At 71.7% G+C, this 57,671-nt stretch carries 51 protein-coding genes and 1 other RNA gene; 33 read left to right on the forward strand and 19 right to left on the reverse strand.

The features are described from left to right. The coding region (locus ABD329_RS15925; RefSeq protein ID WP_344316520.1) for an FHA domain-containing protein at nt 1-1,441 on the reverse strand (1,441 nt) is incomplete at its 3' end. A 658-nt stretch (nt 1,442-2,099) separates the two neighbouring features. Here ABD329_RS15925 and ABD329_RS15930 point away from each other — a divergent pair. The 4 genes from ABD329_RS15930 (at nt 2,100) to ABD329_RS15945 (ending at nt 7,553) form a co-directional block, all read left to right on the forward strand. Further along, nucleotides 2,100-3,836 carry a serine/threonine-protein kinase gene (locus tag ABD329_RS15930; RefSeq protein ID WP_344316521.1) on the forward strand — a complete coding sequence of 579 codons (1,737 nt, stop codon included), beginning with the start codon at nt 2,100-2,102 and terminating at the stop codon, nt 3,834-3,836. 277 nt (nt 3,837-4,113) lie between these two features. Then, complete coding sequence (locus tag ABD329_RS15935; RefSeq protein ID WP_344316523.1) at nt 4,114-5,454, forward strand: serine/threonine-protein kinase; 1,341 nt, start codon at nt 4,114-4,116, stop codon at nt 5,452-5,454. Between the two features lie 40 nt (nt 5,455-5,494). Then, entirely contained in the window at nt 5,495-6,607 is a 1,113-nt protein-coding gene (prfB, locus tag ABD329_RS15940) for a peptide chain release factor 2 (protein WP_037954772.1), read from the forward strand. 292 nt (nt 6,608-6,899) lie between these two features. After that, nucleotides 6,900-7,553, forward strand: coding sequence for an LPXTG cell wall anchor domain-containing protein (locus ABD329_RS15945; protein WP_198277923.1), 654 nt, complete (start codon nt 6,900-6,902; stop codon nt 7,551-7,553). Between the two features lie 153 nt (nt 7,554-7,706). Here ABD329_RS15945 and ABD329_RS15950 read toward each other — a convergent pair whose 3' ends face one another. After that, nucleotides 7,707-7,901 (reverse strand): hypothetical protein, encoded by a 195-nt coding sequence (locus tag ABD329_RS15950; protein ID WP_020870883.1) that lies wholly within the window; start codon nt 7,899-7,901, stop codon nt 7,707-7,709. 330 nt (nt 7,902-8,231) lie between these two features. Between ABD329_RS15950 and ftsE the strand changes: the two genes are divergently transcribed. The 5 genes from ftsE (at nt 8,232) to ssrA (ending at nt 12,122) form a co-directional block, all read left to right on the forward strand. Continuing rightward, nucleotides 8,232-8,921: a cell division ATP-binding protein FtsE gene (gene ftsE / locus ABD329_RS15955; protein ID WP_009717451.1), complete on the forward strand. Its 690-nt coding sequence runs from the start codon at nt 8,232-8,234 to the stop codon at nt 8,919-8,921. Between the two features lie 9 nt (nt 8,922-8,930). Beyond that, a complete protein-coding gene (gene ftsX / locus ABD329_RS15960) occupies nt 8,931-9,842 on the forward strand; it encodes a permease-like cell division protein FtsX (protein ID WP_020870885.1) in 912 nt (303 codons plus the stop codon). Between the two features lie 68 nt (nt 9,843-9,910). Continuing rightward, a complete protein-coding gene (locus ABD329_RS15965) occupies nt 9,911-11,122 on the forward strand; it encodes a S41 family peptidase (protein WP_198277924.1) in 1,212 nt (403 codons plus the stop codon). A gap of 18 nt (nt 11,123-11,140) precedes the next feature. Beyond that, nucleotides 11,141-11,620: an SsrA-binding protein SmpB gene (gene smpB, locus ABD329_RS15970; protein ID WP_037954775.1), complete on the forward strand. Its 480-nt coding sequence runs from the start codon at nt 11,141-11,143 to the stop codon at nt 11,618-11,620. A 132-nt stretch (nt 11,621-11,752) separates the two neighbouring features. Next, nucleotides 11,753-12,122, forward strand: a transfer-messenger RNA (tmRNA) gene (gene ssrA / locus ABD329_RS15975). Between the two features lie 65 nt (nt 12,123-12,187). Here ssrA and ABD329_RS48230 read toward each other — a convergent pair. The 5 genes from ABD329_RS48230 to ABD329_RS15995 form a co-directional block, all read right to left on the reverse strand. Beyond that, a complete protein-coding gene (locus ABD329_RS48230; RefSeq protein ID WP_425574342.1) occupies nt 12,188-12,424 on the reverse strand; it encodes a hypothetical protein in 237 nt (78 codons plus the stop codon). Nucleotides 12,425-12,430: 6 nt separating this feature from the next. Further along, entirely contained in the window at nt 12,431-12,775 is a 345-nt protein-coding gene (locus ABD329_RS48235; protein WP_425574343.1) for a hypothetical protein, read from the reverse strand. A 67-nt stretch (nt 12,776-12,842) separates the two neighbouring features. After that, the gene (locus ABD329_RS15985) at nt 12,843-13,385 is read right to left on the reverse strand and encodes an NUDIX hydrolase (RefSeq protein ID WP_198277925.1); all 543 of its coding nucleotides are present in this window, start codon (nt 13,383-13,385) and stop codon (nt 12,843-12,845) included. A 9-nt stretch (nt 13,386-13,394) separates the two neighbouring features. Continuing rightward, entirely contained in the window at nt 13,395-14,516 is a 1,122-nt protein-coding gene (locus ABD329_RS15990; RefSeq protein ID WP_198277926.1) for an adenosylhomocysteinase, read from the reverse strand. Nucleotides 14,517-14,591: 75 nt separating this feature from the next. Then, nucleotides 14,592-15,059, reverse strand: a complete 468-nt coding sequence (locus ABD329_RS15995) for an ATP-binding protein (RefSeq protein WP_198277927.1) — start codon at nt 15,057-15,059, stop codon at nt 14,592-14,594. A gap of 256 nt (nt 15,060-15,315) precedes the next feature. On the opposite strand from ABD329_RS15995, the gene ABD329_RS16000 reads away from it, so the two are divergent. Further along, nucleotides 15,316-16,608 (forward strand): helix-turn-helix domain-containing protein, encoded by a 1,293-nt coding sequence (locus ABD329_RS16000; RefSeq protein ID WP_198277928.1) that lies wholly within the window; start codon nt 15,316-15,318, stop codon nt 16,606-16,608. A gap of 524 nt (nt 16,609-17,132) precedes the next feature. Here the strand turns inward: ABD329_RS16000 and ABD329_RS16005 are convergent. Further along, entirely contained in the window at nt 17,133-18,059 is a 927-nt protein-coding gene (locus tag ABD329_RS16005; RefSeq protein ID WP_344316525.1) for a zinc-binding dehydrogenase, read from the reverse strand. Between the two features lie 99 nt (nt 18,060-18,158). Between ABD329_RS16005 and ABD329_RS16010 the strand changes: the two genes are divergently transcribed. Then, on the forward strand, nt 18,159-18,914 hold the full coding sequence (locus ABD329_RS16010) for a TetR/AcrR family transcriptional regulator (RefSeq protein WP_344316526.1): 756 nt from the start codon (nt 18,159-18,161) through the stop codon (nt 18,912-18,914). 117 nt (nt 18,915-19,031) lie between these two features. On the opposite strand, the gene ABD329_RS16015 is transcribed toward ABD329_RS16010, so the two are convergent. Continuing rightward, nucleotides 19,032-19,445 (reverse strand): DUF3592 domain-containing protein, encoded by a 414-nt coding sequence (locus ABD329_RS16015; protein WP_198281076.1) that lies wholly within the window; start codon nt 19,443-19,445, stop codon nt 19,032-19,034. Between the two features lie 128 nt (nt 19,446-19,573). On the opposite strand from ABD329_RS16015, the gene dacB reads away from it, so the two are divergent. Next, nucleotides 19,574-21,160, forward strand: coding sequence for a D-alanyl-D-alanine carboxypeptidase/D-alanyl-D-alanine endopeptidase (gene dacB, locus ABD329_RS16020; protein WP_198281075.1), 1,587 nt, complete (start codon nt 19,574-19,576; stop codon nt 21,158-21,160). 231 nt (nt 21,161-21,391) lie between these two features. Here the strand turns inward: dacB and yicI are convergent, their stop codons facing one another. The 5 genes from yicI to ABD329_RS16045 form a co-directional block, all read right to left on the reverse strand. Further along, nucleotides 21,392-23,659, reverse strand: a complete 2,268-nt coding sequence (gene yicI / locus ABD329_RS16025) for an alpha-xylosidase (protein WP_198281074.1) — start codon at nt 23,657-23,659, stop codon at nt 21,392-21,394. Nucleotides 23,660-23,672: 13 nt separating this feature from the next. After that, on the reverse strand, nt 23,673-24,437 hold the full coding sequence (locus ABD329_RS16030; protein ID WP_198281077.1) for a carbohydrate ABC transporter permease: 765 nt from the start codon (nt 24,435-24,437) through the stop codon (nt 23,673-23,675). 125 nt (nt 24,438-24,562) lie between these two features. After that, entirely contained in the window at nt 24,563-25,477 is a 915-nt protein-coding gene (locus ABD329_RS16035) for a carbohydrate ABC transporter permease (RefSeq protein ID WP_344316549.1), read from the reverse strand. Nucleotides 25,478-25,493: 16 nt separating this feature from the next. Next, a complete protein-coding gene (locus tag ABD329_RS16040) occupies nt 25,494-26,798 on the reverse strand; it encodes an extracellular solute-binding protein (RefSeq protein WP_198281608.1) in 1,305 nt (434 codons plus the stop codon). 147 nt (nt 26,799-26,945) lie between these two features. Then, on the reverse strand, nt 26,946-27,839 hold the full coding sequence (locus tag ABD329_RS16045; protein ID WP_198281609.1) for a LysR family transcriptional regulator: 894 nt from the start codon (nt 27,837-27,839) through the stop codon (nt 26,946-26,948). Nucleotides 27,840-27,932: 93 nt separating this feature from the next. On the opposite strand from ABD329_RS16045, the gene ABD329_RS16050 reads away from it, so the two are divergent. Further along, complete coding sequence (locus tag ABD329_RS16050) at nt 27,933-28,817, forward strand: alpha/beta fold hydrolase (RefSeq protein ID WP_198281610.1); 885 nt, start codon at nt 27,933-27,935, stop codon at nt 28,815-28,817. Between the two features lie 440 nt (nt 28,818-29,257). Continuing rightward, nucleotides 29,258-30,226, forward strand: a complete 969-nt coding sequence (locus ABD329_RS16055; RefSeq protein ID WP_309142884.1) for a LysR family transcriptional regulator — start codon at nt 29,258-29,260, stop codon at nt 30,224-30,226. On the opposite strand, the gene ABD329_RS16060 is transcribed toward ABD329_RS16055, so the two are convergent. Then, the gene (locus tag ABD329_RS16060; protein ID WP_198280524.1) at nt 30,216-30,503 is read right to left on the reverse strand and encodes a hypothetical protein; all 288 of its coding nucleotides are present in this window, start codon (nt 30,501-30,503) and stop codon (nt 30,216-30,218) included. The genes ABD329_RS16055 and ABD329_RS16060 overlap by 11 nt on opposite strands. Further along, on the reverse strand, nt 30,500-30,862 hold the full coding sequence (locus tag ABD329_RS16065; protein ID WP_198280523.1) for a DUF6247 family protein: 363 nt from the start codon (nt 30,860-30,862) through the stop codon (nt 30,500-30,502). The genes ABD329_RS16060 and ABD329_RS16065 overlap by 4 nt, the downstream gene beginning before the upstream one ends. A 242-nt stretch (nt 30,863-31,104) precedes the next feature. On the opposite strand from ABD329_RS16065, the gene ABD329_RS16070 reads away from it, so the two are divergent. From ABD329_RS16070 to ABD329_RS16095, 6 genes are all read left to right on the forward strand, one after another. Continuing rightward, on the forward strand, nt 31,105-32,505 hold the full coding sequence (locus ABD329_RS16070; protein WP_198280522.1) for a nitrate/nitrite transporter: 1,401 nt from the start codon (nt 31,105-31,107) through the stop codon (nt 32,503-32,505). A 250-nt stretch (nt 32,506-32,755) separates the two neighbouring features. Continuing rightward, a complete protein-coding gene (locus tag ABD329_RS16075) occupies nt 32,756-33,922 on the forward strand; it encodes a uroporphyrinogen-III synthase (RefSeq protein WP_198280521.1) in 1,167 nt (388 codons plus the stop codon). Between the two features lie 198 nt (nt 33,923-34,120). Beyond that, on the forward strand, nt 34,121-34,723 hold the full coding sequence (locus ABD329_RS16080) for a CGNR zinc finger domain-containing protein (protein WP_344316528.1): 603 nt from the start codon (nt 34,121-34,123) through the stop codon (nt 34,721-34,723). Between the two features lie 261 nt (nt 34,724-34,984). Further along, nucleotides 34,985-35,506, forward strand: a complete 522-nt coding sequence (locus tag ABD329_RS16085) for a sigma-70 family RNA polymerase sigma factor (protein WP_020870913.1) — start codon at nt 34,985-34,987, stop codon at nt 35,504-35,506. Continuing rightward, nucleotides 35,503-36,267, forward strand: coding sequence for an anti-sigma factor family protein (locus ABD329_RS16090; RefSeq protein ID WP_198281820.1), 765 nt, complete (start codon nt 35,503-35,505; stop codon nt 36,265-36,267). Before ABD329_RS16085 ends, ABD329_RS16090 begins: the two co-directional genes overlap by 4 nt. A gap of 64 nt (nt 36,268-36,331) precedes the next feature. Continuing rightward, a complete protein-coding gene (locus ABD329_RS16095; protein ID WP_425574344.1) occupies nt 36,332-38,830 on the forward strand; it encodes a HelD family protein in 2,499 nt (832 codons plus the stop codon). 287 nt (nt 38,831-39,117) lie between these two features. On the opposite strand, the gene ABD329_RS16100 is transcribed toward ABD329_RS16095, so the two are convergent. Continuing rightward, nucleotides 39,118-39,327 (reverse strand): cold-shock protein, encoded by a 210-nt coding sequence (locus ABD329_RS16100; RefSeq protein ID WP_020870916.1) that lies wholly within the window; start codon nt 39,325-39,327, stop codon nt 39,118-39,120. Nucleotides 39,328-39,606: 279 nt separating this feature from the next. Here ABD329_RS16100 and ABD329_RS16105 point away from each other — a divergent pair, with 279 nt between their 5' ends. Beyond that, nucleotides 39,607-41,028, forward strand: coding sequence for an NAD-dependent malic enzyme (locus tag ABD329_RS16105; RefSeq protein ID WP_198278549.1), 1,422 nt, complete (start codon nt 39,607-39,609; stop codon nt 41,026-41,028). Nucleotides 41,029-41,283: 255 nt separating this feature from the next. Beyond that, on the forward strand, nt 41,284-41,565 hold the full coding sequence (locus ABD329_RS16110) for an HU family DNA-binding protein (RefSeq protein ID WP_009717479.1): 282 nt from the start codon (nt 41,284-41,286) through the stop codon (nt 41,563-41,565). 139 nt (nt 41,566-41,704) lie between these two features. Here the strand turns inward: ABD329_RS16110 and murA are convergent, their stop codons facing one another. Then, a complete protein-coding gene (gene murA / locus ABD329_RS16115; RefSeq protein ID WP_037954796.1) occupies nt 41,705-43,048 on the reverse strand; it encodes a UDP-N-acetylglucosamine 1-carboxyvinyltransferase in 1,344 nt (447 codons plus the stop codon). A gap of 255 nt (nt 43,049-43,303) precedes the next feature. On the opposite strand from murA, the gene ABD329_RS16120 reads away from it, so the two are divergent. The 11 genes from ABD329_RS16120 to ABD329_RS16170 all read left to right on the forward strand — a co-directional run bounded on the left by ABD329_RS16120 (nt 43,304) and on the right by ABD329_RS16170 (nt 56,712). After that, nucleotides 43,304-43,891 (forward strand): YqgE/AlgH family protein, encoded by a 588-nt coding sequence (locus ABD329_RS16120; RefSeq protein ID WP_044581864.1) that lies wholly within the window; start codon nt 43,304-43,306, stop codon nt 43,889-43,891. Nucleotides 43,892-43,912: 21 nt separating this feature from the next. Next, nucleotides 43,913-44,200, forward strand: coding sequence for a DUF3039 domain-containing protein (locus ABD329_RS16125; RefSeq protein WP_075200572.1), 288 nt, complete (start codon nt 43,913-43,915; stop codon nt 44,198-44,200). A gap of 147 nt (nt 44,201-44,347) precedes the next feature. After that, a complete protein-coding gene (locus ABD329_RS16130; RefSeq protein WP_198278548.1) occupies nt 44,348-44,758 on the forward strand; it encodes a recombinase family protein in 411 nt (136 codons plus the stop codon). Nucleotides 44,759-44,915: 157 nt separating this feature from the next. Then, entirely contained in the window at nt 44,916-46,250 is a 1,335-nt protein-coding gene (locus tag ABD329_RS16135) for an extracellular solute-binding protein (protein ID WP_198278547.1), read from the forward strand. Beyond that, nucleotides 46,247-47,245: a carbohydrate ABC transporter permease gene (locus ABD329_RS16140; RefSeq protein ID WP_198278546.1), complete on the forward strand. Its 999-nt coding sequence runs from the start codon at nt 46,247-46,249 to the stop codon at nt 47,243-47,245. The genes ABD329_RS16135 and ABD329_RS16140 overlap by 4 nt, the downstream gene beginning before the upstream one ends. Further along, entirely contained in the window at nt 47,242-48,111 is an 870-nt protein-coding gene (locus tag ABD329_RS16145; protein ID WP_198278545.1) for a carbohydrate ABC transporter permease, read from the forward strand. Before ABD329_RS16140 ends, ABD329_RS16145 begins: the two co-directional genes overlap by 4 nt. A 98-nt stretch (nt 48,112-48,209) precedes the next feature. Beyond that, nucleotides 48,210-49,865, forward strand: coding sequence for a beta-N-acetylhexosaminidase (locus tag ABD329_RS16150; protein ID WP_198278544.1), 1,656 nt, complete (start codon nt 48,210-48,212; stop codon nt 49,863-49,865). A 275-nt stretch (nt 49,866-50,140) separates the two neighbouring features. Then, nucleotides 50,141-51,040, forward strand: a complete 900-nt coding sequence (locus tag ABD329_RS16155; protein ID WP_044574530.1) for an FAD binding domain-containing protein — start codon at nt 50,141-50,143, stop codon at nt 51,038-51,040. Further along, on the forward strand, nt 51,037-53,421 hold the full coding sequence (locus ABD329_RS16160; protein WP_344316529.1) for a 2Fe-2S iron-sulfur cluster-binding protein: 2,385 nt from the start codon (nt 51,037-51,039) through the stop codon (nt 53,419-53,421). Before ABD329_RS16155 ends, ABD329_RS16160 begins: the two co-directional genes overlap by 4 nt. Further along, complete coding sequence (locus ABD329_RS16165; RefSeq protein WP_198279868.1) at nt 53,418-55,739, forward strand: xanthine dehydrogenase family protein molybdopterin-binding subunit; 2,322 nt, start codon at nt 53,418-53,420, stop codon at nt 55,737-55,739. The genes ABD329_RS16160 and ABD329_RS16165 overlap by 4 nt, the downstream gene beginning before the upstream one ends. Before the next feature lie 169 nt (nt 55,740-55,908). Further along, nucleotides 55,909-56,712: a polysaccharide deacetylase family protein gene (locus ABD329_RS16170; protein ID WP_198279867.1), complete on the forward strand. Its 804-nt coding sequence runs from the start codon at nt 55,909-55,911 to the stop codon at nt 56,710-56,712. Nucleotides 56,713-56,791: 79 nt separating this feature from the next. Here the strand turns inward: ABD329_RS16170 and gntA are convergent, their stop codons facing one another. Continuing rightward, on the reverse strand, nt 56,792-57,484 hold the full coding sequence (gene gntA / locus ABD329_RS16175) for a guanitoxin biosynthesis heme-dependent pre-guanitoxin N-hydroxylase GntA (RefSeq protein ID WP_198279866.1): 693 nt from the start codon (nt 57,482-57,484) through the stop codon (nt 56,792-56,794). Nucleotides 57,485-57,671 lie beyond the last annotated feature (187 nt).

The raw sequence follows: 57,671 nt of genomic DNA on the forward strand, positions 1-57,671 counted from the left end.
GGCGACCCGCCTGGCCCTGTCCGGCGGCTCCGGGCCCGGCGGCGCGCTCGCTGCGTCGGGTGCGGGCGGTGGACGGGTCGTCGTACGGCTGGTCGCCGGGTGCCGAGGGGCCCCGGCCGCGCCCGGCCGCGTCGCCGCGCGGCCCGGTGTTCGTACTGCCGCTACTGCCGCGTGGCCCAGGGGCCGCGCCCGCAGCGGGCCCCCACTCGTCGTCGTTTCGGCGGCCGTAGGGGCTCGGCCCGCCCTGGGGCCCGGTGCCCGCGTCGCCGTGTGGCCCGGGGGGCGTGCCCGTGCCGGGGCCCCAGTCGGCCTCGTTCCGGCGGCCGTGGGGGCTCGCCGCGCCCTGGGCGCCGGTGCCCGCGTCGCCGCGCGGCCCGTTGCTCGTGCTGCCGCTGCTGCCGCTGCTGCCGCTGCTGCCGCGTGGCCCGGTGCCCGTACTGGCGCCACCGCCGCGCGGCCCGGGGGTCGCGCCCTCACTCCAGCCGTCGCCATCCCCATGGGCGCCAGCCCTGCCGTGGGTCGCGTGAGACTCGTCACCGGTCTGGCCCACCCTCGTCCAGCCCGTGCCGGGGTGGCGGGTGGGAGGGGTCCAGGGGCCCTGGGTGGTGTCGGTGGGGGCGGTCGGTTGGGGGGCGCCGGTCCAGGGGGCCTTGGTGTGGGTGGGGTGGTCCCCGGCGGGGGTGACGCGGAGGTGGCCCTCGCCGTCCGCCTGGACGGGGAGGCGGGTGGGGGCCGAGGGCATCGCCGATGCCGTGGAGGGGACGCGCAGCCGCAGGGCGGACTCGCCGATCCGCAGCAGCGCCCCCGGCTCCAGGGGCACCGGCTGGGGGCCCACGGGGACGCCGTCGGCGGCGGTGCCGTTGGTCGAGCCGAGGTCCGCGATGGTCACGCGGCCGTCCTCGGCGACCGTGACCGCGCAGTGCAGCCGGGAGACGTCGGGGTCGTCCAGGGGGACGTCCGCGTCGGCGGAGCGGCCGATGCGGACCTGGCCGCCGTGCAGCAGATGGACGCCGCCCGCGTCGGGCCCCGCGACCACGTCCAGGTGGACCGTGGCGTCGGCGACGGCGGTCTCGGGCAGGCCGGGGTAGCCGGGGTAGTGGTCGGAGTCGGGGTCGGCCGGGCCGTGCAGGGAGAGCACCGCGCCGTCCACCAGCGGCGGTTCGCCGAGCGCACAGCGCTGTGGGTCCAGCCGCTCGCCCCCCGCGTACAGCACCACCGCGCCGCCGCTCCCGCCGCCGACGCCCCCCGCCTCGTACCCGGCGGCGGCGACCGCGTCGGCCAGCCCGCCCGCCACGGCGCCGAGTGCCGTGCCCGCGGGGGCGGTGACCAGGACGTCCACCGCGCCCACGAGGGCGTGCGGCCCGGACGCGGGCGCAGGATGGTGGCCGGAACGGCCCGGGTGGGCGCTGCGCGGCCCGAGGACGGTCAGCCGAATCTGCATCGCCGTCAACGGTCCCTTCTGTCCGGGGGGCCGGGCAGGGGTGCCGACCCCCACCACCGCCCCCAGGCCCTTCGGCACGTACAGGTCCGTACGGGGTCGTACGGGTCACGGAGCGTGAGCCTCCCGCCGCTCGGCGCTTCCGTGCTGCCTGCATCCTCGCACCTGCCACCGACACTTCGCCCGCCGCCCGGCGCTACATGATCTTGATTGCTCGGCTAGTCGGCCGAAACTGGCTGATTGCGACCGGAACGGCCGCCCTTGAGCCGTCCTCGATGCGGCGGAGATGCGGCGGAGATGCGGCGAAGATGCGGCGGAAGCCGCCCCTCCGTGACTCTCGGCGCCCGTTTGAGCGTCGATTGAGCGGTCAACAAGCGACCCGGACCAACGTTGGCAACCATCCGTCCGGATCACACGTCTTCCCCCGCGGCGGACACCCCACCGGGCACCCCACCGGGCACCTCACCGGCCCCACCGGAGACCCGCGCGGCCACCCCCACCGGACCCTCGTGTGGTGATCGGATAGGGCTCACCGTGCGTCGCCATTACAGTGGGGCGGACGAGCACGACAAGTCGAGCACCAGAGCAGACCCACGCAGCAGATCACCCAGCAGACCAACGCAGATCACCGATGTAAGACCACGATCAGGGAGCGCATGACGTGCGGCCGGTAGGCAGCAAATACCTGCTCGAGGAGCCGCTCGGGCGCGGAGCCACGGGCACCGTCTGGCGAGCCAGCCAGCGGGAGACGGCGGGGGCCGAGGCGGCCGTGGCCGGGCAGCCCGGCGAGACCGTCGCGATCAAGGTCCTCAAGGAGGAGCTCGCGAACGACGCGGACATCGTCATGCGCTTTCTCCGCGAGCGCTCGGTGCTGCTCAGGCTCACCCACCCCAACATCGTCCGCACCCGCGACCTGGTGGTCGAGGGTGATCTGCTGGCCCTGGTCATGGATCTGATCGACGGCCCGGACCTGCACAAGTACCTGCGCAGCAACGGCCCGTTCACCCCCGTGGCCGCGTCCCTGCTCACCGCTCAGATCGCCGACGCGCTCGCCGCCAGCCACGCCGACGGTGTGGTGCACCGCGATCTGAAGCCCGCCAACGTGCTGCTCGCGGGCACCGGCGAGGGCCAGGAGATGCACCCGATGCTGACCGACTTCGGCATCGCGCGCCTCGCCGACTCGCCCGGCCTCACCCGCACCCAGGAGTTCGTCGGCACCCCCGCCTATGTGGCGCCGGAGTCCGCCGAGGGCCGTCCGCAGACCTCCGCGGTGGACATCTACGGCGCGGGCATCATGCTCTACGAGCTGGTCACCGGCCGTCCGCCGTTCGCCGGCAACACCGCCCTCGAGGTGCTCCACCGCCACCTCAGCGAGGAGCCGCGCCGCCCCTCGACCGTGCCCGAGCCGCTGTGGACCGTCATAGAGCGCTGTCTGCGCAAGCGGCCCGAGGAGCGCCCCAGCGCCGAGAACCTGGCCCAGGCGCTGCGCGTGGTCGCCGCCGGTGTCGGGGTGCACGCGTCGGCCGCGCAGGCCGAGGCGGCGCTCGGCGAGGCCGCGCGACTCGCCCCGGACCCGGCGCCCGCGCCGGTCCCGGACACCGCGCCCGCGGGCTCGGCCGACCCGACCCAGGCGCTCCCCACGAACGCCCCGGGCGGCACCCCCTCGTACGACCCCGCCGCGGCCACCAATGTGATGCCCACCACAGGCGCGAACGCCGGGGCCAACGCCGACCCGACCCAGGTGCTGCCGAGCGGCTCAGGACCGGCCGGGGGCGCCGACCCGACGCGCGCCATGCCGCCCGTACCGCCCGGTGGGCCCGGCCAGGACGATCCGCACCCCTGGCAGAACCAGCTGCGCGCGGCCCGCGACCGCAATGAGCAGACCCAGGTCCAGTACCTCGACCCGAGCGAGGACCCGCTGCGCCGCCGCCCCCACCGGGCCGCGCCGCAGCAGCCGTACCAGCAACAGCAACAGCAGTACCAGCAGCCGCAGCAGTACCAGCAGCCCCAGCAGCCGCCCCAGCGCCGGCGGGGCCGCCAGCAGCCGCCGCCGCAGCAGTACCAGCAGCCGCAGCAGTACGCCCCGGCGCCGCACCACCCGCAGCAGCCCCAGCCGCAGCGCTACGCCCCGCCGCCGCAGCAGCCGGAGCCGCGCCGCGAGCCCCGGCAGCGGGGCTCCAACCCCAACCGGATGAAGATCCCGGGCCTGGGGTGCCTCAAGGGCTGTCTGTTCGTGATCGTGGTCCTGGTCATCGGCTCCTGGCTGGTCTGGGAGCTGAGCCCGCTCAAGGACTGGATCGCCGACGGCAAGGGCTACTGGGACGCGGTCTCGGGCTGGGCCAAGGACATCGGCAACTGGATCGAGGACCTCGGCGGCCCCAGCGGCCCCGGCAGCTGATCCGCCGCCTCGGCGGACTCGACAGCTGATCCGCCGCCTCGGCGGACTCGACAGCTGATCCGGTCCGGGGTCCGGACCCGAACAGGGCCGGACCCCGGACCCGTTTCCGACCCCGTGACTCCGCCTCCGCACCTCCCACTCCGGTGATTTGTCGACATCCGAAGGGTGTTTTCCGCCGCAGAAGTGACAGTTGGCGTTGTCTGGTGCACCCAACGCGCCAGTAGCCGCGTAGCTTTGTCGCCAACGTGCCCCCCTTGTCGGAGGATTCGGAGCAGTCTTGTCACGGAAGATCGGCAGTCGGTACACCGCGCATCAGCTCCTGGGGCGCGGCAGCGCCGGCGCGGTGTGGCTGGGTGACGGGCCCGAGGGACCCGTCGCCATCAAGCTCCTGCGTGAGGACCTCTCCTCCGACCAGGAGCTCGTGGAGCGCTTCGTCCAGGAGCGCACCGCACTGCTCGGCCTCGACCACCCCCGGGTGGTCGGGGTGCGCGACCTGGTGGTCGACGGCAATGACCTCGCACTGGTCATGGACCTGATCCGCGGTACGGATCTGCGCACCCGCCTCGACCGCGAGCGCAGGCTCGCCCCCGAGGCCGCCGTCGCGATCGCGGTGGACGTCGCCGACGCGCTGGCCGCCGCGCACGCCGCCGGGGTCGTCCACCGCGACGTCAAGCCGGAGAACGTGCTGCTGGACATGCAGGGCCCGCTCGGCCCCGGCGGTGCGCACCCCGCCCTGCTCACCGACTTCGGCATCGCCCGGCTGGTCGACGAGCCGACCCCGATCCGCGCCCAGCCCGCCCGCGACCGGGCGTCCTCCCAGGGCCGCTCGCCGAACCCGCGCAGCGTGATCGGCACCCCGGACTATCTCGCCCCCGAGATCGTCGAGGGGCTGCCGCCCCGGGCCAGCGTGGATGTGTACGCCCTGGCGACGGTCCTGTACGAGATGCTGGCCGGCTTCACGCCCTTCGGCGGTGGCCACCCGGGCGCGATCCTGCGCCGCCATGTGACCGAGACCGTGGCGCCGCTGCCCGGGATCCCCGACGAGCTGTGGCAGCTGCTCCTCCAGTGCCTGGCCAAGGCGCCCGCCTCCCGGCTGCGCGCCTCCGAGCTGGCCGCCCGGCTGCGCGAGCTGCTGCCCGGCCTGGCCGGATATCCGCCGCTGGACATCGACGAGCCCGATGAGCAGCAGGAGGGCGGCGAGCGGGAGGGCGCGGAGGCCGAGACTCCGCACCGCGGTGTCTCCGTCCCCGCCTCCGGGCCCGCGCCGCATACGCCCCCGCGGCGGCGCGGCGCGGTGCCGCTGGTCCCGGGCGCGGTGCCGGACTCCAGCCGCGAGACCCACACCAGCATGCGGGTGCCCAGCGCGGACGAGCTCGCGGGCGGCGCCCACGGCACCGCGCGCGCCCCCCGGGTGCACGGCCAGCGACGGGCGGGCTCGGCCCGCAACCCCGCGGTCGCGGGCGCGCTGCGCCGCCGCCGGCTGAAGGTGGCCGCGGTCACCCTGGCCGCGCTGGTCGCGGTGGGGCTCGGCGGCTGGCTGGTGGCGAGCGGCGACGACGGCGGCGGTCCGCCCAAGGGCGGCGAGCACTCCGCCTCCCAGGAACCCGGTACGCCATGACCGGGGACGGTCAGTCTGCCGTAGCGGTTACGCTGGTCCCGTGGCAGTCGTCGATGTATCCGAAGAGCTGAAGTCCCTCTCCTCGACCATGGGGTCGATCGAGGCCGTCCTGGACCTCGACAAGATGAGGGCCGACATCGCCGTGCTCGAGGAGCAGGCGGCGGCCCCGTCCCTGTGGGACGACCCGGAGAACGCGCAGAAGGTCACCAGCAAGCTCTCCTATCTCCAGGGGCAGCTGCGCCGGGCCGAGGAGCTGCGCGGCCGGATCGACGATCTCGAGGTGCTGTTCGAGCTGGCCTCCGACGAGGGCGACGAGGACGCGCGCGCCGAGGCCGAGGCCGAGCTGGAGGCCGTGCGCAAGGCCGTCGACGAGATGGAGGTGCGCACCCTCCTGTCCGGCGAGTACGACTCCCGTGAGGCGGTCGTCAACATCCGCGCCGAGGCGGGCGGGGTGGACGCCGCCGACTTCGCCGAGCAGCTCCAGCGGATGTATCTGCGCTGGGCCGAGCGCCACGGCTACAAGACCGAGGTCTATGAGACGTCGTACGCGGAGGAGGCCGGCATCAAGTCGACCACCTTCGCCGTGCAGATCCCGTACGCCTACGGGACGCTCTCGGTCGAGCAGGGCACCCATCGCCTGGTGCGGATCTCGCCGTTCGACAACCAGGGCCGCCGCCAGACCTCCTTCGCGGGCGTCGAGGTGCTGCCGGTCGTCGAGCAGACCGACCACATCGAGATCGACGAGTCCGAGCTGCGGGTGGATGTCTACCGCTCCTCGGGCCCCGGCGGCCAGGGCGTCAACACCACCGACTCCGCGGTGCGGTTGACCCACATCCCCACCGGCATCGTCGTCTCCTGTCAGAACGAACGCTCGCAGATCCAGAACAAGGCCACCGCGATGAACGTCCTCCAGGCCAAGCTGCTCGAGCGGCGCCGCCAGGAGGAGCAGGCCAAGATGGACGCGCTCAAGGGCGACGGCGGCAATTCCTGGGGCAACCAGATGCGTTCGTACGTCCTGCACCCGTACCAGATGGTCAAGGACCTGCGCACGGAGTTCGAGGTCGGCAATCCGCAGGCCGTGCTCGACGGTGAGCTGGACGGTTTCCTGGAGGCCGGGATCCGCTGGCGCAAGCAGCAGGAGCAGGGGAAGTAACCTTCCCGCTCGCCCCCAACGGGCCGCGCCCACCGCGTTTTTGGTCACAGTCCTGTACCCATGCATGCGGCAAGCACTTCCATAGCGGACATCTCGCATGCAATGGCCTTGACGGTGGTTTGAAAACTGGGAAGGCTGACGCGCGGCATGCGTATGACTGGGGCGCGTGTTGCACGGGGGCAGGCGGACCGCCTCGGAGGGATAGGGGCCCGCGGAGACTGAGACACCCCGAGCCGCTGCCCCGTGCATAGCTGCTCCATTGACGAGTACAGCTACTGGGGGTAGCAGGCAGATGACGAAGAAGACGCGGCTGCGCGTGGCGCGAATAGCGGCCGGTGCGGTGATCGCCGCCGGCGCGTCGCTCACCGCCGCCGGCGCCGCATCGGCCGTTGGTGTCGATGTCGGTATCGGTGGCGTGAACGTTTCCGCGAACGCGGACGAGAAGGGTCTGGACGTCGGCGTCGGCATCGGCAAGCCGGACCCGACCGACGAGCCCACCGACGAGCCGACCTCGATCCCGACGGGCGAGCCGACGCCGCCGACCAGTGAGCCGACCCCGCCGACAGGCGAGCCGACTCCGCCGACCAGCGAGCCGACCGAGCCCACTCAGCCGCCGACGGATGAGCCCACTCAGCCGCCGACCGACGAGCCCACCGACGGCCCGACCGCCCAGCCGAGCACGCCCGGCCAGGGTGGCGGCACCGGCGGTAACGGTGGCGACGACAGCACCTGCACGGTGGACCTCGACAGCACCAACTGCGACGACAACACCGGCACCGACAATGTCGGCTCCAAGCCGGTGGAGCAGGGCAAGGCCAAGGAGCAGCTGGCCGAGACCGGTGCCTCCGAGACCACGTTCCTGCTGGTCGGCGCCGCGACGATGATCGCCGGCGGTATCGGCTTCCGCTTTGTGCCGCGTCTGGTGAACCGCAACAACGTGGCCTGATCGCGCGCCTCACGCACGGTAAGGGGCCCGGAGCGCTCCAGCGCTCCGGGCCCCTTGTGCGTTTATCGGGTGTGCGTTTATCGGCTGTGCGCTTATCGGGCGCCCGGTGCGTTCAGGGGCGCCAAGTCCGGCGTATCGCCCCGTAACGCTCCGTTACGCCGTCGCCATCTCATGCGCGAGCACGGCCACCGCGATGAGCGCCACCAGCAGCGCTATCAGCGCGGCCGGGGTCAGCCCGCCGAACATGCCCTCCTGCTGGAGGCGCTCCCTGCTGGCCCGGCAGACCGGGCAGCGGCCCTCGCTGACGGGGCTCGCGCAGTTGGCGCAGACGAGCCTGTCGTACGTCATGCGCTTTCTCCTCCCGCGCGGCGGTGCCGCAGTAGACACGGGGCCAACGCTCAGGGAAATGGGTTGGTTCCCCTTCCACTGTGCCAGCTTCCGTCCGGTTCGGCGCGCCCCGCACGATTCCGTGCCGCATCCGTACCGGTTTCGTGGCCGTTTCAGCCGCGCCGACAGGCGGCTTGTCAACCGTTTGACCCCAATAGTGCAGTGAAGAAACCCACCCACGCCGGACGGCGGACTGCGCGTCCATGCGCGCTTCGCGTATGGTCACGCTCACCGACGGGAGCCGCTTCGGCTGCGACCCGTACCGCTACCCAGGTCGACCGTGGTGCATCAGTGATCCGATTCGACAACGTATCCAAGACTTACCCCAAGCAGACCCGTCCCGCACTTCGGGATGTCTCGCTCGAGATCGAGAAGGGCGAGTTCGTCTTCCTGGTGGGCTCCTCGGGATCGGGAAAATCCACTTTCCTCCGGCTGCTGCTCCGCGAGGAGCGCGCCAGCCATGGCGCGGTCCATGTGCTCGGCAAGGATCTCGCGCGGCTGTCCAACTGGAAGGTGCCGCAGATGCGCCGCCAGTTGGGGACCGTCTTCCAGGATTTCCGGCTGCTCCCCAACAAGACGGTCGGGGAGAACGTCGCCTTCGCGCTCGAGGTGATCGGCAAGCCGCGCGGCGCCATTCGGAAAACCGTTCCCGAGGTGCTCGATCTCGTGGGTCTTGGCGGTAAAGACGACCGTATGCCCGGCGAGCTCTCCGGTGGTGAACAGCAGCGGGTGGCCATCGCCCGCGCGTTCGTCAACCGTCCCATGCTGCTGATCGCCGACGAGCCGACGGGAAACCTGGACCCCCAGACCTCCGTCGGCATCATGAAGCTGCTGGACCGGATCAACCGGACCGGCACCACGGTCGTCATGGCCACGCACGACCAGCAGATCGTGGACCAGATGCGCAAGCGCGTGATTGAACTTGAGAAGGGCCGCCTCGTCCGCGACCAGTCCCGCGGCGTCTACGGCTACCAGCACTGAAAGGACGCCATGCGCGCCCAGTTCGTCCTGTCGGAGATCGGCGTCGGTCTCCGCCGCAATCTCACGATGACCTTCGCGGTCATCGTCTCGGTGGCCCTCTCGCTCGCCCTGTTCGGCGGGTCGCTGCTCATGCGCGAGCAGGTGAGCACGATGAAGGGCTACTGGTACGACAAGGTCAACGTCTCGATCTTCCTCTGCAACAAGAACGACAAGGAGACCTCGGCCAACTGCGCCAAGGGCGCGGTCACCGAGGCGCAGAAGCAGGAGATCGAGTCCGAGCTCAAGCAGATGAACATCGTCGAGTCGGTGCACTTCGAGACCAGTGAGGAGGCGTACAAGCACTACAAGGAGCAGTTCGGCGACTCGCCGCTGGCCGACTCCCTGACCCCGGACCAGATGCAGGAGTCCTTCCGCATCAAGCTCAAGGACCCCGAGCGCTATGACGTCATCTCCACGGCCTTCGCGGCGCGGCCCGGGGTGCAGGAGGTCCAGGACCAAAAGGCCCTGGTCGACGACCTGTTCAATCTGCTCAACGGCATGAACTTCGCGGCGCTCGGCGTGATGACGCTGATGCTGATCGTCGCACTGATGCTGATCGTCAACACGGTGCGGGTGTCGGCGTTCAGCCGCCGCCGGGAGACCGGGATCATGCGGTTGGTCGGCGCGTCCAGCTTCTATATCCAGATGCCGTTCATCATGGAGGCCGCCATCGCGGGGCTGCTGGGCGCGGGCTTCGCCTGTGTACTGCTGGTGAGCGGGCAGTACTTCCTGGTCAACAACTGGCTGGTGGACAAGATCGATGTGATCAACTTCATCGGCTGGGACGCGGTGCTGGCGAAGCTGCCACTGGTGCTCGCGATTGGCCTGCTCATGCCCGCTCTCGCGGCGTTCTTCGCGCTACGCAAGTACCTCAAGGTGTGACATTCGCCTAGGGCGCCGTACCGGACAACCCCCGGTACGGCGCCTGTTGGTGCCCTACACTCACCGGCATGTCGGGCCCGTGTTTGTTCGTCCATCCCCGCCGCATTCGCCGCGGGGCCGCCCTGACATTGGTCTTCGCCAGCGTGCTCGCCACCGGGGCGGCCGTCGGTTCCTGGGGCGCCGAGCCCGGATCGCGCCGGGACCCCCAAGCCGCCCGGATACCGGCCCGCGCCTACGTCGGCGCGGTCGAGAGCGACCAGGTCAAGGCGGCCGCCGCCGCGGCCCAGGAGGACGGGAAGTCCGGTTCCAAGGCCGCCCGCGAGGTGGTGAGCCGCAGCGGGGACCGGTGGGGCGCGGTCTACAGCGCCCGGGAGTACGAGGGCTACCGCCAGACCCTCGACGGCGCCTACGTCGGCGTCGGGATCTCCGCCCGCCGGGACGCCCAGGGGCGGATCGCGGTGGAGCGCGTCGAGCCCGGCAGCCCCGCCCAGAAGGCCGGGGTCCGGGCCGGTGACCGGCTGCGCACGGTCGACCACAGATCCGTGACCGGGCTGCCCGTCACCGAGGTCGTGGCCCTGCTGCGCGGACCCGCCGACGGCTCCCCGGGCACCCGGGTGGAGCTCGGGCTGCGGCGCGGCGGCCACGAATGGCGCCAAGAGCTCCGCCGGGCCCGGCTGACCACGGACCCGGTGACCGTCGACCGGCTCAGCGGCTACGACGACCACAGACCCGGCACCGTCCGGATCAAGGTCGACTCGTTCACCAAGGGCACCGGAGAGCGCGTCCGGCGGGCGGTGCGCTCCATCCCCCGGGGCGACGGCATACTGCTCGACCTGCGGGGCAACTCCGGCGGGCTGGTCTCCGAGGCCGTCACCGCCGCCTCCTCCTTCCTCGACGGTGGCCTGGTCGCCACCTATGACGTCCGCGGTGACCAGCGAGTTCTCGACGCGCGATCGGGCGGCGACACCGACACCCCGCTGGTGGTGCTGGTCGACGGCGGCACCATGAGCGCCGCCGAACTGCTCACCGGCGCCCTCCAGGACCGCGGCCGCGCCGTGGTCGTGGGCTCCCGGACCTTCGGCAAGGGCTCGGTCCAGATGCCCAGCGAACTCCCCGACGGCTCGGTCGCCGAGCTCACCGTCGGCCACTACCGGACCCCCGCCGGGCGTAACGTCGACGGCGAGGGCATCGACCCGGACCTGACGGTCAAGGGCGACGACGGCCCGTCCGCGGAGGCGCGGGCGCGCACGGTATTGAGTGGCCTCGGGGGCGGGGCATAGTGCGAGAATGGCCTGACCATGGCTAAAGAGACGGGTCGCAAGCTGATCGCGCAGAACAAGAAGGCGCGGCACGACTATCACATCCTGGACACCTACGAGTGCGGTCTGGTGCTGACCGGGACCGAGGTGAAGTCGCTGCGCCAGGGGCGCGCCTCGCTCGCGGACGGCTTCGCCCAGCTGGACGGCGGCGAGGCATGGCTGCACAACGTGCACATCCCCGAGTACAGCCAGGGCACCTGGACCAATCACTCGGCCCGCCGCCGGCGCAAGCTGCTGCTGCACCGGGCGGAGATCGACAAGCTGACCGGCAAGACCCAGGAGACCGGCCACACCCTGGTGCCGCTGGCCCTGTACTTCAAGGACGGCCGGGCCAAGGTCGAGGTCGCGCTGGCCAAGGGCAAGAAGGAGTACGACAAGCGCCAGACCCTCCGCGAGAAGCAGGACCGCCGCGAGGCCGAGCGGGCGATCTCGGCGGCCCGCCGCCGCCAGCGCGCCTGACCAGCCGGAAGGCGCACCACGGCCGACGGGAATGATGTGGCCCCGTCGCGCGTTGTTCACCTATGATGGCCCTGCGCCCCTCGAGGGCGTGGCACCACCTTGAGCAGTACCTAATTCAATAGTGGGCAACATGGGGATGATCGGTTTCGACAGCGGCTGTCGAAGCAGGGGAAGCGAGCCGAGGAAGCGGCAATGATCTCGTTAACCATGTGTCGCAACCAATAATCGCCAACACCAAGCGCGATTCCTTCGCCCTCGCTGCCTAAGTAGCGACTTGCGAAGTGTCAGCCCGGGGCTGTTCCCGACCCGGATCCTGGCATCGACTAGGGAACTAAACCACTAGACCCGGTCACGGGGTGTAGTGGGAAATCAAACAGTGACTGAGCCCGTCGGAGACTTGTCCGCGTGATCTCCGGGGCCGAGAAAATCACAGCGGACTGCGCTCGGAGAAGCCCTGATTCCGCACCGTTGGACGCGGGTTCGATTCCCGCCATCTCCACTCATCCCATGTACGACGAAGGGCCCCGCCACCACGGCGGGGCCCTTCGTCGCGTCTGCGGCCCGTGATCAGCCGAGCCGGTGTTCCCAGCGCAGTGCGGCGGGCCGGTCGTCGATCCAGTACGTATGCGAGCGGGGGGTGACGCGGAGCCGCACGGTGGTGATATCGGGACGTTCGGCGTCCTGCCAGGCAAGGAGCGTCCGCTCGATGTCATCCCACAGCGCCACCGGGCCGCCTTGCCGGACGGTCCAGCCGGAGCCGTTGTCGGCGAACGCGGCGAAGGATTCGCGGTCGGCATCGAACACGTAGCGTTACTGGATGCCATCGGGTCGGGCGGCATGTACGACCTGGGCGCCGGGCGCGGCGAGCTGGGCGAGGAAGGCGGGCATCCACTCCTCCAGCAGCGTCGGTGGCACCTTCGCCTCACGCTCGCACTCGTCGCGGTAGGCGATCTCGGACCATTCCTTCGGGTCGGTGCCGAGTGCGGTGGCGGGCCGCCAGTGCCCATCGTCGGCGGGCAGGAACACGCCGGGCCGGAGGAACAGCTCACGGGGTACGGCCTCGACCGCCGCGCGCCACTTCGGATGGGCGAGGACTCCTGCCTCCTGGAGCCGGTCGGCGAGGGCGCGCCGCTCCGGTGCGGTGTCGGGGGTCATCGGGAGGTGTCTCCTTGCGCGAGTAGGTCGGCGAGGGGGCGGAGGGCTGTCAGAGCCAAGGTCCCGGTCAGCGCAAGGCGGCGCGAACGCGGTTCCTCAGCCGCTCGTCGCTGATGGTGTCCAGGCCCCGCCACGCGAAGCCGCTGACTTCCTCGGCCTGCAAGGTCACGTCGCTGCCAGCAGTGGTGCGGAACAGGTAGCGGAAGTCGAAGTGCTGGTGGTCGGGCTCGCCCTTGGCGTCGTTGGCCGGGATGGGGTGTACGTCGATGTGCACCGGGACGGGTGAGAGCGGGGCGACACCAGCGCCGATGCCGGTCTCCTCCGCCAGTTCCCGTAGGGCGGCGCCCATGAGATCGGCGTCGTCGGCCTCCAGGTGGCCGCCGGGCAGTAGCCACTTGCCGAGTGCCAGATGCTCGATGAACAGGGCCTGCCCGTCGTCGTCGACCAGGACGGCCCCGGCAGTGGCGTGGCCCCGGAATTCCTTCCGGCTGGTGAGGTCGGCGCCGCTGTCCAGCAGATCGAGAACGGGCGCGAGGGTCGTCTTCTCCTCGGGATGGGCGCTGGTGTAGTCGCCGATGACGGCGCGGATCTGGTTGGCCGTGATGGGCACGGGTCTCCCCTAGCGGTTGTAGTAGTTGAGCCAGGTCGCGGCGATGGTCGCACGGTCCTCGGACGGCACCTCGTGCATGCCCGGGGCGAGGTTTCCCCGCGCCAGCATGCGGAGGGCGGCCAGTATCTCGGCCTGTACGAGGAAGATGAACGGGCCGACGCTGGCGCCGTGCAGAAAGTTGACGGCGTTGCCGTTGTTGAGCAGATAGAAGTAGTGGCCGGTGGCGAGGTAGCGGGTGATGCCATCTCCGGCGGCGCTGCGGGTATAGCTGGCCGGCAGTCCGTCCAGTTCCAGTTCGTCTTCGCTGCTGGTGACGGTGGCCACGTAGGCGCCGTTGCGGAGCTGCGGGAAATCCTCGCCGCGCAGCGACAGGGAACCGGTCGCGCACAGGACCAGTCCGGCCTGGGTGAGGGCGTGGTCCCGATCGCGGGCGACGCCGAAGCCCTGGGAGAGCGCCTGGGCGCGCCGGATGGGGCTGATGTCGTACACGGTGACCTGGATGCCTTTGGCATGCAGGAGGCGGGCGATGCTGGAGCCGAGCTTCCCGAATCCGAGGACCAGGGCGGGGCGGCCGTGCAAGATCTCGCCTCTGCCCCGTAGCAGGGCTTCGGTGGAGAACACGATGGACTGGCCGACGAGGAAGTCCTCCGGGTCCTTGAGCGGTGAGCGGGCCACGGACACGACGGGGCAGGGCAGCTTGTCGATCTCGGCGTACCGGCGGTGCCCGTTCTCGGTGTCCTCGACCACGCCGAGGATCCGGCCGGAGAACTGGTCGTACAGGGCTTCCAGTGCGGGGGCGAAGTAGCCGCCCACGTCGAGCAGCAACACGTCATCGCCTGCCGCTCGCGTCTCCAGATACGTCACGGCGGAATCCGGGTTTGCGAACAGGCCCCGGGACAGTGCGTCGCAGGGGAAGGACCGCTCGACCTCCCGGCGGGCGGTGGGACTGATCGACTTCGGCTTGGGGAGTACGGCACGCAGGTCCGACAGACCGGCCACGGCTCGGACGAACGCTGGGCGCTCGGCCAGCAGATGCGTGACCAGGAGCGAAGCGGGCCGGTCGGGCAGCTGAAACCGCTGCACGATGCGGCCGAAGTAGGTATCCAGCCGGGCAAGGTCCGTGGTTTCCACGTGCATCTCCTTACGAAGGCAGGGACGTTCGGTGCTTCGGTCTGGGCACCGGGTACGTCGGGCTGCGGTCACGCGTCACGGCAGGTGATCCGGGGTGGCACACTCTGCCCAGACGCCTTTGCCCCACGGCTTGGGGTCGATGCCCCACCGGCAGGAGACGGCGTCCACTACGGCCATGCCGCGCCCGGACTCAGCTGTTTCGCTCGCCTCGATGATGCGGGGAATCGTGCGGGACCGGTCGAACGTCGAGATTCGTACCAGGTGATCGCTGGGGCGTTCGACCTTGAGGCGGAAGCAGCCGCGCTGCTCGGGGGCGGGGATATGGCGGGTGGCGTGCCGGATCGCGTTGGTGGCCAGCTCTGAGGCGATCAAGCGGGCGTCGTCCACCAGGTCCTCCAGTCCCCAGGCCCGCAGGGTCGCGGCGACCGACAGGCGCGCGATGCCTACGGACTCCTCGGCGCACGGGAGCGACTGGGTGTAGGTCGGATGGCCTGTGCCAGTGGGTGTGAGCGGTGAGGGCTTGCTGGTCATCATCGTGGTCATCTCGTCGGCCTTCTGGTGAGTGGGCCAGGCAGCGTGGCGACCTCGGGGAACGGGGCTCGCCGCATGCCGTTGGGAATGCCCGGGTCTGCCGCCGGGCGTGTCATCACCATCGCGGCCCACCGCCTCGTGCGGGAGCGTGAAGCGGCCTTCCGCACGCCGTGTGCCGAACCCGCACATGGCGTGCTTCTATACGCCCTCCCCACCCGCTCCCGGTATCCCTAGTGTCGTGTCTCCCGTTGTTCCGTAGGAGGTACCTATGGACGTTGGTTCAACGAGAGTTGACATCGGGTCGATCCTTCGTGGCGCCCGCTGCGCCGCCCGCCTCACTCAGGCGCAAGTCGGTCAGGCGTGCGGCTACTCCGCGTCGGCCGTCTCCCGGATCGAGTCCGGCCGCATGCGGCTCGACCACGCCGCGCTGGTGCGGTTCGCGGCGTTCTTGAACCTCCCACTCGACCGGCTGATCGCGACTCCTGTGCCGGGCGGACCCATGGTCGATACCGTGGAGTGTCCATCGGGCGAGGAGGATGCGGTGCGTCGTAGGGAACTGCTCACCGGTGCGTTGGCGGCCGGGGCAACGGCCGTTGTAGGTGCCGCACCAGCCGGTGCCGCGTCCGGCCCCTTCGACCCGGTGGTCGGCCTGGAGGACGCTCTCTTCCGGCTCCCCTCTGCTGCCCCGGTTCCGCCGGCCCGCCTCGTCCAGCAGGCAGCGGCCGCACGATCGGACTTCTGCGCCGCTCGATACACCTCTCTGGGGCGCGCGCTGCCGGGCCTGCTCGCCGCGGCCTCGGCGACGCGGGACGCGTCGAGCGGGCGGGCGCGAGAGCAGGCGGGCATGGTGCTCGCGCGGGCATACGTGCTGGCTGCCGAGTTGGCGCTCAAACAGCACAACGACGCGGCCTGGGTGGCTGCCGACCGTGCGTTGACCGCGGCCCGGGCCAGCGGCCACCCGGTTCCGATCGGGGAGTCCTCTCGGGTGCTCGCGATCACCATGCGGCGCTCGGGACGGTGCCCGGCCGCGGTGCGGCTGCTCACGCAGGAGGCGGCCGATCTGGATGTGGGCCGGTCCTCGACCGGGGCGGTGCGTACGACGCTGCTGCTGACGGCCGCGTACACAGCGGCCACCAGCAGGGACCGGGCCACGGCGCTGGGCCTGCTGGGTGAGGCTCAGGAGGAGACGGAGCGGCGCCAGGCGGTACCGGGACTGTTCACCGTGGACGCCAGCCGGACGCAGGTGGACGTGTACCGGATCGGCGTACTCAACGCACTCGGCACGCCTGACGAGGGCGTGAAGGTCGCCGCACGGCTGAACATCGACCGCATGCCGACGGCGGAGCGCCGCGCCCGCGCCTGGACGGATACGGCCCGCATGTGGCACGCCCTCGGCGACCACCCGCAGACCTTCGCGGCGCTCCGCAAGGTGGAGCAGGAGGCGCCGCAGGAAGCGCGGCGGCCGGCAGTGCGTGCCCTGACGGCGGACCTGTTGTACCTGCCCGCCCGAGTGCCGGGCGTGCGGGAATTCGCCGCCCGCACCGGGGCCCTGCCCGACTGACGCGGTGGATGGCAACCTGAGCTTCGTCCGGGTCGGTGATGTGGAGTCCGTGTGGGATGACCTGCTGGACATCTACCGAGAGTGCTGGGCGCACAAGCTCCATTTGCCGCATTACGCACCCGGAGCGTTCGGGGAGCGGCTGCGGCGGCATGCCGGGGAACCGGGGTGGGAGGCCGTGGTGGCGTACGGGTCGGGTGAGCCGGTCGGCTATCTCTACGCCAACCGGCTCACCGGAGCGGAGGACCGCTGGTGGCGCCGCACGCGCCCGGAGCCCGAGCCGGGCATCGCGAGTGCTTCGACCGTCGCGGTGAAAGAGATGATGGTCCGCCAGCGGTGGCGCAGGCAGGGGATCGCCCGTGGGCTGCATGACGTCCTGCTGGCCGGGCGGCCCGAGTCACAAGTCTCGTTGATGGTCAACCCCCTGAACCAGGACGGGAAGGTGCAGGCCCTCTACGTGGCGTGGGGATACCGGGCGGTGGGGACCGCCCAGTCCTCGCCGGAGGCGCCTGTTCTCACGGTGATGGTCAGCCGATGTCCAGGACCGCCTTGCCGTGGAGGCGGCGGTCCAGGAGGGCGGCGACGGCCTCCTCGGCCCGGTCCCAGCCGCCGCGCCAGGTGATCTGGGGGTCCAGGTCGCCCGTCGCGACGCGTTCCGCGAGCCAGCCCAGGTCCGGGCCGATGTCGGGGCGGTCGAGGAGGTAGAAGGTGACGATGGAGCGGTTGTGGCGGCCTTCGTTGCCGTAGAGGGCGCCGAACGGGAAGGTCTCGGGCTGGCCCGTGACATGGCCGACGGAGACCAGGGTGCCGTGCGCGGCGAGCTTGTCGTACGCGGCCACCAGCTGCGGTCCGCCGACCATGTCCACGACTCCGTGCACCGGCTCGTCGACCTCCTCCGGCTTCGCGATCACCTCATGCGCGCCCAGCGCCCGCAGGGCGTCGCCGTGGGCGGCGGGGTCGCCGGTGGTGGCGATGACGTACGCGCCGCCGAGCCGGGCGAGCTGGACGGCGTACCGGCCGACCCCGCCGGTGGCGCCCGTGACCAGGATGCGGCGGCCGAGGGTGTCGCCGATCCGGCGCAGTGCGCGCAGGGCGCTGCCGCCCGCGACCGGGATGGTGCTGATCGCGCCGGGGTCGGCACCGGCGGGCGGGACGCCGAGCGTTCCGGTGTCCACCGCGCGCAGCTCCGCCCAGCCGCCGTTCGCGCCCAGGGTGACGACGGGGGTTCCGGCGGCCGGTCCCGAGCCGTCGGCGGCCGCGCGCTCGACCACTCCGGCGGCGTCCCAGCCCAGCACGGTGCCGTCGGGGGCCTCGGTCCGGTGGGCGACCTCGCCGTAGTTGAGGGAGGTGGCGGTCACCCGGACCAGTGCCTGGTGGGGGGCGGGTTCGGGGTCGGCGGCTTCGCCGATGCGGAGGCCGGAGGGGGAGGAGTGGTCAACGAGCAGGGCGCGCATGGCGGTTCGCCTTTCCGGTGAATGATGGCGACATCAGTTATGCCACTGAGTGGCAAACGCGTGCAAGTGGCGTCATCGATGACGGCTACACTTTTCGCCGTGACTGCCGCTCCCAACTCCTCACTGCGCGAACGCAAGAAGCGGCGCACCCGTCAGACGCTGATAGACACCGCGCTGGAGCTGTTCACCCGGCGTGGCTTCGGCGGGGTGACGCTGGATGAGCTGTGCGAGGAGGTCGAGGTCTCCAAGCGCACCTTCTTCCGCACCTTCACCAGCAAGGAAGACGTCGCGATGGCCCCCGACCAGGATCTGTGGCGGGTCTTCCTGGAGGAGCTGGAGACCGCGCACCCGGACGGGCTGCCGGTGGTGGAGCTGGGGCGGGACGCGCTGCTGGCCGCGCTGGCGCGGATGGACGACGAGGGCTGGGCCCGCCGGATGCTGCTCAGCCGGCGGCTGGCCGAGCGGACGCCCTCGATGGGCGCGCACGGCCTCCAGTTCTGCGAGGCCACCACGCAGGAGGCGCTGGCGATCCTGCACCGCCGGTTCGGCCTCGGCGCGCCGGGCGACCTCCGGCCGCGGCTGGCCGTGGACATGCTGGTCGCCGCGTTCCACGGGGCGGTGGCGAGTTGGGTGGCGCGGGCGGATGAGGCCGACGAGGCGGTTGGCACGGGTCGTACCGAGCCGCCCACCGCCGGGGAACTGGCCGATCGCCTCCGCGAGGCCGTCGCCGCCCTCCCCGTGAGCCTCGCCCTGACGGCCGCGCCCGGTGGGGATGGCGGTTCCGCCGGGGATGGCGGTTCCGGCGGGGCCGGTGGTTCCGGCGGGGCCGGTGGTTCCGGCGGAGACGGTGGTTGATGTCCGGGCCCTGGGCCGCCCGTGGCCGGTCCGGCACTGCCCCGCCCACGGCGGTAACCTCGCGCCCCGGGGTCGCGCCCCCGCCCCGGGGTCCCGCCCCCGCCCCGCTTGCGGTGGTCAGCTGAAGGCGATCACCAGGCCGAAGCCGAGGAAGATCGTGCCGCCCAGGGTCAGGCCCGCCGCCGGGCCGAGTATGTGGCGTCGCATCCACACCCGGGCCTGCTGCGACTCGCCCGGGAGGTACCTCACGTCCACCCTCCGGCCGGTCGCCAGCCCCAGGCCGATGCCCTGGATCGCGGTCGTGAACTCCACCTCGTAGCCCTGGTGGTCGTGGAACCGGACGACCGGCGTCTGGGTCGGGTTCCGGTTCCCGTTCCGGGTCTGGCGGTCCACGACGTTGGCGACCACCAGCCCCTCCGTACGGAACCCCTCGCGGCGCAGCCGCCGCACCAGCCGGGCGTCGCGCAGGGCGCATAGGTAGAGGAACAGGCCGACCGCGACGCAGAGCAGATCGGCTCCGGGCATGGCCATCGGTGGTTCGCCTTTCGTCGTGTTCGATGTCCCCCCGTCCGATACAGGGGACGCGGTGATCCGGAACTTCGGTTGCCACCTTCGGGTGCTCTGTTGCGAAGGGGCGGGGTACGGGATCCTGCCGTGCCATGAGGAGACCTGTGAACCGTCGTGCGCGTGCCTGGAGCTGGCCCCTCGTCATCGGGCTGATCTGTACCCTCACCTGGAGCTCGCCGGCCGGTGCGGACGCCCCCCGCGCCGGGATCGGCGACGCCATCGACACCATCCTCGCCGACCCCCTGCTGAAGGGCGGCGCGGCCGGGGTGGTGGTCGCCGACGCCGACTCCGGTGCCGTGCTCTACCGGCACCGGCCCGACGGCCGGCTGATGCCCGCCTCCAACACCAAGCTGTTCACCTCGGCCGCCGCCATGGGGCTGCTCGGACCCGACCACCGCTTCCGCACCGATGTGCTGGCCGACGGCGCCCGCCGTGGGCACACCCTCCGGGGCGATCTTTACCTTCGCGGCACCGGCGACCCCGCGATGCTCGCCGGGGACTGCGACCGCCTGGCGAAGGGCGTCGCCGACGCGGGGATCACCAAGGTCAGCGGGCGGCTGATCGCCGATGACACCCGCTTCGACGCCCAGCGGGTGGGCCGCTCCTGGGCCGCCGACGACGAGTCCTCGTACTACGCGGCGCAGATCTCCGCGCTGACCCTCGCCCCCGACACCGACTACGACGCGGGCAGCGTCATCGTGGAGGTCACCCCGGGCGCGGCCGCCGGCGACCGGCCGAAGGTCACCGTCACACCGCCGAACGCGTACGTACGGATCGACAACCGCGCGAGCACCGGAAGCGGCGGCGGAAGCGGCAGCCTCACCCTCGAGCGGCAGCACGGCTCCAACACCATCACCGTCAGCGGCGCCCTCCCGGCCGGGTCGGCGACCGCCAAGGAGTGGGTGAGCGTCTGGGAGCCCACCGGCTACGCCACCTCGGTCTTCGCCGACGCGCTCGAACGGCACGGCGTCCGCGTGGCCGGGCCCACCCGCCTGGGCCGGGCCGCCCCGGCGGACGCCCGAACGCTCACCTCGCACCGCTCCATGCCGCTCAAGGAGCTGCTCGTCCCCTTCATGAAGCTGTCCAACAACATCCACGCCGAGGCGCTCACCAAGGCCATCGGCTATGAGACGGCCGGGCGCGGCACCTGGGACGCGGGGCTCGCCGCCATCGCCGACTGGCTGAAGAAGCAGGGCGTGGACACCGGCGCGGTGCGCCAGGTGGACGGCTCGGGGCTGTCCCGGATGGACAACATCGCGGCCGGGCGCCTCACCGAACTGCTGCTGTCGGTGCGCGACGAGCCCTGGTACGCCGACTGGTACGCCTCGCTGCCGGTGGCCTGCGCCCCGGACCGGTTCGTGGGCGGCACCCTGCGTACGCGGATGTGCTCCACCCCGGCGGCCGGGAACGCGCGCGGCAAGACCGGCTCCCTGACCGGCGCCTCCGCGCTCTCCGGCTATGTCACCGACGCGGACGGCAGGGAGCTGGTCTACAGCGTCGTCCTCAACAACTACCTCGCTCCGTCGGTGAAGAACCTGGAGGACGCGATCGTGGTGACGCTCGCGAAGTCCGGCGAGGGCCATGCGGAGGCGGTGCGGCCCCGTGCCGTACGGGGCGCCACGGCCGCGACGGCCGACGCCGGACTCGAATGCGCCTGGGCCAAGCCCCGGCGCTGCTGAGCGCTCCGCGGGAAGTGCCCTGACCTGCCGTCGATCGTCCGCGCCACCGTCGTGGCTGGTCCCACGCGGCGGAGCCGCATATCGACACAGCCGCGCGGCGGAGCCGCATATCGACACAGCCCCGCGCCCCTTCGGGGCGCACCGAACCGCCGCCGACTTCCGCCGATCCGCTTAGCGCCAGCGCCAGCGCCAGCACCAGCGCCAGCGCCAGCACCAGCACCAGCGCCAGCGCTACGGCAGCCGCACCGTCAGCACCGCCGTCCCCGCCGCCGCATCCGCCGACGGGCCGCCGGCCGCCTCCAGCCGCCACGGCGCCGAGGTGCCGGTGGCCTCGGCGCGCAGCACCGCCCCGTCCCGGACGACGGTGAAGGTGGCGGCCGTCGTGCCGTCCGGGCGCGGCACCCGCACCGTGACCTGGCCCTCCGCCGGTTCGTACACCCGCAGTGTGACCCCGTCCGCCCAGTCCGCGTCGGGGCGGTCGTCGGCCGCCCCGAACGGGATCACCGCGCCGGGGCGGGCCAGCAGCGGGACGCTCAGGAAGCCGTGGGTCTCGCGCACCCAGCGCGGGCCGCGCACCGTCCGCCCGCTGAGCACATGCGTCCAGACGCCCTCGGGCACGTAGTACGCCACCTCGCCCTCGTCGTCGAAGACCGGGGCGACCAGCAGATCCCCACCGAGCATGTACTGCCGCTCGAGACCCGCGCACCCGGGGTCGTCCGGGAACTCCAGGACCATGGCGCGCATCACCGGGATGCCCTCGGTGTGCGCCTGCCGCGCCGCCTCGTACAGATACGGCATCAGCCGCAGCTTCAGCCGGGTGAAGTGGCGCAGCACCTCGACCGACTCCTCGTCGAAGAGCCAGGGCACCCGGTAGGAGGCCGAGCCGTGCAGCCTGCTGTGCGAGGACAGCAGCCCGAAGGCGATCCACCGCTTGAACAGGGCCGGGTCCGGGGTGCCCTCGAAACCGCCGATGTCATGGCTCCAGAAGCCGAAGCCGGAGAGGCCCAGCGAGAGCCCGCCGCGCAGCGATTCGGCCATCGCCTCGTAGGTGGACTCGCAGTCGCCGCCCCAGTGCACCGGGAACCGCTGGCCGCCCGCCGTGGCCGAGCGCGCGAAGACCACCGCCTCGCCCTCCCCGCGCCGCTCGCTCAGCGCCTCGTGGACGGTGCGGTTGTAGAGGTGGGTGTAGTAGTTGTGCATCCGCTCGGGGTCGGAGCCGTCCGCGTAGGCCACGTCCAACGGCACCCGCTCGCCGAAGTCGGTCTTGAAGCAGTCCACGCCCATGTCCAGCAGCGCGGTCAGCTTGGCCGCGTACCAGGCGCGGGCGGCGGGGCTGGTGAAGTCGACCAGCGCCATGCCCGGCTGCCACAGGTCCCACTGCCACACCGACCCGTCCGGCCGCTTCAGCAGATGCCCGGCGGCCTTGCCCTCGGCGAACAGCGGGGAGCGCTGGCCGATGTACGGATTGATCCAGACGGAGATCCTCAGCCCCCGCTCGCGCAGCCGCCGCAGCATGCCCTCCGGATCGGGGAAGACCCGTGGATCCCAGGTGAAGTCGCACCACTGGTACTCGCGCATCCAGAAGCAGTCGAAGTGGAAGACGGACAGCGGCAGCGCGCGCTCCGCCATGCCGTCCACGAAGCCGGTGACCGTCTCCTCGTCGTAGGAGGTGGTGAAGGAGGTGGACAGCCACAGCCCGAAGGACCACGCGGGCGGCAGCGCGGGGCGGCCGGTGAGCGCGGTGTAGCGGCGCAGGATGTCCTTCGGGGTGGGTCCGTGGATGACGTAGTACGTGAGCTCCTGGTCCTCGGCGCTGAACTGGATCCGGGACACCGCCTCCGAGCCGACCTCGAAGGAGACCCGGCCGGGGTGGTCCACGAAGACGCCGTAGCCCGCGTCGGTGAGGAGGAACGGGACGTTCTTGTACGCCTGCTCGGTGGCGGTGCCGCCGTCGGCGTTCCAGATGTCGACGGCCTGGCCGTTCCGCACCAGCGGGCCGAAGCGCTCGCCGAGGCCGTAAGAGGAGGTGCCGACCCGCAGCGCCAGCCGTTCGCGCAGGTGGTGGCCGCCGTCGGCGGTCTCCATGATGCCCATGTCCTTGACGCCGCTGCTGGTGAGGGTGTGCCCGGCGGCCGCGAAGTCCATCCGCCAGGGGCCGGTGCGGGAGAAGCGCACCGAGAGCGCGCCCGAGGTGAGCCGGGCCTCCCCGTCGTCACAGCTCACCTCGGCCTCGTGCGTCTCGCGGGCGATCTCGAACGACGGGCCGCGCTCGACCCCGCCCGCGAAGTGGGTGATCCGGACGGCGATCACATCGGGCATGGGGGCGGTGCAGGTCAGGGTCAGGGCGGGACCCTTGAGCAGGTCGCCCCGGTGGCGTACGGGATGGGTGGGGGCGTGGACGGTGAGGGTGCCGGGGCCGGTCTCCACATCGAGCACCCCCTGCGGGTACGCGGCATCGACGCCCTCGCGCAGTCTCCAGTAGCCGTCGCTGAACTTCATGCGGCCCTCCTCGTCATTTGACCGCGCCCATGGCGATGCCACGGGTCAGGGTCCGCTGGAAGATCAGGAAGAAGCAGAACGCGGGGAGCACCCCCAGCAGGGCGGCCGCGTTGGTCATGGTGGCGTCCATCAGCCGCTGGCCCTGGAGGACGCCGAGCGCCACCGAGACCGTCTGGTTGTCGTTGGAGATCAGCATCACCAGGGGCAGCAGGAACTCGTTCCAGGTCCAGATGAAGAAGAAGACCAGCAGCACCCCGATGGTGGGGCGGCTGACCGGCACCACGACCCGCCACAGCACCTGCCACTTGGTGGCGCCGTCGATCCGGGCCGCCTCGATGACCTCCCTGGGGAAGGCGCCGAGCACGGAGGAGAGCAGATAGGTGCCGAAGGCCGACTGGATCACGGTGAAGACGATGATCACGCTCAGCCGGGTGTCGTACAGGCCCACCTGCTTGGACAGGTAGTAGACCGGGTAGACCAGGGCCTCCTGCGGCAGCATGTTGGCCAGCACGAAGAAGGCCAGCACCCAGGGGCGGCCCCTGACCCGCCCGATGCCGATCGCATACGCGTTGAGCACCGACAGCAGCGCGGCGAGCACCGCCACCGAGCCGGAGATCAGCGCGGAGTTGAACAGCTTCCGGCCGAAGTCCACTCGCTGCCAGAAGTCCCTCAGGCCGTCGAGGTGGATCCCCTCGGGCAGGCTCAGCGGGCCGTGCGTGGAGTAGTCGGCGGGTGATTTCACCGCGTTGAGGGCCACTACGAGGAACGGCAGCACCATGAGGGCGGCCGCCACGATCAGCGCGGCCAGCACCGGGAAGCGGGCCGGGGCGCGTTGTCCCTTGACGGCGTTCACCGGCCTTCCGGCGGCGTTCCCGACGGCGTTCACCGGCCTTCCGACGGCGTTCACTGGTCCTCCGCCCGGGTTTGCAGGCGCAACGCCACCAGGGCCAGCGCCAGGATGATCACGGTGAGGGCGGTGGAGACCGCGGAGCCGTACCCGACCTGCGTCTTCTCGAAGAAGGACTGGAAGGAGAAGTACGAGGGGACGTTGGTGGCCCCGCCCGGCCCGCCCTTGGTGAGTACGTACACCGCGCCGAAGACCTTGAGCGCCGCGATGGTGCACCACAGCAGCACGACATAGATCTCCGGGCGGATCTGGGGCAGGGTCACATGCCAGAACCGCCGCCACCACGAGGCCCCGTCCAGCTCGGCCGCCTCGTGCAGGGACGGGTCGGCGCGCTGGAGCCCCGCCATGAAGACCACCAGCGGAAAGCCCAGCTGGACCCACACCATCACGGCCATCACGCTGTAGAGCGCGAAGTCCGGGTCGCCCAGCCAGTCCTGGCGCAGCGAGCCGAGCCCGACGGCGCCCAGCGCCTCGTTGAGCGCGCCGTTCTCCGGGGCGAGGATCCAGCTCCAGACGATTCCGGCCACCGCGATCGGCAGCACCTGCGGCAGGTAGAAGCAGGCGCGCAGCACGCTCGCGGTGCGGGTGCCGATGTGTTTGGCGATGTAGTCGAAGAGCGCGGCGGCCAGCACCAGGCCGAGGGCGGTGGGGAGCACCGCCATCGCCACCACCATCGCCAGGCTGTGCCGGAAGGACTCCCAGAACGCGGAGTCGTCCAGCAGCTCGCGGTAGTTGGCGAGCCCGGCCCACTTCGGGCTGCCCACGCCCTGCCAGTGGGTGAGGCTGATCCCGGTGTTCATCAGGAACGGGACGACGATGACGGCGAGGAAGGCCAGCGCGCCGGGGAGCAGGAACAGGGCGTACGGATACTCGCGGCGCCCGCGTCGGACGCCGTGGCTGTGGGAGCTCATCGAGCTCATCGGGAGCTCATCCCTTCGGCGCGCCCGCGTCGTACGCCTTCTTCAGCGCGTCCAGATAGGCGTCCGGCCCGGCGCTGCCGGTGATCAGCTTCTGGGTCTCGGAGACGAGGACGTCGTAGAAGCCGGGGACCGGCCAGTCGGGGTAGAAGGCCAGGCCATCGCCGTCGGCGTAGCTGGTGAAGTCCTTGATCAGGGCCTTGGACTTGGGGTCGGTGATCGCCGAGGGATCGGCGGCCACGGGCACTCCGCCGTTGTTGCCGAGGGTGTTCTGGATGCCCTTCTTCATCGTGATGTCGATGAAGTCGTAGGCGAGCTCCTTGTTCTTGGCACCCTTGGGGACGACCCAGAGATTGCCGCCGGAGCCGAGGGTGAGCTTGGAGCCGGGGAAGGGGAAGGTGCCCCACTCGTCCTTCATCTCGGACTTGAAGCGGCCGAACCACCAGCTGCCGGAGAAGAACATCGGATACTTCCCCGCGATGAAGGCCGCGCCCGCGTCCTCGGCCTTGGCGCCGCTCGAGCTCTTGGCGAGATAGCCCTTCTTCACCCAGTCGGCGAAGGTGGTGGCGCCATAGGTCCAGGCGGTGTCGTGGAAGTCCGGCTTGCCCTGGTACTGCTCGTAGGCGTCCACCCAGGAGCGGTCGGCTTTGGAGAGGGCGAGCTGGTACACGTACTGCTGGGCGGGGTATTCGGCGCCCGCGCCGGCGAGCGGGGTGACGCCCTTGTCCTTGAACGCCTTCAGGGCGGCGGTGAACTCGGCGGAGGTCGTCGGGACCTTGATGTGGTGCTTGGTGAAGAGGGTCTTGTTGTAGAAGACCATCGTGTATTCGGCGTAGTTGGGGATCCCGTACCAGTTGCCGGAGCCCATCACGCCCTGGGCGTCATAGCGGCTGGTGGTGCGCACGCCGGGGCTGAGCGGCTTGTCCCAGCCGCGCTTGGTGACCTCGGGGGTGAGGTCGGTGAGCAGGCCCTGTTTGGAGAGCAGCCCGGTGGTGGCGTTGCCCTTGTTGTACTCCATCAGATCGGGTGCGTCACCGGAGTTGAGGACCATGGAGGCGGTCTTCTGGATCTGTTCGAAGCCCTTCTCCTCGACCTTCACCGTGACGCCCGGATGGCTCTTCTTGAACTCCTCGATCGCCTGCTTCCAGGCGATGCCCATGGCGCTGTTGGGCGCCTCGTAGTGCCACAGCTTGAGTGACTTACCGTCCCCGGCCTCGTCTCCGCCGTCCCCGCAACCCGCGATGAGCAGGGATGTTGCCAGTGCGGCCGCGATGGTGGCCGCCGTTCGTTTCGTCCGTTTCCGTGCCGTCAACATCCGCTGCCTCCGGGAGGATGGGAAGGAAGGGCGCATGTGCAACGTTCGTCGAAGCGCTTCGATGGGGAGAGGTATACGAGGGGTGGTAGAGATATGTCAATGGCGTTGACAAAACGGACGGGAGTGGGCGTGCGCCGGGCGGCGGTGTCAGCCCTTGTGGATCTGGCGCACCGTGCGGAGGAAGGCGCCCAGGACGCTCGGGACCGGGCCGCAGCGGTGGGCGAGGTGGAACTCCAGCCCGGCGGCGGCCGGTTCCAGCGGCAGCAGGGTCACCCCGACGTGCCGGAAGCGCCGCATCCCCGCCGGTCCGATGCCGATGCCGAGCCCGCAGGCGACCAGCCCCAGCAGGGTGTGCAGATTGTGCGCCTCATGCGCGATCCGCGGCTCGACCCCGACGTCGCGGCACACCGCGAGCGCCACATCGGCGGCGGCGGGCTCGGCCTGCCGCGAGGAGAGGATCAGCGGCTCGCTGTCCAGCGCCCGTACGGGCACGGCCGCGGCGCTGGTCAGCGGGTGGCCGGACGGCACCGCCGCCACCAGGGTCTCCCGGCCCAGCGGCAGGCTGGTCAGCCGCCGCCGGGCGGCCGCGGGCGGCGGGCCGCAGATGACCCCGGCGTCCAGGCTGCCGTCCAGCAGCGCCTCGATCTGCCGGGCGCTGGGGAGTTCCCGCAGCTCCAGCCGGACCTGCGGACGGCGGGTCCGGAAGGCGGTGAGCACCTCGGGCAGCACGGCGGCCAGCGCGGTGCCGAGGAAGCCGATGGCGAGCGAACCGGTTTCGCCCCGCCCGGCGTCGGCCGCGTCCCGTACGGCGAGGTCGAGGTGGTCCAGCACCTGCCGGGCCCGGGCCAGGAACGCCTCACCCGCGGCGGTGGGCCGCACCCCGTGCCCGGTGCGGTCGAAGAGCCGTACGCCCAGCTCGGTCTCCAGCGCCTTGATCTGCTGGGACAGCGGGGGCTGCCGGATGCCCAGCGCGGTGGCGGCGCGGCCGAAGTGGGCGTGCTCGGAGAGGGCGAGCGCGTAGCGGAGATGGCGCAGCTCCATAAGGGCCAAGCCTATATCCGATCGCGAATAATCCCTTCACGTCTCATATATCAAAGAGGAAAGCATCGTCGCGCCGGTGTTCGACTGGCCCGCATGAGCGAAACGCTGGAACACCGCGAGACGACGATCGAAGGCGTACGGCTGCACTGGGTGCGGGCGGAAGGTCCGGGGACCCCCGTCGTGCTGCTCCACGGCTGGCCGCAGACCTGGTACGCCTGGCGCAAGGTGATCCCCGAACTCGCCCGCCACCACGAGGTGTTCGCGGTGGACCTGCCGGGCCTGGGCGACTCGGGCTCCTCCCCGCACGGCCACGGCGTCCGGATCGCCGCCGATCTGCTCGACGCCTGGCGTGCCGAGCTGGGCCTGGACCGGGTCCATGTCGTCGGCCACGACCTGGGCGGCCCCATCGGCTACGCGTGGGCCGCCGCCCACCCCGCCCCGGTCCGCAGCTTCACCCTGCTCGCCGTGCCACTGCACGGCTTCGGGCTGAGCGAACTGATCGCCCGCGCCGGGCTCTGGCACTTCGGCTTCTTCTCGGTGCCCGGCCTCGCGGAGCGGCTGGCGGAGGGCCGGGAGCGGATCCTGCTGGAGCACTTCTACGGGCATGCCCTGGAGGCCGGGGCCATCCGCCCCGCCGATGTCGACACTTATCTGCGCAGCTACACCCGCCCGGGCCGGCTGGCCAACGGCTTCGCGTACTACCGCAACGCCCCCGCCGATACCGCCGCCCTCACCGAACTCGCCCGCACTCCGCTCCCGATGCCCACCCTGGCCGTCGGCTGCGGCCGGGCCGGCGGCCCGGCCCCCGTCCACAGCCTCGGCCAGGTCGCCCCGGCGACCCGCGGCGCCGTGATCGACGACAGCGGCCACTTCCTCCCCGAGGAACGCCCCGGCCCCCTGCTGTCTGTGCTCAGGCCCTTTCTGGCGGAGGCGGACGCGTCGGAGGGCGGTCCTCGCCGCTTTGGCGCTTCGGGGTGATCGCCAAGCAGTGATCTGAAGCAGGCGCGGACTCACGCGGTGGCCTGCCGGGCCTCGTTCGGGCGGCGCTCGATCTCCACCTCGCCGGCCCAGATGGTCAGCCATTGGCGGATGGGACCGAGGCCGGGAGCGTCAGTCTCGCGACGGCCTGGGGTCGCGTGGCCGGGATGTCGGTTCGGCCGCGCGGGTGCGGTTCTGGACTCGCAGTCGTCGGGCGAGGGCCGCGAGGGCCGTGAGCGGGGAGCGGCGGCGTGGTGGGGTGGTGCCGGGGCGGGAGGGGCGGGGGACGACGGGGCGGGAGGCGAGGAAGAGGATCACGTCACTACGGTCCCGGGCCCGGCCGGGGGCGGTCCAACACCTGATCGGGGGCCATTCACGCATCTCTGTTGTCAATGCTTGGGCGGGTGGGGATCGGGGGCCGTGTCGGCCACCATGTGCGGGTGAACCGGGACATCGAACCGCGCCTGCTGCGCGCCTTCACCGCCGTCGCCGACGAGCTGCACTTCACCCGCGCCGCCGCCCGCCTCTACGTCGCCCAGCAGGCACTCAGCCGCGACATCCGGCGCCTGGAGCGGGAGTTGGGCGCGGAGCTGTTCGTCCGTACCACCCGCCAGGTCGCCCTCACTGCCGCGGGCGAACGGCTGCTGCCGCACGCCCGGCGGGTGCTCCAGGCCCAGGACGATCTGGCGGCGGCCTTCAGCGGGGCCGAGCGCCGTCCGCTGCTGGTGGACGTGAGCGCCCCGGTGACCACCGGAAGCCAGGTGCTGGCGGAGGCGCGGCGCCGTATCGGCCCCGAGACCGAGCTGGTGGCCCGCTTCCACAGCGGGCTGGCCGGGGCCGCCGCCGAACTCCTCGCCGGACGCCTCGACGTCTCCTTCGGCCGGGCCCGCGGCCTCGACCCCGCCGTGCTCGCCCGGCTGGACCACCGGCTGATTCGCTATGAGCGCATCGCCGTGGTGCTGCGCGAGGACCACCCGCTGGCCCGGCTCGAGGAGATCCCGCTGGCCGCACTCGCGGGCGAGACCCTGTACGCGGCGGCGGGCAACGACACCACCACCGAGTGGACGGATCTGGCCGCCCAGCTCTTCGCGGGGCGCGGGATCGCGATGGCGGAACCGTTCCCGGAGATCGACGGGGACGAGGAGTTCATCCGGGTGGTGACCAAGCGCCGCTGGTCGGTGCTGGCCAGCGAGGTGTTCACCCACCTGCCCGGCGCGGTGCTGCGGCCCCTCGCCGAGCCCGTTCCGCTCTCACCGGTCTCCATCGTGTGGCGCAAGGGCCTCGTCCACCCCGGCCTGGACGCCCTCCACGCGGCGGCCCGCGCGCTCGCCACGACGTCCGGCTGGCTCCACCGGCCACCGGGTGCGTGGCTGCCGCGTCCTGAGGCGGGCGCGATGTTCAGAGATTGACGCGGTTGACGTAGACGCGCTTGCGATGCGGAATCACCTGATACCAGACGAGCATCGTCTCGACGCTGTACGTGCGCAGACGATGGGGTTCGGGGTCGTCATCGAGGAGACCGTCCGGGCCGAGCCCTTGGGCCGCGAGATCGGCCAGAGCGCTGCCGATCACCTCGACCGCGCACCGGTCCGTGTCCTTCATGCCGCCGACTACCCACTCGGCGTCGGGGTTGTACTCCCAGGCCCAGCCGGCGGTGTCCTCGACGCCTTCGCCGCGTGTGTTCACCCGGCGGCCCCGGTCTCGGCGGACGCCTCGCGGAGAATGCGGGCGATGGTCCGTTGCGCAGCCTGGAACTCCTCTTCCGTGGCCTGCGGATCGCCGGTGACGCGCTCCGCCTCGCGCATGGCGTGGAACCTGCCGGGGTGGCGTTCGATCGCGACGACGGTCGCCCACTTCTCCAGGAACAGCCGCATCGGCGTGGTCGAAGCGGTCTGCACGGCGCGGTCGAACGCCTCACCCAGCTCACGGTCGAACTCGGCGATGCGCGTGAGGTCGAGCCGCTTGACCGCTTCCCGCAAGGCGTCCCGCGTCATCGGCGGCTGCGGGGTGACGGGCACGTGCGAATGATCCGGCTGGCTGCTCATGCGATCCTCCGGCGGGGCGGGGCGGGCGGTGCACCGCGTACGGTACCGGGCGATACCGCACGTCGGGTACGCGATGGCCATGACTCCACCGCATGAGACCGCGTGACGGAGCCCCGGGCATCCCCTCACCGCCACCCGGCCCCCCTGGTGAGAGCAAGGTTTCGTCCGCGTCACCTGCCGCCACAGCCCGGAAATCCGCCGTCCCTACCGTCTGTGGCGACACCGAGAACTGTGGAGGCGTGATGACTGCCCCGACCACCACCGCCACGCGCAAAGGGGGCCGCTGGATCGAGCAGTGGGACCCGGAGGACGAGAGGTTCTGGAGGGAGAAGGGCGAACGGATCGCCGCCCGGAACCTGGTCTTCTCCATCCTCTCCGAGCACATCGGGTTCTCCATCTGGAGCCTGTGGTCGGTGATGGTGCTGTTCATGGGGCCGGAGTACGGCGTCGACCCGGCCGGGAAGTTCTTCCTGGTCGCGATGCCCACCCTGGTGGGCGGGGTGCTGCGGGTGCCGTACACCTTCGCCGTCGCGCGGTTCGGCGGGCGCAACTGGACGATCGTCAGTGCGGGGATGCTGCTCGTGCCCGCGATCACCGCCGCCGTGGTGATGGAGCCCGGGACCTCGTACACCACGTTCATGGTGGTCGCGGCGCTCACCGGGGTCGGGGGCGGCAACTTCGCCTCGTCCATGACCAACATCAACTCCTTCTACCCGCTGCGCAGGAAGGGCTGGGCGCTCGGCCTCAACGCGGGCGGCGGCAACATCGGCGTGCCCGTGATCCAGCTGATCGGGCTGCTGGTGATCGGCACCGCCGGGGCGGCCCAGCCGCGGCTCGTGCTCGCCGTCTACATCCCGCTGATCGTCGTCGCGGCGGCGCTCTCGGCGATGTTCATGGACAACCTGGCGCCGGTGCGCAACGACGCCGGGGCGGCCAAGGAGGCGGCGCGGGACGCCCACACCTGGATCATGTCGCTGCTCTACATCGGCACCTTCGGGTCGTTCATCGGCTACAGCTTCGCCTTCGGCCTCGTGCTCCAGAACCAGTTCGACCGCACCCCGCTCCAGGCCGCCTCGCTCACCTTCATCGGCCCGCTGCTCGGCTCGCTCGTCCGTCCCGTCGGCGGCCGGCTCGCCGACGCCCACGGCGGCGCGAGGATCACGCTGTGGACTTTCGCCGCCATGGCCGCCGCGACTGTCGTGGTCGTCTACGCCTCCGCGCAGAAGTCGCTGGCCGTCTTCCTCGTCGGCTTCATCGCCCTCTTCGCCCTCAGCGGGCTCGGCAACGGCTCCACCTTCAAGATGATCCCCGGCATCTTCCAGGCGAAGGCCGTGGCCCGCGGCCTGACCGGCGAGGAGGCCGCGGCCTACGGGCGGCGGCTGTCGGGCGCGGCGATGGGGCTGATCGGGGCGGTCGGCGCGCTCGGTGGGCTCGGGATCAACCTCGCCTTCCGGGAGTCGTTCGCGAGCGCCCACTCCGGGACCCCCGCCTTCGTCTCCTTCCTCGGGTTCTACGCGGTGTGCTCCGCGGTCACCTGGGCCGTATACCTCCGTGGCGCCCGCCGCCCGGCGACGGTGTCCGCCGCGCAGGCGGGTGCGCACGATCCGCGGTCGGAGCGGCAACCCGCCTACGCGGACGTCTGAGCGGGGCGCCCATGGGGCTCCGGCGGCCATGGGGCTCCCGGCGCCCCGAGGGGCTCCGGGCGCCCCGAGGGGCTCCGGACGTCCCGGCGGTTCGGGGCGTACGGTCGGCCGGGGAAGCCCTCGGCCGTCCAGTCCGTTACGCCTGGGAAACCTCCGTGAACCGCCACCGACACGGGACGGCGACAGGATGCGGAACCGAAGGCGCCCATACACGAGTGAATCGGGAGATCGGGAGATCGGGACGAGAGCCATGCACCGAGAACAGACCGGAGCCGAGGGCGACGAGGTGCCCGTCGGCCCTCTCGCCGGATTCACCGTGGGGGTCACCGCCGCGCGCCGCGCGGATGAGCTCGGCGCCCTGCTGCGGCGCCGCGGCGCGGAGGTGATGTACGCGCCCGCGCTGCGGATCGTGCCGCTGGCCGACGACTCCGAACTCCTCGCCGCCACCAAGCAGTTGATCGACAGCGCACCCGATGTCGTGGTCGCCACCACCGCCATCGGCTTCCGCGGCTGGGTCGAGGCCGCCGACGGCTGGGGCCTGGGCGACGCCCTGCTCGACCGGCTGCGCGAGGTGCGGCTGCTGGCCCGCGGGCCCAAGGTGCGCGGGGCGATCCGGGCCGCCGGGCTGACCGAGGAGTGGTACCCGGCCTCCGAGTCGATGGCCGAGGTGCTCGAGCGGCTGCTGGAGGAGGGCGTCGAGGGGCACCGCATCGCCGTCCAGCTGCACGGTGAGCCGCTGCCCGGCTTCGTCGAGTCGCTGCGGGCCGGGGGAGCGGAGGTGGTCGGGGTGCCGGTGTACCGCTGGATGCCACCGGAGGACATCGGGCCGGTGGACCGGCTGCTGGACGCGACGGTGGCCCGGGCGCTGGACGCCGTCACCTTCACCAGCGCGCCCGCCGCCGCGAGCCTGCTGGACCGGGCGGAGCGGCGCGGGATGCGCGAGGAGCTGCTGGACGCGCTCCGCCATGATGTGCTGCCCGCGTGTGTCGGGCCGGTCACCGCGCTGCCGCTGGAGGCCCATGACATTCCCACCTCCCAGCCCGAACGGTTCCGGCTCGGGCCGCTTGTGCAGCTGCTGACCGCGGAACTTCCGGGGCGGGTGCGGCCGTTGCCGGTCGCCGGGCGGCGGCTGGAGATCCGTGGCCACGCGGTGGTCGTGGACGGGGAGCTGCGTACGGTGCCGCCCGCCGGGATGGCGCTGCTGCGGGCCCTGGCCCGGCGGCCCGGCTGGGTCGTGGCGCGGTCGGAGCTGCTGCGGTCGTTGCCGGGGGCGGGGCGTGATGAGCACGCGGTGGAGACGGCGATGGCTCGGCTGCGGACGGCTCTCGGCTCGCCGAAGCTGATCCAGACGGTGGTCAAGCGGGGGTATCGGCTGGCGCTCGATCCGTCTGCCGACACGAAGTACGCGGGCGAGTAGCTGTTCTGTCGGCGGGGCTCCGCCCCGGGCCCCGCCGGGGCTCCGCCCCGGACCCCGCTCCTCAAACGCCGGAGGGGCTGGGTTGCCGGAGGGGCTGGGTTGCCGGAGGGGCTGGGTTCGAGGGGTTACGGGTCATACGCGGGGCGGGCACTCTGAGGGGTGACCGGATCGGGCCTTCCCCGAAGGGGTGACGGGAACATGGCGTCGGCGTCGGCCTACGACCTGCGGTTCGACTCGGGGCGGATCTGCCTGGACCTGGTGGCCACGGTCGGCGGTCGGCTCAGCGAGGCGCCCGTCGAACGGCTCGGCGGGGTGGAGCCCCTCAGGGCGTGGCTGCTGGGCGCCGGGCTGGTGCCCGGCGGCACCTCGCTCGAGGCCGTGGACCACCGCTGGCTCGTCCGCTTCCGGGCCGCCCGCGACCTGCTGCACCGCATCGTCCACACCGAGGTCGAGGGCCATGCCGCGGCCGCCGATCTGGAGCGGATGAACGCGCTGGCCGCCACCGCCCCGCCCGCCCTGCGCGCCGTACGGACCCCCGACGGCGCCTTGGTGAGCGCCCTCGCGGGGAAGCCGGACTGCGGCGCTCTGCTCTCCCAGATCGCCCGGGACGCGGTGCAGCTGCTCACCGACCCGGTGGCGCGCGGGCAGTTGCGGCGCTGTGCGGGGGAGACCTGCTCGCTGGTCTACCTCGACACCTCGCGCGGCCGCCGACGCCGCTGGTGCTCCAGCGAAGTGTGCGGAAACCGCGAGCGAGTTGCCCGTCACCGCCGTCGCGTAAACCCGAGCATCAGCAAAGCATGAGCGATATTCAGTCATGACCCGGACATGACGCAGGCCCCGGATGGGGGGACCGGGGCCTGCGGGGCGGATTTGGGGAGGGAGCCCTTCCTGGTGGCCGGCGCCCGCCCGGCGTCGGCCTTACTCGGACTCAAGTACGCACCGCACAGCGGGAGATGTTCAGCCCGGGAATGGGATGTACATCACACGGCGGTCGATGAACGCCGAGCGTTTCCAGCCCGTACCCCCCTCGACCCGGCGGCTTGCGTACGCAAAGATGCCCTCGTGACCGAGAGGACGACACCGGACGACGCGCTCATGCGCGCGCTCTACGCGGAGCACGCAGGCCCGCTTCTCGCCTTCGTCCTGCGCCTGGTCGCGGGCGACCGGCACCGCGCCGAGGACGTGGTCCAGGAGACCCTCCTGCGCGCCTGGCGCAACGCCGACCAACTGCGGCGCTCCGGAGGATCGGTACGGCCCTGGCTGGTGACCGTGGCCCGCCGCATCGTCATCGACGGCCACCGTCAACGCCGCGCACGTCCCCACGAAGTGGACGCGGCGCCGCTCCATGTGATGCCCGCCGCGGACGACATCGACCGCGCATTGCGCCAGATGACCATTTCTGACGCGCTGAATGACCTCACCGATGCACATAGAGCGGCGCTCGTCGAGACATACTTCAAGGGACGGACGGTGAGTGAGGCGGCCGAAGTGCTGGGCGTTCCCGCCGGGACAGTGAGGTCCCGGGTCTTCTACGCGCTGCGCTCCCTGAAGCTTTCGCTCGAGGAACGGGGGGTCACGGCATGATGCCGGCAGCGGACGACCAGCAGCACACCGCGGTCGGCGCCTATGCGCTCGGGGTGCTCGACCCCGCCGACGCGGCGCGCTTCGAGGACCACCTCATCGGGTGCGAGCGGTGCGCCGCCGAGCTCGACGAGCTGATGGGCCTCCCGCCGCTGCTGGCCGAGTACGCCACCGCCGCCGACGGCACCGCGCTCCCGGATCCGGCGGTGGTCACCGCCCGCCCGGGGCCCGAGCTGCTCGACCGGCTGATGGACGACGTCGCGGTGAGCCGAAAAGCCTCCGGCAGAAGGCGGCTCTTCCTCGTCGCCGCGGCCGCCGTCCTCATCGTCGGCGGCCCGCTCGCGGGAGCGGCCATCACCGCGAGCTCCGACGACGACGGGGGCAAGGGCCAGGTGGCGGCCTCCTCCTCCAAGCAGGTGTACGACCAGGGCCAGAAGTTCAGCGCGGTCGACCCCGTCACCAAGGTGGACGCCTCCGTCTCGCTCCAGCAGAAGGGGTGGGGCACCTCCGTCGCCCTCAAGCTGGGCAACCTCAAGGGGCCGCGCACCTGCGACCTGGTCGCCATCGGCAAGGACGGCCACGAGGAGACCATCACCACCTGGGCCGTGCCCACCTCGGGCTACGGCGTCAAGGACGGGGACGGCTCCCGCTGGAGCAAGGAGCCGCTCTACGCCCAGGGCGGCGCCGCCATGAACACGAACGACATCGAGCGGTTCGAGGTCCGCACCCTGGACGGCCAGCGCCTGGCCCAGGTCAGGCTCTGAGAAACCCCCTCCCCTTCAGGTGTACGGTTGACGGCTGCCCTTAAGAACACAGAAGGGGGCCTGGGTGGCCGCGCAGAACGCCACGCATGACGACCGGACGGCACCGCGGGGGGACCGCGGTGACGGGGTCCGGGACAGCGAGATCCGGATCGAGCAGGCGCATCTGGACCGGGTGTACCACCGCCTCGCGGAAAAGATCCACGAGGCGGAGTTCCTCATGGACGACGCCGCCAAGCGCGGTCAGGTCGGCACGCCCGGCGCGCTCGCCGAACGGGACGCCCAGGTCTTCCGGGCCGGTGTGCATCTCAACCGGCTGAACAGCGAGTTCGAGGACTTCCTCTTCGGCCGCATCGATCTGCTGCCGGGCAAGGACGGCCAACGCGGCCCGGACGGCGCCTACACCTCCGTGGAGCCGGCCGACGACGCCATCCGCACCGGCCCGGACGGCGACCGCGCGGAGATCGCCGAAACGTTGCACATCGGCCGCATCGGCGTCCTGGACGCCGACTACGCCCCGCTGGTGATCGACTGGCGGGCGCCCGCCGCCGCGCCCTTCTACCGCTCCACCCCGGTCGCCCCCGGCCGGGTCGTCCGCCGCCGGGTGATCCGCAGCAAGGGCCGCCGGGTGCTCGGCGTCGAGGACGACCTGCTGCGCCCGGAGCTCAGCGCCACCCTCGACGGCGGGGCGCTGCCGGTGGTCGGCGACGGCGCGCTGATGGCCGCGCTCGGCCAGGCCCGCGGCCACACCATGCGCGACATCGTGGCGTCCATCCAGGCCGAGCAGGACCAGGTGATCCGCGCCCCCGCCGCCTCCATCACCGAGGTCGAGGGCGGCCCCGGCACGGGGAAGACGGCGGTCGCGCTGCACCGCGCGGCGTACCTCCTCTACCAGGACCGGCGGCGGTACGCGGGGGGCATCCTCGTGGTCAGCCCCACCCCGCTGCTGGTCGCCTACACCGAGGGCGTGCTGCCCTCGCTGGGCGAGGAGGGCCAGGTGGCCATCCGGGCGGTGGGCTCGCTGGTGGAGGGCGCCGAGGCCACCACGTACGACACCCCGGCCGTGGCCCGCGTCAAGGGCTCGTCCCGGATGGTGAAGGTGCTGCGCAAGGCCGCCCGCGGCGCGCTCGAGCTGCCGCGCGGAGCCGGTGCCGGGCCGGCCACGTCATCGGCCGTGTCCTCGGCCCCGCCGTCCTCCGACAACGGCCAGCTGACGCTGGACGGGGCGCTGGACGGCGCGCTGGACGCCGGCGGCGGCAGACCCGGCGCGGGCTCCGGGTCCAGACCCGGCGGTCCGCCCGAGCGGCTGCGCGTGGTCGCCTTCGGCGCCCGGATCGAGCTGGGCGCCGAAGAGCTGCGCACCATCCGCGGACACGTGCTGGGCGGCACCGCGCCCGTCAATCTGCTGCGCCCCCGCGCCCGCCGGCTGCTCCTGGACGCGCTGTGGACCCGCTCCGGCGCCCCCGGGCGGTACACCGACCCCGAGCTGGCCGCCGAGGCGCGGGAGGGCTTCGACGAGGACATCTCCTCCGAGGACTCCTTCCAGGAGTTCCTCGACGACTGGTGGCCCGAGCTCACCCCCCGCTCCGTCCTCGCCGCCATGGCCGATGAGAAGCGGCTGAACCGCTGGTCACGGCGGGTGCTCAACCCCCGCGAGGTCCGTCAGGTGGCCCGCTCGCTGGCCCGGCTCGGCCCGGACGGGCAGGGCCCGCTGTCCGTCCACGACGTGGCGCTGCTGGACGAGCTGACCACCCTGCTGGGCACCCCCGCCCGCCCCGCCGCCCCCCGCGAGGCCGATCCGCTGGACCAGCTCACCGGTCTGGACGAGCTGACCACGTACGCCGACCGGGTCAGCCCCCGCCGCAGCCGCGCCGAGCGGGCCGAGCGGGAGCGCGCCGACTACGCCCACGTGATCGTCGACGAGGCGCAGGACCTCACCCCGATGCAGTGGCGGATGGTCGGACGGCGGGGCCGCCACGCCACCTGGACGGTCGTCGGCGACCCCGCGCAGAGCTCCTGGTCCGACCCGGACGAGGCGGGGCAGGCCCGGGACGAGGCGCTCGGCAGCCGCCCGCGCCGCCGCTTCACCCTCACCGTCAACTACCGCAACCCGGCGGAGATCGCCGAGCTGGCCACCAAGGTCCTCACCCTCGCCATGCCCGGCACCCCCGCCCCCGAGGCGGTCCGCTCCACGGGCGTGGCGCCGCGCTTCGTACCGGGCGCGGACGGCGGCCTCGGCGCGGCCGCGCGCCGCGAGGCGGTCCGGCTGCTGGACGAGGTGGACGGCACCGTCGGCGTCGTCGTCGCGATGAACCGGCGCGCCCAGGCCCGTCAGTGGCTGGCGGGCCTGGGCGACCGGGTGGTGGCGCTGGGCAGCCTGGAGGCGAAGGGACTGGAGTACGACGCGACGGTCGTGGTCTCGCCCGCCGAGATCGCCGACGAGTCCCCGGCGGGGCTCCGGGTGCTGTACGTGGCGCTCACCCGCGCCACCCAGCGACTGACGGTCGTCTCGGGCGACCGCGACGAGCCGGACGGCGACGCCGTCCCGGACCTGCTGCGGGACTGACCCTTTCTGAGGCCCTTTCTGAGGCTCGGTTCCCCCCCCCAGCCACCGCTGGGAGGTGCCCCCTGCCGGAAGACCCAAGTGCCCGGCGTTCCGGGACGCTCCAAAATCCACCCCCGGGAGGGGAATCCCTTCCCGGGCCTGTTTGTTAGCCTTGATGTGGCACCGGCTCGATCCAAGCCCCCGGGCCCAACCTTCGTCGCTTCGAGCGACCACTTGCCGCGAGGCGAGCATGGCGGGTCGGTGCCACCTTTCATCTTTCTTCCGTGAGGGGTCCGCGCCCGGCGGCGTCAGCCGCCCAGGACGCGGACCTCTTCCGCTTGGGGGCCCTTGCGGCCCTGCACGATCTGGAATTCGACCCGCTGCTCGTCGACCAGGCTGCGGTAGCCGCTGCCGTCGATCGAGCTGTAGTGGACGAAGACATCCGGTCCGCCGTCCTCCTGGGCGATGAAGCCGTAGCCCTTCTCGGCGTTGAACCACTTCACGGTGCCCTGAGCCATGCCCGCGCTCCTCGTTGTCTCTTCCTCGACGTCCTTACGACGCTGTAGCGCGCCAGAGCCTAGGGCGGCGGCTGCGGCGGACGGCCCGCCTCGCCAGGCGTTCCCGCGAAGGAGTGGGGCTTTCCACTCGCCTGACCCCACTCTGCTATGTCAGAACAATATGTCCGAAAGTCGGGCCGGGTTACCCCGTACCCAGAGGTAGGTGTAACCATCTGAGGACGTGGCCCGGTATCCCGCGGCCCCGACAGCATGAACAAGGGAAAGCAGAGGAAGCAGGCCATGGCAACGGCGCCCAGCGTCTCGTACTCGATGACGGTCCGGCTGGAGGTGCCCGCGAGCGGTACCGCGGTCAGCCAGCTGACCACGGCCGTGGAGTCCTCCGGTGGCTCGGTAACGGGCCTCGATGTGACCGCGTCCGGCCACGAGAAGCTCCGTATCGACGTGACCATCGCCGCGACCTCGACCGCGCACGCCCAGGAGATCGTGGAGAAGCTGCGGGGCATCGAGGGTGTCTCGCTCGGCAAGGTCTCCGACCGTACGTTCCTGATGCACCTCGGCGGCAAGATCGAGATGTCGTCCAAACACCCCATCCGCAACCGTGACGACCTCTCCATGGTCTACACCCCGGGCGTGGCCCGGGTCTGCCAGGCCATCGCGGACAACCCCGAGGACGCCCGCCGTCTCACCATCAAGCGCAACAGTGTGGCGGTCGTCACCGACGGCTCCGCGGTGCTGGGCCTCGGCAACATCGGCCCCAAGGCGGCCCTGCCGGTCATGGAGGGCAAGGCGGCCCTCTTCAAGCGGTTCGCGGGCATCGACGCCTGGCCGCTCTGCCTGGACACCCAGGACACCGACGAGATCGTCGCGATCGTGAAGGCCATCGCTCCCGGCTTCGCGGGGATCAACCTGGAGGACATCTCCGCCCCCCGCTGCTTCGAGATCGAGGCGCGGCTGCGCGAGGCCGTGGACATCCCGGTCTTCCACGACGACCAGCACGGCACCGCGATCGTGGTGCTGGCGGCCCTCACCAACGCGCTGCGGGTGGTCGACAAGAAGGTCGAGGACGTGAGGGTCGTCATGTCCGGCGCGGGCGCCGCCGGCACGGCCATCCTGCGGCTGCTGATCGCCGCGGGTGTGCGGCACGCGGTGGTGGCCGACATCCACGGTGTGGTGCACGCCGGACGCGAGGACCTGGTCTCCGCCGACCCGGAGTCCCCGCTGCGCTGGATCGCGGACAACACCAACCCGGAGGGCGTCACGGGCACCCTGCGCGAGGCCGTGCGGGGCGCGGACGTCTTCATCGGCGTCTCGGCCCCGAACGTGCTCTCCGGCGACGACGTGGCCGCCATGGCGGACGGCGCGATCGTCTTCGCACTGGCCAATCCGGACCCCGAGGTGGACCCGGCGATCGCCCGCCAGACCGCGGCCGTGGTCGCCACCGGACGCTCGGATTTCCCGAACCAGATCAACAATGTCCTGGTGTTCCCGGGCGTTTTCCGTGGTTTGCTGGACGCGCAGTCGCGTACGGTGAACACCGAGATGATGCTGGCTGCTGCCGGTGCGCTCGCCGATGTCGTCCATGACGACGAGCTCAATGCCAACTACATCATTCCGAGCGTCTTCAACGACAAGGTCGCGGGGGCGGTCGCCGGGGCCGTGCGGGACGCGGCCCGCGCTGTGACCGGTACCACTGCGGTCTAGGCGGGGTACGGCGCGTCGCGCGCTCCGGGGTCCCGGAAGCGGCCATAGGGTGGCGGGCAGGAAAACGACCGCCACGGCGCTTTTCGTGTGACTCTCCAGGGCTCCGGATTGGCATTCCCGCCACAGGTGGGGGCAGGATGCGTTCCGGGCGCGAGGGTCTGAACAGCAGACCCGGGTCCGGGGACTGTCCGAGGGCCCTGGCAGCATCGGCTTCGATCTCACGCCTCATTGGCAAGATGAACACGGGAGTACAACATGAACCGCAGTGAGCTGGTGGCCGCTCTGTCCGAGCGCGCCGAGGTGACCCGAAAGGACGCCGACGCCGTGCTGGCCGCCCTCGCCGAGGTGACTGGTGAGGTCGTCGCGAAGGGCGACGAGAAGGTCACCATCCCCGGCTTCCTGACCTTCGAGCGCACCCACCGTGCCGCTCGCACCGCGCGCAACCCGCAGACCGGTGAGCCGATCGAGATCCCGGCCGGCTACAGCGTGAAGGTCTCCGCGGGCTCCAAGCTCAAGGAAGCCGCCAAGGGCAAGTAAGCCCCCGCGAACGAGAGGGGCGGCCACCCGGCAGGGTGGCCGCCCCTTTGGCGCTCCTACGGGCCCTGAGGCCCGCCTACGAGCCTCTACGAGGCCCTTCGAGGCCCCACGGAGCCTCCGTGCGGCCCCCACGGAGCCCCTACACGGCGTTGCCGCCGCCCGGGAGCTCGACCTTCGCGCCGAGCTCCACGAGCTTCTCCATGAAGTTCTCGTAGCCGCGGTTGATCAGGTCGATGCCGTGGACCCGCGAGGTGCCCTGGGCGGCCAGGGCCGCAATCAGGTAGGAGAAGCCGCCGCGGAGGTCGGGGATGACCAGGTCGGAGCCCTGGAGCTTGGTGGGGCCCGAGACGACCGCGGAGTGCAGGAAGTTGCGCTGGCCGAACCGGCACGCCGAGCCGCCCAGGCATTCGCGGTAGAGCTGGATGTGCGCGCCCATCTGGTTGAGCGCCGAGGTGAAGCCCAGCCGGGACTCGTAGACCGTCTCGTGGACGATGGACAGGCCGGACGCCTGGGTCAGGGCCACCACCAGCGGCTGCTGCCAGTCGGTCTGGAAGCCGGGGTGGACGTCGGTCTCCAGGGCGATCGCGTTGAGTTTGCCGCCCGGGTGCCAGAACCGTATGCCCTCGTCGCCGATGTCGAAGGCGCCGCCGACCTTGCGGTAGGTGTTCAGGAAGGTCATCATCTCGCGCTGGCGGGCGCCGCGCACGTAGATGCTGCCCTCGGTGGCCAGCGCCGCGCTGGCCCAGGAGGCGGCCTCCAGGCGGTCCGGGAGGGCGCGGTGGTTGTAGCCGCCGAGCTGGTCGACACCGGTGATCCGGATCGTGCGGTCGGTGTCCATGGAGATGATGGCGCCCATCTTCTGCAACACGCAGATGAGGTCCTCGATCTCCGGCTCGACCGCCGCGTTGGAGAGTTCCGTCACACCCTCGGCGAGCACCGCCGTCAGCAGCACCTGCTCGGTGGAGCCCACCGATGGGTACGGCAGCCGGATCTTGGTGCCGCGCAGCCGGTGCGGGGCCTCCAGGTACTGGCCGTCCGCCCGCTTCTCGATCGTCGCCCCGAACTGGCGCAGAACGTCGAAGTGGAAGTCGATCGGCCGTCCGCCGATGTCACAGCCGCCCAGGCCCGGGATGAAGGCGTGGCCGAGGCGGTGCAGCAGCGGGCCGCAGAAGAGGATCGGGATCCGCGAGGAACCTGCGTGTGCGTCGATGTCGGCGACATTGGCGCTCTCCACGTGCGTGGGATCGAGCACCAGCTCACCGGACTCGTCACCGGGGCGCACCGTCACACCGTGCAGCTGGAGCAGCCCGCGCACCACCCGCACATCGCGGATGTCTGGGACGTTGCGCAGCCTGCTGGGCGCACTGCCGAGCAGGGCGGCCACCATGGCCTTCGGCACGAGGTTCTTCGCGCCGCGGACACGGATCTCGCCTTCGAGCGGGGTGCCGCCATGGACGAGCAGGACATCGTTCGAGCGGGTCATCTGGTCTCGCGTTCCTGAGACGGGCAAGGGCCAAAAGGCACAGGGGCCAAAGGGCAAGAGTAATAGCCCCGGAGACCGCCTCCGTAAGGCTCTTGCACCCTTTGCGTCACCCCGTAGGCGACACAACACGTTCCGTTCCGGTCGAAAGGCCCACAGTCACGTGCGCCGCATCTGCTGTCTTGCGCCCCGACCTGCTCTCATACGGGACTCGACTTCCACTCCCCCTCCGGCCCGGATATGGGGGATCATGTGGCCATGACCGAGGTGTCCTCGCTCACAGGACGGCTGCTTGTCGCGACACCGGCGCTTGCTGACCCGAATTTCGACCGTGCGGTGGTGCTTCTCCTCGACCATGATGAGGAGGGCTCGCTCGGCGTGGTCCTGAATCGCCCGACCCCGGTGGGGGTGAGCGACATCCTGGAGTCGTGGGCCTCGCTGGCCGGGGAGCCGGGGGTGGTCTTCCAGGGCGGTCCGGTTTCGCTGGACTCGGCGCTGGGCGTGGCCGTCGTACCGGGCGAGTCGGGCCGGTCCTCGGCGCGCAGTGAGGACGGGCCACTCGGTTGGCGCAGAGTGCACGGCGCCATCGGCCTGGTGGACCTGGAGGCGCCGCCGGAGCTGCTGGCGGCGGCCGTGGGCTCGTTGCGCATCTTCGCCGGTTACGCGGGCTGGGGGCCCGGTCAGCTGGAGGACGAGCTCGCCGAGGGCGCGTGGTACGTGGTGGAGTCCGAGCCGGGCGATGTGTCCTCGCCCGCCCCCGAGCGGCTGTGGCGGTCGGTGCTGCGCCGCCAGCGCAGTGAGCTGGCCATGGTCGCCACGTATCCGGACGACCCTTCTCTCAACTAGGCATGAGTACCCTAGGGCTGTATGAGCACTCTTGAGCCCGAGCGCGGGGCAGGCACGGGGACCCTCGTTGAGCCGACACCGCAGGTGTCGCACGGTGACGGCGACCACGAGCGCTATGCCCACTATGTACAGAAAGACAAGATCATGGAGAGTGCCCTCTCCGGATCTCCCGTCGTCGCACTCTGCGGCAAGGTCTGGGTCCCGGGTCGTGACCCGAAGAAGTACCCGGTCTGTCCCATGTGCAAGGAGATCTTCGAGGGCATGGGCGCCGGCGGCGACAAGGGCAAGGACGGCGACGGCAAGAAGTAGCCGGTCCGTCGGCCCTGGGCGCTGACGAGAAGCCCCGCGCGAACAGACGGCACGCCCGGCCCGCGACCCCGAGACGGGGTCGCGGGCCGGGCGTGCCGTGCCTTGTGCGCCCTGCCGCGCGCCCGACGGCCCCAGTAGGGTCGGCCCATGAGCGGGCGTACGGAGAACGGGGCGGCGCGGGCCGCCTATCTGGTGTTCGGGGCGCGTGAGGTCGACGAGCCCGAAGCGGAAGGCGCCAGCGCCTACTGCCAGTTCGAGAAGGACTGGGACGCCCAGCTGGAGCGGTGCGAGCGGCTGGCCGCCGAGCGGGGCTACCGGCTCTCCGGCGGCTGCGTGATGTCGGTCGCCCAGCCGACCCTTCCCAGGCTCCTGGAATGGGCCGAGGACCCGGGCGCCGAGGTGGTGCTGGTGGCCAGCGACCGCGTTCTGGAGCGGTTCCGGAAGACCTGGCCGGACTGGGACCGGGTGGTCGAGCGGCTGGCGGAAGCGGGTGCGCGGGTAGAGGCCGTGCCGTATGTTGAACCCGCCTATCCGGGCGAGGAGTTGTCTCGTCGCTAGCGCGAATTCCCTTTTGTCGCGGAGTGGTTCGGCTCGCTGTATCACGAAGTGGTTCAGACCTCTTGTGGGGTCGCTCAAGGTTCCCTAGCCTCACGCATATTGTGCTGAGCGAAACATGCGTTGCATTACATGCAACGCCAAATGTTTAAGGGTCCTTATGAAGTCGTCCCATCTCGCTGTTTCCCGGCTGTCCTCCCGCGTCACCGTGCCCGTGGTGGCACTCGCCCTGGCGGGGCTGGCCATGACCGGATGTGCACCCTCCACCTCCGACAACAGCTCCAAGGAGGACGAGAAGAGCGGCAAACTGCGTGTCTGGCTCTTCCAGGAGGTCAATAACGCGCCCAAGAAGAAGGTGATCGACGCGGCGGTCGAGGGCTTCGAGAAGGAGCACGACGGAACCGACGTCGAGGTGACCTACATCCCCGTCGACACCCGGGCGCAGAAGATCAAGGCGGCTTTCAACGACCCCAAGAGCGCTCCCGACGTCATCGAGTTCGGCAACACCGACACCGCCGGCTACGTCAAGGACGGCGGGCTGCTGGACGTCAGCAAGGAGATCGGCGCCTGGGGCGACTCGACCAATATCGACCCCACCGCGAAGTACTCGCTGACCATCGGCGGCAAGGTCTACGGCGCCCCGCTCTTCGTCGGCGTACGGGCGCTGTACTACCGGACGGACGTCTTCAAGGAGCTCGACCTGGAGCCGCCGACCACCCAGGACGAGTTGATTGCGACCGCGAAGAAGATCCGCTCGGAGCGGCCGGATCTGTACGGTCTCGCGGTCGGTGGCGCCTACACCTACGGCGCGATGCCCTTCATCTGGGCCAACGGCGGCGACCTCGCCGACGAGAAGGGCAAGTTCGGCTCCAACGAGTACGAGGCGGCCATCGACAGCGCCGACGCCCAGAAGGGCGTGAAGGCGTACACCTCGCTCTTCGGCAACGACAACTGCCCGGCCGCCAAGTGCGCACAGTGGGGCGGCAACGACACCGTAGAGGCGTTCGCCTCGGGCAAGGCGGCCATGGCGATCGGCGGCGACTTCAGCCGCCAGGCCATCGAGGCGGGCAAGGCCAAGGGCAAGTACAAGGTCGTGCCGCTGCCGGGCGTGAAGAAGGGCGACATCGCACCGGCCTTCGCGGGCGGGAACAACCTCGGGGTGCTCAAGAGCACCTCGCACCGCACGATCGCGGTGGACCTGCTCAAGACGCTCGCCGGGAAGAAGACCCAGCGCGAGCTCTACGACGCCATGGGCTTCCTGCCCACCTTCACCGATGTGCGCGGCGAGGTCGCCCACAAGGACGCCTTCGTCAAGCCCTTCGTGAAGACCCTCAACGACAGCGCCAAGTTCGTGCCCGCCTCGCCCGGCTGGGCGGCCATCGACGCGCAGCTCGTCCTGCCGACCATGTTCCAGGAGATCGTCAGCGGCCGTAAGAGCGTGCCCGCCGCCACCCAGGACGCCGCGAAGAAGATGGACGAGGCATTCGAGCAGTGAGCGCCGGCACCGCACAGCACGCCCGGCGAGCCCCCGCCAAGGGCCGCCGTTCCCGGCCGGGGTCCACCGTCCCGGCCGGGCGCCGATCCGGGAAGGGCCCCCGGCGCGGCACCTGGACCCCCTGGCTCTATCTCGCCCCGGCGCTCGTCGTTCTGGGCGGGCTGCTCGTCTACCCCATCTACCAGCTCGGTCTGATCTCCTTCCTGGAGTACACCCAGGCGCAGGTCAGCGGCGGTGAACCGACCACCTTCCAGGGGTTCGCCAACTACGCCGAGCTGTTCGGCGACAGCGAGTTCTGGAACGTCGCCGTCGCCACCCTGCTCTTCGCCGCCGTCTGCGTGGTGTCCACCCTCGCGGTCGGCTGTGCGCTGGCGGTGCTGCTGACGCGCGTACGGGCGATTCCGCGGCTGGCGCTGATGCTGGCCGCGCTCGGCGCCTGGGCCACCCCGGCGATCACCGGCTCGACGGTCTGGGTCTTCCTCTTCGACCCCGACTTCGGACCGGTGAACAAGGTCCTGGTGTGGTTCGGCCTCTCCGGTTTCGAGGACTACTCCTGGACCTACGACCGCTACAGCGCCTTCGCCCTGGTGCTGTTCGAGGTCGTGTGGTGTTCGTTCCCGTTCGTGATGGTCACCGTCTACGCGGGCATCCGGGCCATCCCCACCGAGGTGCTGGAGGCCGCCGCCCTGGACGGCGCCTCCACCTGGCGGATCTGGCGCACGATCATGGCGCCGATGCTGCGGCCGATCCTCGTCGTGGTGACCATCCAGTCCATCATCTGGGACTTCAAGGTCTTCACGCAGATCTACGTGATGACGAACGGCGGCGGGATCGCCGGCCAGAACATGGTGCTCAATGTGTACGCGTACCAGAAGGCGTTCGCGTCCTCGCAGTACAGCCTGGGTTCGGCGATCGGCGTGGTGATGCTGCTGATCCTGCTGGCCGTCACGCTGGTGTATCTGCGGCTGCTGCGACGCCAGGGAGAAGAACTGTGAGCCACTCGCGCGTCTCGCTGCGCATCCGCCGTCCCTGGCGCTTCGCCGCCGAGGCCACCGCCCTGGTCGTGGCCGCCGTGGTGGCCTTCCCGCTGTACTGGATGGTGCTCTCGGCCTTCAAGCCGGAGGGGGAGATCCAGTCCACCGAGCCCCGGCCGTGGACGGGGTCCCCGTCGCTGGACTCCTTCCGGCGCGTCTTCCAGCAGGAGGACTTCGGGCGCTACTTCCTCAACAGCCTGTTCGTGGCCGGGGTGGTGGTGGTCGCCTCGGCGCTGATCGCCTTCCTGGCGGCCACCGCGGTCGCCCGCTTCACGTTCCGGTTCCGCACCACACTGCTGATCATGTTCCTGGTCGCCCAGATGGTGCCGATCGAGGCGCTGACCATCCCCATGTTCTTCCTGATGCGCGATCTGGGGGAGTCGGTGCCGGGAGTGGGGCTCAACACCCTGGGGTCGCTGATCCTGCCGCACATCGCCTTCTCGCTGCCGTTCGCCATCTGGATGCTGCGCGGCTTCGTCAAGGCGGTGCCCGAGGCGCTGGAGGAGGCGGCCTATCTGGACGGGGCCAGCCGCTCCCGCTTCCTGTGGCAGATCCTCTTCCCCCTCGTCTTCCCCGGACTCGTGGCGACGAGCGTCTTCTCCTTCATCTCCGCCTGGAACGACTTCCTCTTCGCCAAGTCCTTCATCATCAGCGCGACCGAGAACTCCACCCTTCCGATGGCGCTGCTGGTCTTCTTCAAGGACGAGGGGAACGACTGGGGAGGGATCATGGCGGCGTCCACCGTCATGACCATCCCGGTGCTGATCTTCTTCGTGCTCGTCCAGCGCCGGCTGGTCTCCGGGCTCGGCGGCGCGGTGAAGGACTGACGGGGACGACGAGCACTGACGAGCACTGACGAGCACTGACGAGGACCGTAAGAGCTGACGATGGGCCGACAGCCGACGATGCGCCGACAGGGGAGCAGATGACTCACGACGCCGCGGGGCTGATCCCCGCGCCCCGCCATGACCAGAGCCGTCCCGGCCGCGCGGGCGCGCGGATCCACCCGCGGCGCACCGCCCTGGCCGCCGGGCCCGGTACCGAGGGGGTGGCGCGGCTGCTGCGCACCACCCTCGGCCAGGCGCTCGGCCTGTCCCTGCCGGACGGCGAGCCCGGCGGCGACGACACCATCAGCCTGCGGATCGACGCCGCGCTGGAGCCCGAGGGCTACCGGCTCACCGTGGCCGACGGCCGGGTGGAGATCGCGGGCGGCACGGCCGCGGGCGTCCACTGGGGCACGCAGACCCTCCGTCAGCTGCTGGGCCCCGACGCCTTCCGCCGCGCCCCGTTCCGGGGCGCGGAGACCGGCTGGGAGCTGGCGGAGCGGACGGTCGAGGACGCGCCGCGGTTCGCCTGGCGCGGGCTGATGCTGGACGTGGCCCGCCACTTCATGCCCAAGGACGGCGTGCTGGCCTATCTGGACCTGCTCGCCGCCCACAAGCTCAATGTGTTCCACTTCCATCTCACCGACGACCAGGGCTGGCGCGTCGAGATCCGCCGCTACCCGAGGCTGACCGAGGTCGGTGCCTGGCGCGAGCGCACCAAGCTGGGCCACCGGGCGTCCCCGCTGTGGGACGAGCGGCCGCACGGCGGCCACTACACCCAGGACGACATCCGCGAGATCGTCGCCTACGCCGCCGAGCGGCATATCACCGTCGTGCCCGAGATCGACATCCCCGGACACTCGCAGGCCGCCATCGCCGCGTACCCGGAGCTGGGCAACACCGATGTCATCGACACCGCCTCCCTCGGAGTCTGGACCACCTGGGGCATCAACCCGAACGTACTCGCCCCCACCGACAACACGCTCCGCTTCTACGAACACGTGCTGGAAGAGGTCCTGGAGCTGTTCCCCGGCGCCTTCGTCCACATCGGCGGCGACGAGTGCCCCAAGGACCAGTGGAAGGCGTCCCCGGCCGCCCAGGAGCGCATCCGCGCCCTGGGCCTGGCCGACGAGGACGAGCTCCAGAGCTGGTTCATCCGCCACTTCGGCCACTGGCTCGCCGAGCGCGGCCGCCGGCTGATCGGCTGGGACGAGATCCTCGAGGGCGGCGCGCCCGACGCCCCGCTGCCCGAGGGCGCCGCGGTCTCCTCCTGGCGCGGCTACGCGGGCGGGATCGCCGCCGCGCGGGCCGGCCACGACGTCGTCATGTGCCCCGAGCAGCAGGTGTACTTCGACCACCGGCAGGCCCCGGGCGAGGACGAGCCGGTGCCGATCGGCTACGTCCGCACCCTGGAGGACGTCTACCGCTTCGAACCGGTTCCCCCGGAGCTCACCGGCGTAGGAGCGGACCGGGTGCTGGGCGCCCAGGCCAATGTCTGGACCGAGGTGATGGAGGACCGCAGGCGGGTGGACTACCAGGTCTTCCCCCGGCTCGCCGCCTTCGCCGAGGTCGTCTGGTCGGCACTGCCGCCGTCTCCCGAACGGGACTTCGAGGCGTTCCAGGGGCGCATGGAGGCACATTACGCGCGCCTGGACGCGCTCGGCGTGAGCTACCGCCCGCCCGCCGGGCCGCTTCCCTGGCAGCGGCGCCCCGGCCTTCTCGGACGCCCGCGCGAGGGGGCGCCCCCGATCGTGTGAGCCGCCCGTAAGGTGCGCACCGCGCTTCCCCGCCCCTGGGAGCGTAGTCCCACCGGCGCAAGCCCAAATCGCACAAGGGTCCCTGAAACGTGGCAATCCACTCCCGACGGAGACGTCGTAAGAAACCCGTACCATCCCCCAGGTCAGGGACGGATCCACGGATCACGGACCCCCGCGACGGCGGGCTCGCAAGATGTGCCAGAGTTGCCACGTCCGGGCTGTCAGCACGTACCGTACGGCGCAACAGCCGGGACACCGGGGAAGGGGCAGCTGGGTTGACCACGCACGCACCGCAGGCGGCGCACACGGTGACGTTGCCGGGCACGCTCGACGAGGCCGTGGCGGCACTGGCCGCCATGCCCGCCGCCGTGCCCGTGGCGGGCGGTACCGATCTGATGGCCGCGGTCAACTCCGGCCTGCTGCGGCCCGCCGCGCTCGTCGGCCTCGGCCGGATCAGCGAAATCCGCGGCTGGCGCTATCTGGACGGGCACGCCCTCCTCGGCGCCGGACTCACCCACGCCCGGATGGGCCGCCCCGACTTCGCCGCGCTGATCCCGGCGCTGGCCGCGGCCGCGCGCGCCGCCGGGCCCCCGCAGATCCGCAACGCCGGCACCCTGGGCGGCAACATCGTGACCGCCGCCCCCACCGGCGACGCGCTGCCGGTGCTCGCCGCCCTGGAGGCCACGGTCATCATCGCCGGGCCCGAGGGGTCCCGCCGCGAGATCCCGGTCAGCCATCTGCTCGCCGGGGTCGATCTGCTGCGCCCCGGTGAACTCGTCGGATTCGTCCGGGTTCCGCTGCTGCACGCCCCGCAGACCTTCCTGAAGGCCACCGGGCGCACCGGGCCCGGCCGGTCCACCGCCTCCGTCGCCCTCGTCCTGGACCCCGCGCGGCGCGGGGTGCGCTGTGCCGTGGGCGCGGTCGCGCCGATGCCGCTGCGCCCCCTGGAGGCCGAGCGCTGGGTCGCCTCGCTCATCGACTGGGACGGCGACCGCGGCCATCTGGACCCGCAGGTCACGACCGCCTTCGGCGAGTACGTCGCCGCCGCGTGCATCCCCGATCCGCTGCCCCCGCAGGACGGCAGCGAGCCGGTCCCCCTGCCGCCTGCCGCGATCCACCTGAGGCGTACCGTGGCAGCCCTGGCCCGCCGAGCACTGGGGAGGGCACTCGCGTGAGTGATGAACAGCAGCCGCACCGGCCGGAGCCGGGGAGCGGATGGCAGCCGATGCCGCACGGCCCGGAGTACGACGCCGAGTCGACGGCCTTCGTCCAACTGCCGCCCGACTACGCCCACCCGGACCCGACCGACCCCTCCGGCCGTTGGGACCCGCTCGCGGCGCCCGGCACGGGCTACGCGCCCCCGCCCATGGACACCGGGCACGGTGACCCGTCCCAGGGCGGCCACTGGCAGCCGTCCGGCCATGACCAGGGCGCGCCCCATGACCAGGGCATGCACGGTCAGGGCGTGCACGACCAGGGCATGCACGACCAGGGCATGCATGACCAGAGCGTGCACGACCAGGGCATGACCGGGCACTGGACCACCACCGGGACCGATGGCGGCTATCTCTACGGCGGTCACCACGATCCCCATCACGGGTCCGGCCAGTGGCCGGTGCCCGCCGAGGACCAGCAGGGCCACCATCCGCCGCACACCGGCCACTGGCCGGCTCCGGCGGCCGAGGAGCCGGTGGACGACTGGCCGGTGCCCGCCCCGTCCGACGACGGCTCCGGCGGGCCCGTGCACACCAGCCAGTGGACCATCCCGGTCGCGGGCGACGAGGGTGTGGACGAGACCGGTGAGTACCGCGTCGACGACCACCCGGGCCCGGCCGTCCCTCCGTACGGCGGCCACGCGGACGGTCCCCAGGACCCGCAGACGACGGCCCAGTTGCGGATGCCGTTCGCCGGGCAGGCACAGCCCCGGCAGCAGCCCCATCAGCCCCATCAGCCGCAGCAGCCCCTCCAGCCCCGGCCCGGGCAGCAGCAGGGGCACTCGGGCGAGTGGTCGGTTCCGGCCGCCGAGGAGGGCACGGAGGACTCCGGGGAGTACGCGGTCGAGGGCCACCCGGGCCCGGCCGCGTCCGCACCACCGGCCGTTCCCATGCCGCCGCCCGCCCGCCGCCGGCTGCGCATGCCCGACCGCGATGAACCGGCCCCGGCCGCGGACCCGGCGTGGCCGGGCCCCTCCGCCGGGGACTCGGGCGAGTTCGCGACCGACGGGCACCAGGGGCTGCACACCCCGCCCCGCGGCACGCCGCCGCACGGCACGCCCCCTCATGGCACCTCGCCCGGCACCCCGCCGCACGACGGCCCCGCGCCCGGGCGGCCCGCCGCCGAACCCCCCGGCCGGCGGCCGGGCGGTCCGGCCGCCGGGGACTCCGGCGAGTTCCCGGTCGGCTTCCCGGCCGACGGGCAGCACGCCGGGCTGGAGACCCCGCCGCACGGCAGTCCGGCGCCCGGGCTGCCCCAGGCCCAGGCCCAGGAGGCGTCCTGGCACGGCGCGTTCGCGGACGACCGTCTGACGGGCGACGGGCTGGCGGACGACCGGTTCGGGGACGCCCAGCCGACGGGCGCCCCCTTCGCGGGGGACTCCCATGGGCACGCCCCGCACCCCGGCCCCGAGGACGGCGCGGGCCACACCGACGCCCCCGGCGCCGAGCCGGGCGCCGCCGAGGCCCCCGTCGAGGCACCCGCCGAGGCGGTGCCGGACGACGCCGGGCCCGAGCTCACCGCTCCCTCGGCCGAGCCCGAGCCCGAGCCCGAACCCGCCCCGGCCGAGGGCGAGTTCCCGGACGCGTCTGACGCCGCCGGAGCGCCCGCCCCGGCCGGGACCCCCGCCGACGCCCCCGAGGCCGCTGACACCCCCGTCGAGCCCCTCGCCGAGCCCCTCCTCGCCGAGGCCGCCCAGGCCGCGGACGAGGGCCCGAGCCACAGCGAGCATCCGCTCGCCTCGTACGTGCTGCACGTCAACGGCGCCGACCGCCCCGTCACCGACGTCTGGATCGGCGAGTCGCTGCTCTACGTGCTGCGCGAGCGCCTCGGCCTCGCGGGGGCCAAGGACGGCTGCTCCCAGGGCGAGTGCGGGGCCTGCTCGGTCCAGGTCGACGGGCGGCTCGTCGCCTCCTGCCTGGTGCCCGCTGCCACCGCCGCGGGCAGCGAGGTCCGCACCGTCGAGGGCCTCGCCACCGGCGGACAGCCCTCCGACGTCCAGCGCGCGCTCGCCCGGTGCGGGGCCGTGCAGTGCGGCTTCTGCGTGCCCGGGCTCGCGATGACCGTGCACGACCTCCTCGAGGGCAACCACGCCCCGACCGACCAGGAGACCCGCCAGGCGATCTCCGGCAACCTCTGCCGCTGCTCCGGCTACCGCGGGGTCCTCGACGCCGTCCGCGAGGTCGTCGCGGGCCGTGAGGCCGCCGAGGACACGGAGGCCGAGGCGGACGAGGGACACGACGCCCACCAGGACCCGGCCCGCATCCCGCACCAGACGGGACCGCACGGCATCACCGGCAACGGGAGCGTCAACGGAAGCGGCAGCGGAAGGGCATCGGCATGACCGGAATCGCGGACGGCACGGGCGCCGTCACCGCCACCCCCGCCGCCGGAACGCCCGTCAAGGCCCCGTCCACCATGGGCCTCGGGGTGTCCCTGCCGCCCACCGACTCGGCCGCCAAGACCTCGGGCACCTTCCCGTACGCGGCCGACCTGTGGGCCGAGGGGCTGCTGTGGGCGGCCGTGCTGCGCGCCCCGCACCCGCACGCCCGCATCCTCTCCATCGACACCAAGCAGGCCGTCGAGATGCCCGGCGTACGGGCCGTGGTGACCCACACCGACGTGCCCGGCGACGCCTCGCACGGCCGCCGGGTCGCCGACCGCCCGGTGTTCGCCAAGGACCTGGTCCGCCACCACGGCGAGCCGATCGCCGCGGTCGCCGCCGACCACCCCGACACGGCCCGGCTGGCGGCCGCCGCCATCGCCGTCGAGTACGAGGTGCTGGAGCCGGTCACCGACCCCGAGCAGGCGTTCTCCGCCGAGCCGCTGCACCCCGACGGCAATCTGGTCCGCCACATCCCGCTGTCCTTCGGCGATCCGGACGTGGTCGGCGAGGTCATCGTCGAGGGGCTGTACCGGATCGGCCGCCAGGACCCGGCGCCCATCGGCGCCGAGGCGGGCCTGGCCGTGCCCCGCCCCGACGGCGGGGTGGAGATCTACACCGCCTCCACCGATCCGCACGCCGACCGCGACCTGGCCGCCGCCTGCTTCGGTCTCGAGCCGGAGCGGGTGAAGGTCGTCGTCACCGGCGTCCCCGGCGCCATGGGCGAGCGCGAGGACCCGGGGATGCAGCTGCCGCTCGGGCTGTTGGCGCTGCGCACCGGCCATCCGGTGAAGCTGGCCGCGACCCGTGAGGAGTCCTTCCTCGGTCACGCCCACCGCCACCCCACCCTGTTGCGCTACCGCCACCACGCGGACTCCCAGGGCAAGTTGGTCAAGGTCGAGGCGCAGATCCTGCTGGACGCGGGCGCCTACGCCGACTCCTCCGCGGACACGCTGGCCGCCGCCGTCTCCTTCGCGTGCGGTCCCTATGTCGTTCCGCACGCCTTCATCGAGGGCTGGGCGGTGCGCACCAACAACCCGCCCTCCGGCCATGTGCGCGGCGAGGGCGCGATGCAGGTGTGCGCCGCGTACGAGGGCCAGATGGACAAGCTGGCGGCCAAGCTGGGCCTCGACCCGGTCGAGATCCGGATGCGCAATGTGATGGCCACCGGCGATCTGCTGCCCACCGGACAGACCGTCACCTGCCCGGCCCCGGTCGCCGAGCTGCTGCAAGCCGTAAGGGACGCACCGCTGCCCACCCTCCCCAAGGACGACCCCGAGGAGGAGTGGCTGCTGCCCGGCGGCCTGGAGGGCGCGGGCGATCCGGCCGCGGTGCGGCGCGGGGTCGGCTACGCCCTGGGCATGGTCCATATGCTCGGCGCCGAGGGGCGGGACGAGGTCTCCACCGCCACCGTCAAGGTCACCGGGCCGGTGGCCACCGTCATCTGCGCGGCCGTCGAGACCGGCCAGGGCTTCACCACCCTGGCCCGCCAGATCGTCCAGGACGTCCTCGGTATCGAGGAGGTCCATGTGGCGCCCATCGACACCGACCAGCCCCCGGCCGGGCCCGCCTCGCGCGGCCGCCACACCTGGGTCTCGGGCGGTGCGGTCGAGCGCGCCGCGAAGATGGTCCGCACCCAGCTGCTCCAGCCCCTGGCGCACACGTTCGGCATGTCCACCGAGCTGCTCAGCATCGCCGACGGCAAGATCACCTCGTATGACGGGGTGCTCAGCACGACCGTCGAGGAGGCACTGGAGGGCAAGGAGCTGTGGGCCACCGCGCAGTGCCGTCCGCACCCCACCGAGCCGCTGGACGAGACCGGCCAGGGTGACGCCTTCGTCGGGCTCGCCTACTGCGCGGTGCGCGCCGTGGTGGACGTCGACATCGAGATCGGCGCGGTACGGGTCGTCGATATGACGGTGGCCCAGGACGTGGGCCGGGTCCTCAACCCGCGTCAGCTCAAGGCCCGTATCGAGGCGGGCGTCGCCCAGGGCATCGGCGCGGCCCTCACCGAGAACCTGCGCACCTCACGCGGTGTGGTCCGGCACCCGGACCTGACCGGCTACGCCCTGCCGACCGCCCTGGACGTCCCCGACATCCGCATCGTCAAGCTGGTCGAGGAGCGGGACGTGGTGGCCCCCTTCGGCGCCAAGGCGGCCAGCGCGGTGCCGGTGGTCACCACCCCGGCCGCGGTCGCGGCGGCGGTCCGCGCGGCCACCGGCCGCCCGGTCAACCGCCTCCCGATCCGCCCCCAGGCGGCGGTCGTCAACCGGGGCTAGGCACCCGATAAGGAGGCTGCGGGCGGGCCCACCGCCCGCGCCTCGCCGCCCGCCCCGCCGTCTACGGCACGGGATTGTCCGGGACGTGTAACAGAGGGATCCCTCCCCGCCCCAACTCCATCCTCATGTTTGCGAAAGCGACACAGGAGACATGAGGAGCGAGGCGGACATGGCACGGCACCGGATCATGGGGGCGAACAGCCGAATACTGGCGGCGGCGTTCGGTGTGGTGGGGGTGACCGCCCTGGCCGCCGTGTGGACCGCCCAGTCCGGAACCGCCGAGGCCGATCCGGGCGCGTCCCCATCGCCGAAGCCGACGCCGATCGTGGGCCAGACCTCCAAGCCGGACCCCGAACTGCCCGATCCCGTGGTCAACATGGACATAGCCCACGCCTCCGACAAGGGCGCCAAGGGCGTCAACATCACGATCGACGACGGTCCGGATCCGACCTGGACCCCGCAGGTCCTCCAGGTGCTCAAGGCCAACGGCGTCAAGGCCACCTTCTGCATGGTCGGCCCGCAGGCCCAGGCCCATCCGGACCTGGTCAAGGACGTGGTCGCGGACGGGCACCGGCTGTGCGACCACTCCGTGTCGCACGACACGACGATGGACACCAAGTCATCCGCCTACCAGTCCAAGGAGATCCTTGACGCCCAGCGAATGATCACCAAGGCGTCGGGCGGCGTCAAACCGCTCTACTACCGCGCCCCGGGCGGTGCGTTCACCCCGTACAGCCGTCAGATCGCCGCCTCGCAGGGCATGCGGCCGCTGGGCTGGAACGTGGACTCCAAGGACTTCAAGCAGCCGGGTGTCGAGACCGAGGTCAACACCGTCAAGAACGAGATCTCCAACGGCCCCACCGTGCTCTTCCACGACGCGGGCGGCGACCGCGGCCAGACGGTCGAGGCGCTGCGCCAGGTCCTGCCGTGGCTGAAGGAGCAGGGCTACAGCTTCGGCTTCCCGGTCCGCTGATCAGGGAGATGGAGCGCCCGCACGGTGCGGTGCCCGTCACCGGCGGGCGCCATCGGCCCGCCGGTGACAGTCGCTCCGGTCAGGCCGGGGGCGGGCCCGTGAGAGCGGGTTCGCGCTCGTCCTCGCGGGCGGCGAAGGGGCACTGCCAGTCGGCGGGCTTGGGGCGGCCGGAGTAGCGGCGGGCCTCGGAGAGCTCCTCGTACTCGAGCAGGTTGGGATTGATGTCGCCCTGGAGCTGGATGTCCTGCTTGCGTATCTTCTCCGCGAGCCGGTCCCACATCTTGGCGCCCTTGATGCGGTCGAACTGCTCATGCGAGTTGAAGGCCAGCATCGGGAAGGGAGGACGGCGGCCCCAGCGGCGGTGGGTCTCGTGCAGGCCGATGACGAAGAAGGGGTGACCGGCGACGCTGTAGGCGAACTCCCTGGTCTGCGGGTCGGAGGAACGGCCCTCGGCCCAGCGATAGGACCGGGAGTCCTGTTCGTGGAGGAGTTGGAGCTGTTCCCACAGCAGCTCCTCGAACCGCAGCTCATCCACTCCGCGCGGTTGCTCGAAGGTCGCGATGAAGCTCGTGAACGACCGGTGGCTCCAGTCGGCCGACTCCACGAAATCCGCCAGGTCGAGCGCCATCAGCCGGGCCGAATCGTCGGATCCCATCCGGTCGTAGTGACGATGGGTGATACCACCCTTGCGCCAGGCGGACCGTCCCGCCAGGCAGGCGAACCGGTCCCCCAGGATGAACCGCTCCACCTCGTCACGCGCGTCCACTGTCATGGCCAGCCTTCCTTCCAACTACGTGCCTCCTCGCTGGGAGCTCATCTCCTTCTCCACATGAAGGCGCCCACCCTGCTCACCTGCGTAGGAGAGCAGGAGAACGAGATGGGGCGCCTGGCTGAATTGTGATCGGCGAGGGCCCGATCGGCGAAATCCGGGTCGGGGCCGCCCCGGGGGAGCGGCCCCG

Source organism: Streptomyces javensis (assembly GCF_039525925.1).
Classification (GTDB): Bacteria; Actinomycetota; Actinomycetes; order Streptomycetales; family Streptomycetaceae; genus Streptomyces; species Streptomyces asiaticus.

Coding starts and splice junctions, on each gene's coding strand:
- ABD329_RS16080 (WP_344316528.1), top strand. CDS start 34,121: ATGGCGTCGGCGTCGGCCTACGACCTGCGGTTCGACTCGGGGCGGATC.
- ABD329_RS16070 (WP_198280522.1), top strand. CDS start 31,105: ATGACTGCCCCGACCACCACCGCCACGCGCAAAGGGGGCCGCTGGATC.
- ABD329_RS16050 (WP_198281610.1), top strand. CDS start 27,933: ATGAGCGAAACGCTGGAACACCGCGAGACGACGATCGAAGGCGTACGG.
- ABD329_RS16035 (WP_344316549.1), bottom strand. CDS start 25,477: ATGAGCTCCCACAGCCACGGCGTCCGACGCGGGCGCCGCGAGTATCCG.
- ABD329_RS16135 (WP_198278547.1), top strand. CDS start 44,916: ATGAAGTCGTCCCATCTCGCTGTTTCCCGGCTGTCCTCCCGCGTCACC.
- ABD329_RS16125 (WP_075200572.1), top strand. CDS start 43,913: ATGAGCACTCTTGAGCCCGAGCGCGGGGCAGGCACGGGGACCCTCGTT.
- ABD329_RS16075 (WP_198280521.1), top strand. CDS start 32,756: ATGCACCGAGAACAGACCGGAGCCGAGGGCGACGAGGTGCCCGTCGGC.
- smpB (WP_037954775.1), top strand. CDS start 11,141: ATGGCTAAAGAGACGGGTCGCAAGCTGATCGCGCAGAACAAGAAGGCG.
- murA (WP_037954796.1), bottom strand. CDS start 43,048: ATGACCCGCTCGAACGATGTCCTGCTCGTCCATGGCGGCACCCCGCTC.
- ABD329_RS16030 (WP_198281077.1), bottom strand. CDS start 24,437: ATGGTGCTGCCGTTCCTCGTAGTGGCCCTCAACGCGGTGAAATCACCC.
- ABD329_RS16045 (WP_198281609.1), bottom strand. CDS start 27,839: ATGGAGCTGCGCCATCTCCGCTACGCGCTCGCCCTCTCCGAGCACGCC.
- ABD329_RS15950 (WP_020870883.1), bottom strand. CDS start 7,901: ATGACGTACGACAGGCTCGTCTGCGCCAACTGCGCGAGCCCCGTCAGC.
- ABD329_RS16105 (WP_198278549.1), top strand. CDS start 39,607: ATGGCAACGGCGCCCAGCGTCTCGTACTCGATGACGGTCCGGCTGGAG.
- gntA (WP_198279866.1), bottom strand. CDS start 57,484: ATGACAGTGGACGCGCGTGACGAGGTGGAGCGGTTCATCCTGGGGGAC.
- ABD329_RS15995 (WP_198277927.1), bottom strand. CDS start 15,059: ATGACCACGATGATGACCAGCAAGCCCTCACCGCTCACACCCACTGGC.
- ABD329_RS16090 (WP_198281820.1), top strand. CDS start 35,503: ATGATGCCGGCAGCGGACGACCAGCAGCACACCGCGGTCGGCGCCTAT.
- ABD329_RS48235 (WP_425574343.1), bottom strand. CDS start 12,775: ATGACCCCCGACACCGCACCGGAGCGGCGCGCCCTCGCCGACCGGCTC.
- ABD329_RS16150 (WP_198278544.1), top strand. CDS start 48,210: ATGACTCACGACGCCGCGGGGCTGATCCCCGCGCCCCGCCATGACCAG.
- ABD329_RS16100 (WP_020870916.1), bottom strand. CDS start 39,327: ATGGCTCAGGGCACCGTGAAGTGGTTCAACGCCGAGAAGGGCTACGGC.
- ABD329_RS16170 (WP_198279867.1), top strand. CDS start 55,909: ATGGCACGGCACCGGATCATGGGGGCGAACAGCCGAATACTGGCGGCG.
- ABD329_RS16065 (WP_198280523.1), bottom strand. CDS start 30,862: ATGAGCAGCCAGCCGGATCATTCGCACGTGCCCGTCACCCCGCAGCCG.
- ABD329_RS16165 (WP_198279868.1), top strand. CDS start 53,418: ATGACCGGAATCGCGGACGGCACGGGCGCCGTCACCGCCACCCCCGCC.
- dacB (WP_198281075.1), top strand. CDS start 19,574: ATGAGGAGACCTGTGAACCGTCGTGCGCGTGCCTGGAGCTGGCCCCTC.
- ABD329_RS16110 (WP_009717479.1), top strand. CDS start 41,284: ATGAACCGCAGTGAGCTGGTGGCCGCTCTGTCCGAGCGCGCCGAGGTG.
- ABD329_RS16130 (WP_198278548.1), top strand. CDS start 44,348: ATGAGCGGGCGTACGGAGAACGGGGCGGCGCGGGCCGCCTATCTGGTG.
- ABD329_RS16005 (WP_344316525.1), bottom strand. CDS start 18,059: ATGCGCGCCCTGCTCGTTGACCACTCCTCCCCCTCCGGCCTCCGCATC.
- ABD329_RS16000 (WP_198277928.1), top strand. CDS start 15,316: ATGGACGTTGGTTCAACGAGAGTTGACATCGGGTCGATCCTTCGTGGC.
- ftsX (WP_020870885.1), top strand. CDS start 8,931: ATGCGCGCCCAGTTCGTCCTGTCGGAGATCGGCGTCGGTCTCCGCCGC.
- ABD329_RS16040 (WP_198281608.1), bottom strand. CDS start 26,798: ATGTTGACGGCACGGAAACGGACGAAACGAACGGCGGCCACCATCGCG.
- ABD329_RS16120 (WP_044581864.1), top strand. CDS start 43,304: ATGACCGAGGTGTCCTCGCTCACAGGACGGCTGCTTGTCGCGACACCG.
- ABD329_RS15945 (WP_198277923.1), top strand. CDS start 6,900: ATGACGAAGAAGACGCGGCTGCGCGTGGCGCGAATAGCGGCCGGTGCG.
- yicI (WP_198281074.1), bottom strand. CDS start 23,659: ATGAAGTTCAGCGACGGCTACTGGAGACTGCGCGAGGGCGTCGATGCC.
- ABD329_RS15965 (WP_198277924.1), top strand. CDS start 9,911: ATGTCGGGCCCGTGTTTGTTCGTCCATCCCCGCCGCATTCGCCGCGGG.
- ABD329_RS16015 (WP_198281076.1), bottom strand. CDS start 19,445: ATGGCCATGCCCGGAGCCGATCTGCTCTGCGTCGCGGTCGGCCTGTTC.